The following is a 57,671-nucleotide window of genomic DNA, read 5'->3' as shown; positions in this document are numbered from 1 at the left end:
AAATCCACCAGCAACTCGGTCACCCTGAAGCCCACGCTGATTGCAAACGCAGGGCCCACACCTACGCAGAAACCCTGGGTGTAAACCTCTTCCTCACCCACTGAAGCCCAGCAGGCAAAAAGAAAAACCAGCATGGACAGAGGCTTCCTCTGTCCTCAAGTTGTTGGTGCCCCCATGGTCTGCACACGCACACTGCACTCATGCAAAGCACGGAACACCTCCAGGCCCTCAACTGCGTGCTGCGCTCCTTCTCCCAGCAGCGCAGGGTTTCCCACCACCACCCGCTTGCATTTCGCTCGGGTGATGGCCACATTCAGCCGGTTCGGCTGGAAGAAAAATTCAGCTTGATCATCCTGGGGCATGCTGGAAGACACCAGTGAAACGAGGACCAGTTCCCGCTCCTGGCCCTGAATGCGTTCCACGGTGTCCACCAGCACAGGCACCTGCCCAAACCTCTGGCGAAGCAACTGCCGGATCAACCTCACCTGCAGCCGGTATGGGGTCACCACCGCCATTTCACGGGCAGGCAGCCCACACTGCAACGCCTCCTCGATGATGCTGCAAACCCAATCTGCCTCCAGAGGTGAACTGGTGGTCTCCACCTGGTGGTACACCTCCACCCACACGCTGGCGTGCTCTGACCCCAGTTCCAGAACGTGCTTCACCGGTGGTTTCAACAGGGGCAACGTGCGGTCCTGAATCCCAGGAAATGACACCAGTTTTCCCCTGTAAAAGGTGTCGCTGGGAAACCGGTTGACCCCATGATTCATCCTGTAGGTGGTGTCCAGCATGGTCCCAGGGCTATGCGAGAACACCGTCTCAAAAACCGACCGTGTGACGGACGGATCCTCGTGTTGTCCCACGATCACCGGAGGCATCTGCTGATGGTCCCCAATCATCACATACCTCCTGGCCCCGAGCATCCCCATGATCGCCACAGGGAGCGACATCTGGGAGGCCTCATCAAAGATCTGCAGGTCGAAGACCACCGGCCTCTTGTGCTCATCGTGGAGGCGCTTGGTGCCTACCGCGAAGCAGGTTGCTCCCACCACCATCCCTCGCCTGTGGGAACCAGCCGCCGCCTGAGCATCCTGCAGGGTCTCGAAGTTTTTGACGTCCACCAGATCATCGGCGTTGTACTTCTGGCCCACCTTAAAGACCCGGACACTGGAGTATTTGTGCTGGCTGTTGAGGCTCTGAATGCGGTTGAGGGCGTTGTTGATGCTGCGGTGGGTGAATCCGGTGACCATCACCATCTCCCCCCGTGAGGCATACCGCAAGGCAATTTCGGCCAGCACGCTGGTCTTCCCAGTCCCAGGTGGTCCCTGGATGACGGTGAGCAAGGGGTTCCCCATGGCGGACCGGTACGCTTGCTGCTGACTCCCATTGAACTCTGGAGGGGGAAACACGAAGGGATCCACGCCAGGGGCAGGCAGGTTCCCGAACAGCACCCGGGAAATCCGGTCCTCGGCTTTCGGGAGGTTCTGGTACTGATCCAGGGCCTTCAAGGTGAAATCCCGCAAATCCACCAGGTCCTGGTCCAGGCACCACACCTCCGGACGGTAATGCCGGGTGAACTGGTCCAGCAGGCCCTTCTGGAAGGCGCGAAGCGTCCAGATGGTCATCGTTCCCACGTCATGGTCGTCTTCCAGGGTGACCGGGACCCGGGCTCCGGTGGGATCACCGGCATTGAGCAGCAAGGCATCCCCCGTGCGAAAACGGGACAGGTTGGTCGTGATTTGCACCCTCAACACACCATCGTTCACACTGCGCAGGCGGAGGTCCGTGACACAGACCCCCTCCTGGATGCGCCTGGCCACCGGGAGTTTCCACAGCGGAGTGAGGGCATCCTTCTGGGCCTGAAATTCGGTTTCGATGAATTGTTTCAATGCCGTCACCAACAGTGTTTTGTCCATGGGATCTCCCTTGAAGGTCTGGTTTCAGTTTAGCACCATAAGAACAATTGTCAATACTGATTCATTCGTATGAGACAGGAAAAAATTCATTATGGAGTGTTTACTAGCGTAAGACGCTATACTCAAAAAGTGGAATGGATGCACCAACTCTTCAAGCTGCAAAACAGACTCAGGAAACACGCAGTGTGGCGGCATCCGGAGGACCAGGCGTGGACAGGAAACCACGCAGAGCACCCGCGCTTCCTGGCGGTGGTGGAAGACGTAACAGAATTTCATGCCTATTGGGAGGAAAGCCAGCGGCTTGCTCGCAAATTGAAACGCAAAGGGCTCAGCACCCGCTGGGTGCCCGTGTTTTTGGATGAAGTGTGGGTGTACGCCACCCTGCAGCAGTCCCAGGCCCTGAAAACCCAGCTTTTCACGGGTGGCCCCCACACCCTCAGCATCCCTGGTCAATTTCCTGAGGGTGAAATGCTGGACGCTTTGCATCGGGACATCGAAAGGATTCGAGAACACTTCCCGGAACTGAACGCTGAAATTCAGTCCAACGCCCCAGGCTCCGGTGGCCACAGCTTCACCTTCACCACCCCAACCCCCCTCACCCTGAGGCTCTCGGAGGGCAGGCGATTTCGCATGTACGCCCGAACCGTCAACCGAGGCACCCACAAAGACCTCAAAGTGGGAGCCATAGTCATCCGAGGTCTGCAGCAGGACGTGCAAGTCAGCCGCCCCAGGATTCCCAGGGCCGACCAGAAACAACTCCTGTTCACTGTGGGACCCCTCAGTTTCTACAGGTGAACACAGCCCAGAAGCTCATTGGGGCAAGAAGGCACGTCTCCAACTCAGGTCAGGTCTCCACCCCTTGAACTTTTCTGGAATCACCACCCGGGCCTGCTCAATTGCGTGTGCAACCACCTGCAAATCAGGCTGCACCTGCCCAGAAATCTTGACCGCCCAGAAGTCCAACGCAACATTCAACATGTCATTTTGACCTCTGGCATGCACAATGAAAGGCTCCTGGAGTTGCTCACTGAAGATGCGCACCACGGCCTGCATTTCGATTTTGTTCATCTGCACCACTTTGCCCCGTACCACCACCTGATTGATGGGGTCCCCCTCAGGGTAAGCCTGGATGCGGAAAGGGCGACTGAGGTGGTTGTGCACCCTTCCATCCCGGTGGGTGTGCAGGAAGTATTGCACTTTCAACCTGCACTCCAGGCGATGCAGCAGCTTCTGCTGCAGTTTCAGAGACACAGGTGTGCGCAGGAACAACCCAGTACCATCGTCAGCGTCAAGGTGCAAATAAGCCCCGTTGTCCCCAATGATCACTGTGGGATGCCCGGTGAGAATCAATAGAGACGTGCAGGGTTCCGCTTCCATGGTGCATTCAGTTTAAAGGAACTTCTCCGGCTGGGATCTGAATGCACCGCACAGGTGTTTCGCTTTGCTGATGGTCTGCAGTGATCCCCAGTGGGCTTATTGCGCACGCACAACAGCCGAATGACGCTGTTGAACGGATTTCCCTTGCAAAACATGGCCACGCTCCAGAAAACGAAGTTCCTGCAGGTGGATCTTGTTGCCCAGTTCCGTCAATTCGGAAAGTAAACGCTGCACCTCTGCATCCTCCACTGCCAGCCCTGACATGATCTGTGGCAGCCGGGCAAGATGAAAGTGGTTTCGGATCATCCTCTCCTGTGCTCTGGGACCGTAATTCAAGAAGGCCTTCAGGGACCGGGTGGGTGGCCCGGCCAGGGTGCACAGCATCTTCCAGCGGTCTGCGGGCTGTTCCGGGGACAGCACCACCTTCATGAAGGTTGGCAGGTGTTTTTCGGTGCAGCGTTTCAGCACCTTCCGTTGAAGATCATGCAGTTTTTGCACCCACTTCTGGTGCTGCAAATGATCCTTCAGAGGAACCAGACGCACCAGGGTCAGGGTGAGGCCTTGACCCTGGGTGATGCGGTTCGCTGGAATGTGCACCACCGTGAAGGTGAGGCTGCAGGTCGGGCAGAGGATCTGGTGCTGGGTTTTCCCGGCTGGATCCGTGAGGCTGTGAACGGTGTGCTTTCCGCATGGGCATAAGTAATGGCGGTTGAATGTGGTGGTGTCGTGCTGCATTTCAGAGTCAGGGTAAGGCAAAAAGTCACACCTTGCCTCCGGGTTTTCCCTGATGTCTATCTGGGCAGATCCCGGTGGTCTGCACCCGATTGTGGTCGCTGAGGGGAATCTGAAGTACAATGGATCATCAGCAGAATTCAACACTCTGTTTTGTGTTTTGACATAATGAAAGAGCCCTTTCACCCTTGAGGAAAACATGTTTCGATCCATCCCAAACGTCCCAATTCCCCTCCAGAAAGCCCAGCAACAACTCGGGCTTTACCTGCTGCTGGAAATGCAAAGCCAGGGAGACACGCTCCACAGCCTGGCCCACGACACCAAATTATGCCCAGAAATGCTCAGGCAGCTCGTGCACGGCCAGCACCCCCTGAAAGCAGAGCACGCCATCAAACTTGCACACCACTGGCAGATCAGCCCAGAAACCCTGATCCACTGGCAGCAGGACATTGACAGCCTGATGGTCTCAGCCCAACCCCTGGATCTCTCTGTCTGAACTTCAGAACTGTCTGGCAATGCCCGAAAGGGTGTTCCCCTGACAGGTGGCCTGCAGCCCGGTGTCCACCAGCTGGTAGGACTCGCAGCCCAGCAAAGACAGCACCTCCAAAGGCAGCCAGACACTTCCATAGACCAGCGCAGGGGCCGACTTCAAGGCCACCATGCGGTCTTTCAGCACCACGTAACCCGCGCCCAGGGTGAAATTCACCGGGTCCCCTTTGTAAAGCAGGCGGTACTCCCCGCCCCCCAGATCGTCCAGAAACACCCGGTAATTGGGGGTCAGGTGCGTCTGGGTGATGAAGTACCCCAGTTCAAAATACTGGCTGCCACGCGGGGGCACATAAGGCGGGGGTGGCGGAGGAGGGGGCGGTGTGTCCAGCAGATCCGCAAAGCAAGGCAACTCTGCGAGGGTCTTGCGGGTGCCTTCCAGCTTGAAGGTGTAGGTGAACTGCTCCTGATTGTAATTGCTGAGCCGCACCAGGAAAGTTCCCGCATCCTTGAAGGCAGGAATGAACAACGGCACATCCAGCAAAGACAGGGTGCCAGCGGTCCCCTTGGGGGTGGGCCGCAAATTGAGCTTCTGGGCTGGTTGCTGGTCGAGACGGTACAGCATGGGGATGCTGCCCTCGGTCTTCAAGAATTCCGTGTTGCTGACCATTACGATGGGCCGGTTGTCGTTGCAGGACAGGAAAACTTGCGCTTTCTGGGTGGTGTCCCAGACACTGGCTGTCTTGATCACCTCGTCGGTGAACGGGTCGGTTTCGGAGGTCAGGGTCCAGGGTGCGGCCAGCGCCGGGGAACACAACAGGAGCAGGGTGGGCCTGAGCAAACGCATGCTTCACGGTAGCACCTGCTGTCCCCTCGGGCCAGTCCCTGAGGGGGTGTCGCTCAGGCCACTGGACGGATTTCGCACCCCGGCAGCCGCCAACGGGAAGCCTGCAGGAGGGCAAAATCAGGAATGAAAACCCACAGCCTGACACCTCTTTCGTGGTCGTAGGTTTCCAGCCAGGTGCCTTTGACGTCTTCAGGGTCTTCACGGCAGGCCTCGGCCCACCAGGCGAGGGCGGCTTGCTGGGCGGCCTGCAGGCTGGGGTAGTTTCCGAGGGGACTGCGGTGTTTGCGGACCACGTGAACGATGAACATCACTGTCTTGATTATGTTGCCTGCGTACTCAAGAATCAAGGTTCTCGAACCAAAAGGATGTCCACAGATCAATCCTCCAGAGCCTGATCGTTGCCCCCCACCCAAACCTTGCCTTCAAACACCTTTTCCATCACCTCTTCCTCCGTCGAAAGCACCTCAGGACGCAAAACCCGCCATCTGGCAAGCAAAACTTCAGGGTCAATCACAGCCATGAGGTCCTCATGCAAACGAAACCCATGCCGAATGCCCTGATCTGACGGCTCCCGGATGGGGGACAAAAAGAGCTTCATCAATTCCCGCAGCGCAGCAAAATCCGAAGTTCGGGCTTGCCAGAAGGCTTCAAACGCCACCCTGTCCCCATGCTCTCGCCAGTGCAGCAAAAAACGGGCAGCATGCTCCGACTGCAGGAAACCCGGCTCCTTCGACTCCACCTGAATGCGTGTGGCCAGCTCAGTGCAGGCCATTTTCAGCACAGAGTCCAGCAACGCAACCCCCCGGTCTCCCAGTTCCCTGGTCCGCACAACCATCCGATTCAGGAACAGCGTTTGAAAAAACACGCTTTGTTTGCCTGCATGGAGGGCTTTGAGCAGAGCAGGAGAGTTCTGGTCCTCTGATCCTTTCTGAAACAACCGCACCCACACCAACACCAGACCATCAAAAATGCCCTTGTCTGCATCCCTGACCCTCAGTTCGGCCTCCATCGACACCAGCGCTTCGGTGAGGGCCAAAACGAACGCCTCATCCTGCCAGGACAGGTGGTGCTGCAATCCCTGCAAGGCGTCCGTCAGACGCTCACCGTCAAGCAGGTTCAGCACATCATCCCGGATGGACTGCCCGGCAGCAAACAAAGCACGCATCTGGTCGAGTTCACTCTTGCGCACGTCTTCCTTCCGGATGCCAAACATGAAGTACCGGTGGAAGAAATGCGGATGGCTCAACCGGAACTGCTGAAACAGCACCTGCAGGCTCAGGCCTGCAGCAGAGGGACGCAAAAAGATCTCAGAATCAAACAAAGGCAGTTTCTCAATGCCCTTGCGGTCCAGAGGAAACAGCAACCAGAGCACCTTGCCCATCCATGTTTTGTCGGTGGCTTCCTCCAACATGGCGGTGAAAGCGGCCTGCCGCTGGCTGGTCAACAGCTGAGCATAGACGATGTTTGTGAAGGGATAGCTGCGCTCCAAGAAGGCATTGTAGGCCCTGGGTTCATGCACCCTGAGGGCCTCAAGCAGCATCAAATCCATCACGCTGATTTCAAACCCACTGGAGGTCTTGAAGCGCAGGGCGTAAAACCCCACATTGTTCAGGAAGCGTTTGGTGCGCCGCACGTTGGTCAGCTGCTGCTGCAGAACCGCATCGTAAACCTCCCGCACGCCCCTCAACTGTTTGGGATCCTCTCCCAGCAGCTTTTGTGCTTCTTGCAGGAAGTACCGCTTTAGGTGTTCTGAGTCGGGTTCTGGCAAGGTCAAGGTCACCTGGAACATCTTTTCCAGGTAAATCCGACCACTCTGGCCCGCCTCTTGGAGTAGGCTTTCCACCATTTCCCGATCAAAGAAAGACAGGTAGGTCACATTGGGGAAATCCCCATTGGCCTTGATGATCTGCAGAACCTTCTTCAATTCTGCCTTGTCGAGACGGTCCAGGTCATCAAAGCACACCACCAGCTGACCCTGGAGTTTCTGCATGGCCGCTGACAACTCTTGTTTGACTTCCTCCAGGGTTTTGTCGGTGCTGGCTTTCAGGGTCAGAATTTGGTTGTTGATGGCGGTGCTGCGAAACCGGAACACCAGAAACCACAACAAGACCAGAAGCAGGCCTGCGAACAGCCACACCATCCAGGTGCCCCGGGTGGCCACGGCAGCTGCCGTCAGGGCGCCTGACAGGGCAGCCAGCACCACATTCAGGCGCACCAGGTCCTCAAAGAAACCGCTGTAATTCAACTTTGCAGCGTAAACGCTCAGAGACCGTAAAAGCTTGCGGTCCCCCATGATGCCGGACTGCGTGATTTTGCGGTCGATTTCCCGAAAGAACACGGTTTGCAAGTCCTCATTGCCAGACCAGTGCCAGGGGTTGAATTCCAGGTAGATGATTTTCCCCTGATCGATTTCAGGCCTCAGGTGCTGGAGCATCAGGTTTTTGACGGAGGTTTTCCCTTCCCCCAAGGCGGCGCACACTGCGACAGACAGTCCCGGATGGCCGTGGTTGTGTTTCAAGGTGGCGGCGAGGGCCTGAGCGAACTCGCCCCGCTGCAGCAGGTCTTCTTCCAGTGAACCAATCGGGTGATCGTGGTTGAACGGTCGGGTCACAGCATGCACCTCACAGGCAAAAAAGAGGAACGACGGCTGCCCTCAGGGATTGGTGTGGAAGAGCACCGACGTGCCTTTCTCGGCATGCTCCAGAAAGAACTGCGGCCCCTGTTTGCGGATCTTGTAGCCCTCTTTGAATTCCGGAAAAACAGCGACCACTGGAGTGTTTTCCTCACACTCCAGGCACTTCAGGTAGTAGCCATACTTGCCCCACAGCATCTCCAGCTTTGTGCTCTGACACTTCCGGCATTGCTTCAAGAAACCTTGAATGGGAGGAACGACAGGAACAGCAGGCTTTCTTTCAGCAGCAACTGGCTTTGGTGCACCTGGCACCAGAGGGGTGTGGTGGGACAGCAGCATCTGGCTGAAGTCCTGCAGGTTTCCTTCCCCCAGGTCCTGGTAGGTTTTGAGGGTGAACAGGGCTTTCGCGGTTTTGCGGTTCTGCAGGATGCGGTTTTTCACTTCATCCACAATCGCCTCAGCCTTCAACACCCCATCCGGGCGGTGCTTCCCGGAGATCAGGCCGTTGTCGCTGATGGCAATGAGAATCCCACTCTGGAACTCGCTGGCTTTGATGGGACCGAGCATCTGCATCCTGCGGGTGATCAGGGTGGGGATTTTTTCGTCCATGAAGCGGTTGAACAGCTCCAGTTGCCTTTCCGCCTGCTTGATGGGAGAAGGCATGCCTTGAAAGCGGCCCTCCCATTTTCGTGCCCACTCCCCGTGCTCATTGATTGAGACTTCACTGGTGACACTTTTGGACTCCACAATGATCCAGCCGTAAGTGTGCAGGATCAGGTGGTCCATCTGGGCCACATTGCCCCCAAGCTCAATCCTCAGTCCGTTCAGCACGAAAACCTGTTTGTCGTCACCGAAAGCCCGCTGCAGGTAGTAGGCCATCTGTTGCTCGGCCTTCAGGCCAGCGGCTTCAAACTTGTCTTTCGGGGTGGGGGCATCGGAATTCTTGACGATCATGCCCCCAGTTTATGCGACTGAGCGCGGGAAATGGCCCCAAAAGCAGCTGCACTGAACCTGGGGTAAACCCTTACTCGAAGTGAGTGATCAGGCCTGGAAGACCCTTTTGTTCACTCAGGCCTGCAGACCTGATGCTTTTCCTGACCCTGCTTCTGGTGTGTGATGGAAAGCCCCAAGGATCAGACACACGGCACCCCCGGCCAGCACTGCCCAGCCATACTGCATCTGGATGATGGGGTCATGGATGTCCTCCCGCACCCACAACTTCTGGAAGTCCTGGTGTTTCACGTACAAAAGCAGCCCTGCGAGGGCTCCGGGGACCAGCAGGTACGTGTGCCAGCGCAAAGCGGAGAGGCACAACCCCAGCACCCCAAGGAGGATGAACCACCATCCGTTTCCCTGTCCGTTGTTGAAGAGGTTCAGGCTTCCCATCAGGGGCACCTGCACCGCAGGCAAGAACACCCCGAAGATCAACATCACACTGCCCAGCACTCCCAGATGCTTCATGTGTTCACCTTAGCACGACCCACCTTCAGTTGCTGGCCCACAGGACCTCCTTTTTGATTGATGGGCGGGCACCTGCTGACCTCTATGGGATCACGCAGCAAATATCTGTCTATAGGAATATAAATTATTGATACTACAAGAGTATAATTTATAATAAAGGAGAAACATGCCCCCCAACACCGAAACCAGCGTGTCCGTTCGGGCCGCCAAAATCTTGCAGGCCGTCAAAGAAAAACCCGACCACCACACCATCAAAAGCCTCGCCGAGCACCTCCACGAAGACTACCAGAAGGTGCAAAAGCCCATTCAGCAACTGATGGAAGCCAAATTCCTCAGCTGGAACGGAGACAAACTCATGCCCCACCACCCCCCGAAAGCCCGCCTGGATGATCTGGCCCCCGCCATGGAACGCATGTACCTGCCCTACAAACCGAATTACAAGCTGCCCCGTCCCAGACCCGAGCATGAATTCATCCGGTTCAGTGAACCTGCCCACCCGGTGGCCAGCCAGCATCAGGAACCCTTATCTGAGGCCCCCACGCACGGCTTTGAGGTGCTGATTCGCGGGAACCCCACCGGCCTTTTCACCTGGCCTTACCAGCCGTTCTTCAGACACGAGGACCTGGTGCACCTGCATGTCCCCTGCAAGCGTGGCCCCTTGAGCCCTCCAGAGACGTTGCTGGTGCAGGCCTGGGATCTGGATGTGGTGCTGCGCCCCCTGCCGTGGCTGTGAAGCAAACCTGCCCTGAATCAGGACAAACCTGCCCTGAAATGCCTTTGCGGCAGCCTGATTTGTCCGGTCCTGACCGCACCCCTGGACTAAAATGACACCAGAGGGAAACATGACCGACCCCACCCTGCACCAAAAACTGCTGGCCTTGCCCCCAGGATCCCCTGAGATGGTGAAACTGGGTGATGCCCTGAGTGCCACGCAACTCAAAACCCTCAAAGACCACGGCATTCCCATCCGCTGGTCCCCCATGGGGCCCACCTACACCCTGATTGAATTTGAGCAAGAAGCACGCCACCACCTGACACCGTGACCCCTCGCTTCACAGATTCTGGAGCCCAGGGTCTGCTTTCAATGCTCCAGTTCGTCATCCCGGTCGTCCCGGTCTCCTAGCCTGCGGTAAGAGTTTGCCAGTTTCCTGAGCATCCGACTGGTCCTCGGGAATTGCCCTTGCAGCACATCCGCATCCCGCAGATGCCGTGCCTTCAGAGCATGCTCCTGAGCCCCTGCTTCACGGTGGGCTTTTTTGATCAGCCCCCTCTGGTCCTGGCGGCCCACCAAAACCCCTTTATCAAAATCCTCACTGGCCAGCTCCTCAATGAGATGACGAACCGCCTCAGGAGGCCAGATGTCCTCGCTGTCACAGTGCGACACCACCCACCCCACTTCCTCCAGCGCATCACACCCCAAGGCAGCGCAAGCAGCCAACGCCCGGGGTGCCCACTGCACCAGCGTGAGGGTCAATCCTTTGCCTGAAAGGCCCAGGTCCGGGCCATGCTGGAAAGAAGAAACCAAGTTGTAGGCCGCCCACCAGCGTTTCCTCTGGGCCTCCACATCAGGACTGTTGGCATCCACGGGCGTCAGGTAGACCTGCATCACTACAGCGAAGAAGTCCGGTCTGGCCACCATCCACTGGTGCAGGTGCGCAGGGGATTGGCCAGGCACCGTGAAAAACGGCATGAGTTTCCATTCGATTTCAGCAAGCTGAAAAGCCGTGATTTCCCGGTCGTTTTGCAGGTGCTCAAAGATCACCTTCAGGTGATGCCAGAGCATCTCCCCAGAAAACCTTTCATGCAGGTTTTCCTTGCGGATGGCCTGCTCCATGACCTCCAGAATCAAAGCAGTCCGCACGGGCAGCAGTTCCTCATGCATCAGCCGATGACCGATGGCATCCAATGCAAACCAGGGGCGGTTCTGCTCCAGCAGGCATTTCACTGCATGCTCCATGTCTTCCACCCGGTTCACCAGCAGGTCAGGAAGGGTCTCCCAGTACCTTTTCTCCAGTTCAGGACCGATCGCCTGCAGGCGTTGCCAGGTGCTGGCATCCCGGGTCAGGGGCAAAAAGAAATTCAGCAAGGCTTCCACAGGCAAAACCGGAATCAGCCCTTCCAGCATGGGGTCGGCCCAGGGCCAGCCTTGCACCGCGAACCTGTGGGTGATGAACCCCTGCGCGAACTCCACCCAGACCTGCTGGTCGCTTCCCAGGGTGGTTTCCAGCAGCACGTCTTCCTGAGTGACCACACCTGGCACATGAACCGCCTGAATGCCCAGCCTGTTGGCGTGGTACGGCTCCAGGTGAAGGGCAAAGTCAAGGAGGCCTTTCAGTCCGTCCTGCGTGAAGATCTCCTCTATGGCCTGGATTTGCAACCGATGCAAAGCCTCCAGATAAGGCCTGTAGGGGGATTCTGGCATTCCGGCAATCTGAGGACATTTTTGGAACAACCACAGGTGCCGGTCCTTCAGCACAGGAGGAACCAATGCATGCAGGCGCTCACTGAGGATGGTCTGGGGTTCTGCGGTGTTCAGCCATGGGTCGTCGTGAAATGAAGCCGCCTGATGCAGCAGACTTCTGACTTCACCCCACACCACTGCCAGATCCTGTGAGGACAGCTGTTGTGGATTCAGTTTTTGCAGGGCCTGCAGGACCCTGGATTGTGGCTCTCCCCGAAGGGCACGCACTTTTTGCAAAAGGGACTTCCAGAGGAATGCGCTGGGTTCCCTGTTGGCGTCTTTCAAGAGGACGTCCAGGCTGGTGTTGAACAGCAACATGTACTCTTCAGGACCTTCAGTGTGTTCAAAGCCGTGAAGCCAGTGCCGCCAGGTGGGTTTGTGGGTCCCAAAGACCAGAGACCCATTCAAGGTGGGAAGTTGCCGCAGGTAAAGCTTCTGGGCTGTTCTGCGGTATTTTTCTTGCTGGTGCAGCCCAGCCATCACCTTCAGTCGCTCTTTCGCAGAAGCAGTGGTTTGGGCACAACCAGGATTGAACACCACAGAGAGCGTTTCACGAGGGCTTTTCCCGGTGGACCTTGTGGCCTCTGGGTTGATGACCGTTAAATCAGAGAGGATGCGAGTGACCTGCGCCAGGTGCGTGGGGCTCCAGGCCAGCATCTCCAGGGTGAACATCATGGCCACATGAGGGCTGTTGCCCCATGCATCCGGCTGAAAGGTTTCCAGCAATGCCGAAGTGTGTTTTTGCGCAGCATCCAGGAAGGCATCTGGGGCAGCTTCGGCCAGTTCTGACAGGACATCGCTCAGAGAAGCCCAGCGTTTCCAGTCCGCGTCCTTCAGCAGGGTGCGCACACTCTGCTCCACAAGGTCCCCACCATCTTTGCGGGAGTGCCCACTCCAGTCCCAAGCCCCCATCACCGCGAGGGCTTCTGCCATGCCCGTGCGCAGCCGATCCGAGTGGGTCAATTGGCGTTCCAGCACGGCAGCGAGAGGTCGATCATCTGGTGTGAGGTCATACTTGGGATCCTGTTCCCCCAGCACGTCCAGCAGCGCATGGTGAAAGGTTGTGAGTTGGGACTGCGTGACATGCCGACACAGCAATGCCCAGGCGTCTTCCAGCGACACCAGTTGCCAGACGGAGTCCGCCTTGAGAATGGGGGCATCGTCCACATTCAGCCAGTGGACGAGTCGTTCTTGCAAAGATTCAGCGTCTTTGCGGGCCAGCTTGGTGATGACCTGGGTGTCTGCCTCGTGGTCTTCATCCCAGCTGCCCACCAGCATCAGTGGAATCAAATCGGCAGCTGCAGCATCAGACCACACGGGTCGGGCCAGACTTGAACGGTCAGTCACCAGCATGCGGTGCAACACAGGAACCCTGCCCCGGGAGTGCGTCAAGAGGTGGGTGGCTTCATACCCAGGAATGCCCAATTGCTCCAGGGCCTTTTCAGCCAATTGCTGATTCAGCACAGGAAGAACCACGGTGTCCGAGGTGGCCTCACCGGATCTTCCGAGCGGCAGGAACACATGGTGGCCGTTCTCTGTGGCCTGATGGACGTGCCTCCGGTCCTCAAACTCTGGAATCAGAACCATGGGGGAATTCGGGGTGCGTTGCACCTGATTCCACACTTGCGTGTCTGAAACCTGAAGGGCACGGGCCAGATCAGGGTCTGCCTTATCACCTTCTCGAAGCAGCACGGCGGCCAGAAACATGGTGGCTTCTTCACGTGTTTCTGCCTTCACGGCCAGCACCCCTGCATCTCCTTGCAGCCACTGCAGGACCCGCTGGGCTTGCTGTTCCCGACCTGCCAGCAGCAGTTCCGGAGTGAAGGCAGGCCGGGTGCTTTTGGCCCACTTGTTCCACAGGCCCTCCAGGTCCTCCACGTGAGGGGGCCGGAGGCCGATCAGGTGAGAGACCCAGACATGCAGGGCAGGGTGCCGCTCCAGCCAGTCCTGAAGGTCATCTGCATCGTAGGCTTCAAGGTCTTTCCAGGGATAATCTGGATTTTTTTCTTCTTTCTTCTTTTCCACCCAGGTTTTTCTGCGGTTCCAGCTGCGCAGGTTCACGTGCACAAAAGTCAGGTGGTCGCGGTCTGGATGATCCTCCTCAAAGGACCGCTTGACATAATCCCTCTGTGCTTTGTCTCCTGGATCTTTATCGGTGCTGAGTTCCCACACAGAGCGACCTGCAGGCACTTTGTCATTTCCAGTGGCCCCTTCCACCTCGCCATCCCAGCCGCCTGTGCTGGTGCCTTTTCCGGCAGGGAAATGCAGTTTCGTCAAGTGGGGTTCACTGGCGTGAATCAAACGCCGGATGATGCGGGGAAGCTCATGGGCAGCGTCAGGGTGCTCGGCGTAGTGGTTCAGGTCGGTGGCTGTGGCGTAAAGGGCTGCTGGCATGCTGTTCTCATTTTACAACCCTGCTGGCATTCTGTTTGAGACAAAATGCATGGGGAACGAAACTGCCAGGGAAAGACGGACCACTGAATCCCCCAAAACAGTCAATACTCCGCAGGCAAAAGAAGAACCTTTGCCATCGTTTGTGGATCAGCAAAACTGTCTGGATTTCGATCTGCAACTTTGATTTTTGGGCATGCCAAGGCGTCACGCATCACCGGTCAGTGGATCTTCGTGTCCAGGCGAGGTCTCACCTCACCCATGATCTTCAGAGGCGTTCTGAGGGGAGGGTGGTGTTCGAGGCAGCCAGGAGGGGAGCAGTCTACTCACCACCGCGTGCAGCAGATGGACCAGCAACTCCAGGGCACGCTGGAAGCTTTTTGGGCCGTGTTTTCCTGCCAGTTTCAGCACCTGTAGGACAAAATTCGTCCACTGCCAGGTGATCAGGGTGATGCCAGCCAGGGAGAACACAATCCACAGCAGGTGTTGGGTTTCCATCAGAGGGATCCTTTCATATGGGCATGTTTGTGAGAACCACCTGTGGCCCTGAGGGTTGGTGGTGCCCAGAAGCATCATAGCCAAAATCTGATCAAGATTCATCAATTTTCCTCTAAAATAATACCTATACTGAGTTCAAAGATGCTTTGACGGAAAAAAGAATACATGCTATGTTTGAGACACAGCAAATAAGGAGAATTATGGGACTGCGTGAACAACTCAACGAACACAAACTGAAAATCCTGGAATTCCTGCGCAACAAAACCACCTCCAGCGGAGCCTACAGCGTCCGCCCTCCCCAAAACATCAAAGAAGCCTTCGATTACCTGGTGGACTCCAGAGGCACCAACGTCAGCCTCGAAATCACCCAGCTGCTCATCAAAGAACTCCACCAGGAAATCGGCATGGACCCCCGAGATCCCCTCAGCTCCGCCCGCAAAATCCCAGACCGCATCAGCGAAGTGCTGCGTGGCCATGAGATGGTCATCACCGACATTCCCGAAGCCCTCGCCCCATTCGGCTACCAGACCTTCGCTGACGTGGTCAACCCAGAACGCTCCCTGGAACGCATCACCACCCGCCTGATTGAGCACATCAGCACCGCCTACCACGTCCACAAAACCTGGCTGCTCACCGGCAGTGGCGGTTACAACCCACCCTCACCCGCTGGAGACAGCCTGCACGACCTGATCGAAGACCTGGTGATCAACCTGCTGGAAGAACGCAACCCCTCCCTGGTGTTCTTCCACGCAGCTGAACCCCGCGTGCGCAACCAGCATGCAGTGCTGGTGATGGTGAAATTCAAGAACTTCACTGTGCCAAACGACACGGGCCTCACCCACCACCGCGTGTACGGCCCTTACACCCTGCGCACCAAAGGCGACCGCCACCAACTGGAACTCACCCGCATCCTGCAGCAAGTCCTGGCCTTCCATCACGAACTCAGAGACCAGGCCAAACGCCTGAACCCCGGATCCATCACCTCCTTTGAGATCAGCAAAGACACCCTGGACCACTACCTGCACGGCCACCTTCACTCCACCGACCTGACGGGCCTCGGCACCCCCAGCACCTTCCAGGACCTGCTGGAAGACGGCACAGAGAGTGATTTTGTTGCCGCAAGACGCGACGTGAAAGTGCAATACCAGGGGCTGCTGTCTTACCTCTCCAGCCACAGCATCCGGAAAGAGGACCCCAGCACCGCCTTTGCCATCCGGGCCGTCAACAACGAACTGCCCCACCAGGCCTGGGAAACCCGCCACCGCAAACTGTACTTCCAGGACCCCACCAAAAATGAATGGCTGATGGTGTTCCAGGACCGCTGGGATGTCGCGTTGCCCGGCAACCAGGAACCCAAAATCTACCGTGCCCTCACCCTGCAAGGCGAACCTGCCGTGCTGGAATTGCGCGGGGTGACCTCCAAAGGACCCGCGTTTGAACGGCACTACCCCTACCCCAGGCAAGCCTACCCCGACACCTGGGGCAACTGGTACCCCGGGGAATTCGGCTGGCTGAGCGAACAGGAACACCAACTGGCCTTGCAGAACAACCCCCCCAAACCCCGCCCCGTGGACCCTGAAGAAATCCTGGAAGAGGACGACTGACGTTTGATTTGCCTGATGCAGCTCTGACGGAAAAAGAATGTGTCATGGCAGGCAGGTGCAAGCTGGCCACTGAAACCAATGGAAACCCACTCTGACAGAGGAATGCAGCAATGCACTCCTCTGTCACCTTTGGCAGGCCTCAGAGGCTCACACTGAAGGGTCAGGCGGATCCTGCTGGGATGAGAGCGCTGAACGCAAAAATGAAGGCAGCAGGTGCTGCACCACCGTCCGGAGCAGCTGCATCAGCTGACCCAGGGCGTACTGGAAGCTTTTCGGACCATGCTCACCGGCCATTTTGAGCACCCTCAGGGTGAAATTCAGCACCTGCTGGGTGAACAGGTAGAAGGCAACGAGGAACAGGGCGGGCCACAACAAGTTTTGGGTGTCCATGGGGTTTCCTTTCATGACAACACCTCCCCGGCAGGCTGTGAGGCAGCCCGCAAAGGTGAAGTCCAAACGAGAATTCCTGGGGTGGAGCAGAACCAAACACGTCCTGCAGGGATGTGCAAAGAATAGCGCAGGCCAAAAGCCTGCGCAGTCAAAAATTTCTCTTTGCTTTCTTTCAGCTTACAACCCCTGTCAAGCTCCTGTTCGTTTTGCCTGTGAATGCTGTCCCAGACGAAATCAGGGCTTCAGGGCGTAATTCCAGCGGAAGGCAGGCTTTCCTTGTTCAAAGGCGCTGGTGAGCACCAGGTTTTGCCCTTTCTGCTGGATGGCATTCCGGTCCAGGGTGCCCCAGGTGCTGCTGAAATGCGCGATTTGCCCACGGTTCTGGCAGGCAAAAATGAATTTCACTTGCCGGTCCCAGAACAGGGCCATGCTCACCGTGTCCTGCGCATACATCCCCTTTGCGGCCCACTTCTGGGACGAAGGATCCCCCACGAAGAGCAGGTTCTGGATGCCTTTTTCATCCTGCCAGCCTGCCGAGAACTGCTCACAGCCCCCTTCGTTGCGGAGGATCACCCGGGTGGTCACCGCGTACTGGGTGAAGCTCAACCCTGCCTTCAGGGCCTCGGCGTAACTGAGGGGGGGTATGGGGGGAACCCCCTGGGCATTGCAGCCCGACAGCAAAACACCCAGAAATAAAAATGAAGCAACATTGATTTTCATGGAACGATGGTAACACCCCACCATCATCAGGGCTGGACAAATTCCGGAGCACCATCAAATGGAGGGAGCATCATGTTTTTCTGGGGTTCAGCGCAAAATGCGTTTCTCCCTGGCGGCTTTCAGCCACAGGGGGAATTCCGCCAGCATGCGGCGGTACAGTTCCGCATCGCTGATCTCCGCAAGGTCATCCACCGCAAAGAAATTCGCGTTGTCCACCACCCGGCCCTCCAGGGCGTCCAGTTTCTCCAGAACCCCGTAATTCCTGCCGCCCAGACCAATGAACTGCCAGAAGATCGGGAAGTGTGCCGCCTCGGTGATCACCTGTTTGATGGCCCCCGTCTGGCTGACCCCACCATCCGAAATGAACAAAATCAAAACCGGATCCTTGCTGTTCTTGTGCCGTTCCAGCAACGCCCGCATCACCGGGGGTTCATTGTTCGCCCCGCCCAGCCCCAGCAGAAACCGTCCGGATTCCGTCAGCACCGTCCTGGCCACGTACCCGTCCAGGTTCTGCAGGGTCACGTCCTCGGTGTGGTGGTGCTCACTGGCATAAAACCAGCTTTCCAGTTTCCCGTCATCGTCGAGCCGCATGGCCAGCACCGCAATGCGGTCCACCACCTGCTGCACGGTGCCACTGCGGTAGGCGTTCTTCATGCTGCCGGTCGCATCCATCACCAGCACCACCGCCGCTTTCTCGTCCGCCACCCCCTGTTTTTCCAGCGTCAAATTGACGGTCTTCACCAGGTTGATCAACTTCTGACCGGACGGGTGGGCCTGCACCCGCTTCTCCAGGTCCAGACTTTTGCTGAGTTTCGGGGGTTTTGGTGCAGTGGGGGTTTTCTCCACCCCGCCGTAATGCCGGAGCAGCTGGGAGAGGCCCCCAGAGAACCCCTGACCCACCGCCCCGATGCGCCACTGGTCCTTGAAGTAGACTTCCAGGAAGATCAGGGCTTTCTCCTTGAGGAATTCTGTTCCGGTGACCTGGAAGGCCATCACCTCCTGGCCCCCAGCCAAGAGGGTGATCTGCCCTTCTGGAAAATCACGCATGGTTCCGTTCCCGTCAATGCTCACCGTGAACACCAGTTTTCGCACCGACTCAGGCAAAAGGGACAGGTTCACCTGGAAGCGCTGCAGTTCCCCCGGTTGCCCCGGAAGCAACCTCAGGGCCCCCCGAGGGCTTTCTGGCTGGTTGAAGAAGCAGAAAAAACGGTCATCGGAGAGCTGGTCCTGAGCATCCACCCCGAAGAGGGTGGCGTCCAGGGTCAGGTTCTGGGGGTTCTTGAAGCGCACCGCAACCGTGAACTCCGGCAAGGGGGTCACAGCGATCAGGGGGCTTTTCTGGCCTTTGCTGAACCTCAACATGCACTAAACCTCAGGGCTTCACCGGCACCGAGAACGAAAAAGGCCTCAGGGGGTACACGCCCAGCACCTTGCCATCCGGGAGGCTGGTGCGGTAAAACGCCCCGGTGAGGGTGTAGGTGCCTTCCGGCAAATGGCCCGTGTGCTGAAAGACCTGAAACACTTCGGTTCCAGCTGGATCCTTGCCGTCAGCGTGCACGTGCAGTAATTGCAAAATGCACATGGTCTCCCCGATCTTGCCGTATTTCCTGAGGGGGAATTCCACCCCATCCTGGTTTTTCAGGCGGTACCGGAAGTCACACTGGCCCAGCTGGAAATCCAGCGGCAAGCCCGGCAGGGGATGCAGCCTGAGGGACAGGGCCAGGGAGGGACCGAAATCTTCATCTGGAGACACCGACCTCAACACCAGACTCACCTCAGGGGTGGCCTGCTGCTGTGTTTTGGGCTCAGCTTCCTGGGCCAGCGCAATAGGAAAAAGCGTCAATGCCAGTGCAAGAAACAAACGTCGCATGCCTGCATTGTAAGCCTGATTCAGTCCCATTGCTGCCCGGTAAGGGTGAGGGGATCCCGGCTGATTTCCGGGCAGGACACCTTCACCAGCCCTGCTTCAAAGCCCAGCACCTTGCAATTGAACCTGGCCAGCACTTCGGGGCTCAGGTAAGCCTGATCTTTGTAACGGATGTAGTCGCTGGCTGCGGTTTCGCTGTACTTCAGGGTTTCATCGTGGGTTTTGAAACGCACCGTGACCTGATCGTCAAAAATGGTGATGTACTCCATCCCTGGGTCCACTTTGTTCATGAGGACCACCAGATCGGAAAGCAGGGTGTAGGGCACGCCACTTTGCACGTTTGAGGGCCGGGGACCTGTGGGTTTGTGGTCCTCGGTGAGTTTGTTGGCCCCTTCCAGCACATCAAAACTTTCGATGCCCCGCCCCCTGGACATCAGCACGGTGAGTTTGCTGGTCCGCTGCAGGTTCTCTTTCAGGGAAGGCATTTTGCTGGGGTTGAAGTAATAGATGTTGTCCCCACTCCAGATGCAGGGGGTTTTGCTGCAACTGACGTCGAAATCTTCCCCTTCTTTGGTTTGGGTGGGCTGGTACCGGGCGATTTCCTTTCCGGCAGCGTCTTTCAGCACCAACACCGTGTTGTAATCTCTGGCCACAGTCGGACTGGAAGCTTCTGCGTACATGTAGACCAGCACCGAAGCCGGAGCGCTGCTCAGGGCCGCCAGGCTGGGTTTGTTGTCCAGCTTCTTGCCGGAGGAGAAACAGATGTTGTAGATGCCACCCAGACCGTTTTGCAGGGAGCTGGGGATCACGTCGTAAATGTCGAAGCCCTCAGGATTCGGGTTCTTCAGGTCAAAAACATACTGGGTGTAATGCCGGACGGTGCCGGAGGTTTCCCCGATGGGGAGGGAGCCGTCTGCGTAGCCTTCAGTGCAGGCGGCATCGATGCTGGCGGTGGTAGGGTAGAACATTTCGGTGTAAAACCCCTGGGCCAACGCAGGGCTGAGGGTCATCAGGGTGAAAAGCAAACGTTTTTTCATGTGGCTCCTGACTTCAGGGTAACCGGAAAGGGGCAACGTGAACCATCAGGGCTTCCCCTCGCTTGGGTGCCCCAGGGTGCAGAGGCCCAGGTGAATGACTTCAGTCAAAGCAAACACCTGATCTTCCTGCTGCTCCAGATGGGTCCTGAGGCACAGCTGCACGTCTGTTGGGAGGTGGTTCAGGTTCACGGGGAACTTCAGCCACAGTGCTTCATCGTGCTGGCAACTCTGAAGGAAAGCACGCACCAGAAGCTTCAGGGTGGTGTTCTCATGATTCCGGGCGAGGCGACCCACCGCCCAGAGCACCCGGGATTTCAATTCTGGCAGGCCCTGTTGCAAAGCGTCTTCAATGTCCTGCAGGTATGTGTCCTGACTGCGCCTCGGGTGCGGTCCCTGGGTGGCCCTGGGTTTGCCGTGGCGTTTCAGGAAATGGACGATTTCTCGGGTGAGGGCATGGGTCTGTTCGGAGTGCTGCATGGGTTCAAACTCACTTCAGCGTAACCGGTGCCCGCGACAGGATCTGACAGCCCTGTCTGAACTGGAGGTGGCGTGTTCCCCAGTGAACTGCGGTATGGTTGCACCAGAGGTTTGCACCACAGACTTCTGGAGACCAGGCACGTTGAGGTTGGGCTGACCGGACATCGATTTGCACCGGTGGCTTGATGCTTGATGCCGTCCCCGACTTGAAAACTGCCCAGGCATATGAACAATACAACACATCTGATTGCCCTCAACGAAAGCACACAGATCAGGCAGAAAGAAGACACACCCTGTACAAGCCCTCAGACCTTCGAGGTGCATCCATGATGGGCTGGTGGATTGTGGTGTCCATGCAGACCCCGGAGGAAAGAGACCTCACCGACCTGGAAGGGCGCAAAGCGGCCATCCTCGCCCAGTGGGAAACCGGATTGGAAGGGATCCGCTGGCTGGATGAACTGACCGATGCAGGGAAAGCCACCAGACTCTCCAGAGGGGGATACCCGAACCGTTACCTCGCCCTGGCCGGGGATGTGCTGCCCCTCTTGCAGGGGGAAACCACCTCACTTCCCAGGGAAGGGGTGTGGGTGTTCGGCATCGATGAGGGCGAGGAGTACGCCTTGCCCCCAGGCTGGAGAGGCAAAGTCGAAATGAACGCCGATTTGATCCGGACGTGCCCGGCCAGTCATCTGCTGACCATCGACTGCTGGGATCAATCATGACTCCTTCAAAACAGTGATGGCGCTGGAATTACACTTCAGACGTGAAGAAGATGGGGATGGGAACAACTCCATCGCTCTGCTGTTTTTCCCGGAAAGCCACCACCCGATGGCGGCACTCTGGTTCGCAGTGCACCACCACCATGATGCGTGTGTCACTTTCGGTTTCCAGCAGGATTCTGCCGTTCAATGAGAGCAGCCCGGTGCCTCTGGCCTGTAAGGCGCTCCAATGCTGTATTCTCCGGAGGCCTTCGGTGAAATCAGGGACGGTGTGGTACTCCAGGGTGGCAGCGGCAACATCGCCGGGGTGCTGGTACCAGCCCAGCTCAAGGGAAAGCGGTTGTTCTTTCAACATGGGTCCACTGTACAGAAAGCCAGATTCGGGCGAAGTTGAATTTTCCTCACAGCCCGAATTTGCTGTTCTGGAAGTCAGGGTTGGGTGCTGAGGGTGGCTTGAGGCCCTGGCCTTTGACGGGAGTGAAGGTGGCAACAATCCCAGTGCGGAGGACAGGCCCATCGGTCCACTGTTCACCGGGACATAAAGGGTGCTGACTTTCAAAGTGGTGTCCTGGGAAAGCTCGATCAGCACGCACCCGATGAGTGCGGCCTCTTCACTGGCTTCACTTCCTGCTGGCTTCTCGAACACGTCTTTCACCTGCGGGTATTGCAGGGAGGCCTTTTCGATGCTCCCCTGGCGGGTGTGCACTTCAATCACCTGACCGCCCTGCAGACTGCCCATGTGGAAGTACTGGGTGCATTCGAAACCGAGGTAATCGTTCCACTGGGCAACCTGACTGACCCCGAGGATGGGGTCTTTCATCCAGCCCGGACCTGGGACAACGTAGGTGAAGAGTTCCACCCCATCTCCGGTGTCGGCCCACATGTAATCACTGGGGCCTTGCTGCCATTGGACCTGTGCGAATGAGATGCCAAACAGTGAGACCATCAGAGTGAGCATTTTTTGCATGCGTTTCACTGTGCAAGATCACTGCAGGCTCAGGAGCAGCTGCTGCAGACAGGACTTTCATCATGACTCGCCGGTTTCACCCGTATCAACGTCCAGGGCATTCAGGATCTCTGTTGCTGTGTATCGGATAGCACTGTGGGCACTCTGGGTGCTGCTTTCGATGGCAAAACGGAAGTCAGCAAGCAGGCCTTGCTGAACAAAGGCCTTCAAATGTCTCTGAATGCTGCTCAGAATGTGGTATTTGCTGAGGATGTCTCTGCTTTCCAGCAAGCTCAATAAATGTTTTTGTACCAGGGGACCGTAGAAAGGGTCGGAGATGATCTGTGGTTGACAGGCCAGAGCACTGGCTTGGCTGCGCACTTGAGGGGATGAGTCATCCATCAGCAGGGGCACCACCGGGAGAAGTGACCTTGCTCGGTCCGGATGGGTTGCCAGCAAGCCTTTGAAAACCCCTACGGCGTCCGCGCGGGTGGATTCCAATTTGGCAGTGAATCCTTCCATCACAACTTGCAGATCTTCTTGGGTGAAAGTCACTCCTGCTGCCAGTTTGATCTTCAAAAAGGCCAGTTGCATTTTCACCACTTCTTGGGCACGGTCAAAGAATCCTCTGGTGGCGTCACGGGCCTTTTCAAGGGAGGCTGAGTGGTTGAGCAGGAACTGCATCATGCTTCTATCGTGTTTTAGTACTTCCCCTGCTGAGGCCACAGCGTTGTACAGTTCGGTTTTGTAAAACAATGCCAAAGCATCATTTTGAGAGGCAAGTTGAACCACTTTTGTAACTTGTTGTAGAACCTCATTGAGTGGCAGTACTGACTGGTATTGCCGGATCAGATGAGCCCATACCCGCATGTTGGTGTTGCGGTTGGCATAGGCCTGAATCTTACCTTCCACAATGGAAGGAATGAACCGGGCAAGTCCCGCGCCTATCTTAAGAACGAGCTCCTTAACAGGTTTGGCCAGTTCGGGATCCATTTTGCCTTGAAAATACCAAGCGTAGCCTTCACTCAGGCCGTTTTCCCCAGTGATTTGGCTGATCATCCATGCATTCAATTCACTGGCCAGTTCCGGGTAGGTCAAACGAAGTTGTTGTGCCAGATTCACCCACCCGATGCCTGTGTTGCTTGGAATGTCCTCTTCAACAAGGACCCTTGCCACCTGTCGTGCAAGCGGGAGTTGCTCAGGGGTCCAGTCATGTTGCACCAGCACATCCAACATTTCAAAGTTTTGACGGTCTTCAAGAAACCACGTTACCAATTGTTGGAGGTCTTCGCTGTCCAGATGATTTATGGTGGCTAAGGTGTCCACGAACAGCCTGCTTGAGCGGTAGTAAGACTCCACCAGATGGTGTCCAGGCTGATTGGGGGTGTCTTCACTGGGCTCAGCGGTTGTTCGATTCTCTGCATAAGCCTTGATGAACTCTTTGGTCAGCTGGCTGAGTGCCTCATCGGTCAGGTACTGGAAGCAGTATTTCACGGTTTCCAGCAGGGTGGCGTAGTGCCGACTGGCCCATACTCCCGTGCTGGTGATGGGTCTGTCCTTCAACACCAGTTGCTGTAGTTGTGCATATCGACCCAGATGATGGAGGAACCGATCCAGGTATTTGGCCATCAGTTGTTCGTTGCGGGCCCGCCAGATTTCCTGAAAACCCACAAAGATTGCCTGTGGATCAGGGTCCTGTGATTGATGGACGGCCAACGCCTGAGCAAAGTCTGTGCGGATGTAGTGGGCGGCTTCCACGTCTCCACAGGCGTAAGCCACCGTAAGAGAAGCGTTCAGGTAAGCCACCTCGTGAGGCTGACCTCCTCGATGGCGTACAGAACTTTCCCGGGTGTTCACCAACGTTTCCAGGCTTTCTTCTTCCCACTCGCTCAGCATGACCTTTTGCAGGTGATCAATGATGGGATTAAACCGCCAGCCGGGTCTGTCTCCAAAGTCAAACATTTCCTGGAAGCTTCTGAAACGGTCCAGGCAGCCCTCAATGCGCTGCAAGCTCATCTGCATATGGTGCTCATGCTGAAAAAGTGATGGATTGTGAGCGTCCCTGGCTGCTTTGTAAAGCTGCTGTGCCACCACGCTGTCCCCCAGTTCTGAAGCCAGTGTGGCTTTGAACTTCAGGTGTGCAATGTACTCCAAGGAGCCTTCAGCAGGAGCAGGCACCTGCTGGTATTCCTGGAATGCCTGATGAAATTCACCTTCGACACAAAGTAGCACCACCCGGAGTTTTTTCTGTTCTTCTGACAGGCTTTCAAGCGATTGTGAGGTGAGGTTGCGGTAAAATTCCCAGTAATTCTTGTCTGGAAGGATAAATTCATGGAGAAGGTCTCGGTTCCATTCGATCAGGCAAGGAATCTCGAAGTACTGGAAGTCATTCGTCATGTGTCTTTCCCTTGTATCCAATAATGTAGTTCTTCTGGTCAAAGTTGGTTTCTGTCGCATTGGAGAAGGCTCGAATGCGTCTTGTCGCAAGAACCTGTAAAGCTGTTTCGATGTTGCTGACGGCATCTTGTGGATCCGAGAACTCCTTTGACATGAAGCGGTCAAGTCGCATGTCATTGATCAGTTCTCTGCGCTTGGGGTTATCCATGAAACCTTTTTCATAGAGTGCAATCATGGTTTTTCTTTGACTGAGAACTTGCTCGTATTCGTACAGCACTGCTTCTCGTGCGACCAGCTTCCCATGCTTGGTCTTTTGGAAATCGGTGGTGAAAAATACCATGACCACAATGTCACATTCACTGACCATTTCTTCCATGGTTGCCCGTGCGTTAGTGAAATGAGCAGAGTCTTCTATCAGGCTGTACGTCCAGATGGGGTTGGGATGGTGGGTACGGATGTACGCGAGGATGCTTCGCATCTGTAAGGGAAGCGGCTCATTCATGGCAGAGCTGACAAATACAGTAAGTCTATTAACTGTGCTGTTCACGGTGCTCCTTGGGCAGGCAAAAGTCCAGTCGTTTTTCTAGGCTGGCAACCAGAGTGTGTGTCTGATGGGGCGATGCTTGAGGAAGTTGATCTTTAGCGTGTCTTACGAAATGGAACCCAGTATAGGATAAAAGGATCACAGCCTTATGATCTCACATTGCCATTGCTCATGGGTACTCCTACTGTAATACCGCTTATTTGCACGTCATAACTGCTCAGACAGAGTTTTTGGTGGTTTTGGTTCTTCCAGGCAGCGGGACCAACTGCGAGTCATTCAGTTTGAATGCCAGTACCACTTGTTCCAGAAACGTACCACTGTTTCTGCTTACTGTGCGATGCCTTCGAAGTGGTACTGGTCCTTATTTTGGTAAGGGGTCTTTAGGTTCAGCTTCTGCACCATCCCCTGCACTCCCCCAGAAGGCGGTTCCTGTCGATGTCTCTCCAAGTTAGGCCATTTTTAGAAATCTTTCTTGCCGCACTACCAGGTAAAATTCTCTTATCGGCTTGAAGCCTTTTTTGCCGCATTACCGACCCACCAGGGGATTTCTGGAAAGGCTCACCTCCTTGTGAAAGACCATTGGTGCCATAGAATTCATTCCTGTAAATGCAAGAGGGCAGCTGATAAAAATCCAGCTGCTCTCTTGGTTTTTGCCTCTCAGGAATGGTATTTGCGAAAGCCATCAATCTGGCCCAGTTGAAACAGCGCGTCCACCAAGTCATCGATCAGGGGTTGCAGGTTCGAGGTGTTGGTTGAGGTCAAACCTTCGAGGATGGGATGCAACTCTCGGGTCTGAAAAGCAAAAATCGACTGGGTCCTCAGGTAAGTGATCAGGACAGGCATCCAGGAAGCTGGTGCAGCTTGTAGACCAGAAATCAGCCGCTCCCAGACAAATGCATCAGCCAGTTTCCCCCATGGCATCACCTTCATCATTTGATTCAAACTCCACTGTTCTTCAAATTTGTTGTTGGAGAACCACCACGAAAACTGTAAGGCAAATGCGTTTCGGCGTTCCTCAAGCACATCTGCTGGCCAATCGAACGCCAACACCTGATCCCAGAATGTCTGAAAGCGCTTCAGAACCTCTTCTGGAATGTCATCCTCATTGCTGATGGAACGACCAATGAAAGAAGACAGGTGAGAGAGGGCTTCCACACTGCTGTTGCTTAAAAAGGCCTCAAGGATGCCATCTGGTGCATTCAAACTGGTCAGACCGCGCCCCAGCAGGAGAGCGAGGTGTTCAGCGAAGTCCTTTTGGATGCTGTCATGTTTTGACCAGATGGTGGGGGTTGTTCCAGCGAGGTCCACTTTGGCGTAAATCTGGTATTGCTCTGAAAGGTTCCGGAAGGTGTCGTTGTAGACCTTGCACCACACCAGGTAGGTGACCCAGGCTGCTTCTGAGGAGGAAGGGTAATCGCGGTTGAACAAAATGTGCTTCAGTTGTTCCCCCCACACTGCATCCATGTGCAACAACCAGGGGAGCCTGAACCCCACAGCAGCATAAAGAACTGTGCTTTCACGGTAACTGCTCAGGTGATGCAAGAGGAATTGTTTTGCCGATTCCAGATTGATGCTCAAGCGCTCAGGCCTGTCCTGAACGTTGCGGCTTGTGGTTTCCAGCCAGATCACCAGGGCGAGTGCTGCTTTGCCCCAGTTGTTGTTGATGGTGTTGGTCAGCACTGCGTGTGGATCATATTCTGCAATGGAGGAATCCACCAGCAGACTGCGTTGCTGCAGGACCTCCACCAGCACCTCACCAATGTCAGCAAGGACGTCCACAGGTGGCACAAGGCTTTTGCGCAGGATGTTTTCCAGGATGTCACAGCTCATGCCGATGGAGTTGGCATGCAAACCTGTGTGTGCGTGTTCTTCCAGCAGGCGTTTGAGGAGCAACACCACTTTTTCCAGATAAGGCGAGGTGTTCGCGCCTTCGAACTCCCTCAAGAACCACAAGATGGTGAACAGGTACTCCCCCTGGATGGACTTAAAGTCTTCCATCAATTCCAGCACCAGTTGAGGTTGCTCCTTGAGGTATTCGGCCAGGCGTTGCTTCAGGGCTTCTATGCGGTCAGACCGGAAATTCATGCGGTTTGTGGTCCTGGGGGGTTCCCCTTTGAGCAAATCCACCACCTGTGGAACCGTCATTTCTCTGAGGTCTTGCAACGTCAGAGAAGACTCCACTCCATATTCGACCTGCACCTCTTGCTCTTGAGCCGAGGTGGGGGGACCGAAGACCTCCTGAAGTTGGGCTCTTCTTGCCTCCCAGGGTTCAGGCAAGTCCGGGCCGAGTTTTAACAGCTGATGATAGAGCCATTCTTCGTGGTCTTTTTCCAAGTCGTCTGCGGTCCAGTTGGGCTTTCTGTCCTGGTAGTATTTCAGGGTGTGGCCCAGGAAGTAGCCATGTTCTAGGGCATCCCAAACCGTAAATTGTTCGTTTCTGGACAATCCGCTGAAGTGTTTTTCTGCGAGTGTTTGGTATTCTCTTTCGACAAAATAGTCCAGCAGGTTTTGGGGATCCTTGAGTTCCTGGACAATCAAGTCCTTTAAGGGTGTGTTGGAAAGTGTCAGCAGGTGCAGCCTCAAACGTCGAAAGATCACAGCGGGTTTCTTGGCCAGCTCTTCCCAGAGGGTTCGCACTTTCTGGGGATTCTCTTTGTGCAACCCGAAGACATGCAACAATTCTTCAATGAGCACACCGTCCATGTAAGATCTGCGGATGGGATCTCTTGCAGTGAGGGTTTTGAAGTACACCGAGTAATGCACGTTCTCATTTCCCCGCATGGAACGAATGCTTGCGCATGTCTCGAGCACATCCATCAAAAGCAAGGGGTAGTCCTGAATGGAATTCAGGATTTCACGTTGATTGTGCAAGAAGTAGATGTATGAATGGCCCGCCATGGGTCTGGGCTCTGCTGTGTGGTAATCGTTGGAGAACGAACTGAAATGGGGCTTGACCGTGAGGTACAACCGGAGAAACTCAATGAGGTGTGAGTCTTCGAGATGAAGGATTTTTTCTCCAAGAAAGGTTTCAAGTGCATTGTAGGCTGCGGGATCAGAACATTTATTGACCCATGTGGTGATCTTGGTGCGCAAAGACTGGACCAGATCAGTGGGCAATTCCTGACACACCTGCAAGAGCCTCCAGATGGATTTGGAGGTGGGTTCGCTGATGTTTTGCAGAATGCTGAAGACGTCATAGGGGCGTGATGATGCAGCTGTTCTCAGATACTCCAGTCGTTCTGGAAAGTCATGGATTTGAGGCTCATCGTAGAATTTCAAGGCGTAGAGATAATCCAGCCACCCTTCGTGTCGGAGCTTCGAAAAGATATAGCTTTCAAGGACAGGAAAAGCGGTGTAGTTTTTGAGTTTTTGTGCCAGATCCAGGGTTGGAGTCTCGGTGAGGATCAGGTCGATTTCGGTGACTTGTTTAAACATTTCCACTGTTTACCCCTAGACTGGTGTCTTTTTGAGATTTGTTTTGCAAAAGGATCCACGATGAGACTATATCTGTTACCTCTTTGTGATCCTGACTGCTGTCATACCAGACCAACTGTATGCCCAATTCGTTAAATTGATTTTCTCGCTCTTCAATTTTGGTCAGATCCAAGTAGTAATTTTGTGTCGCTCTTTTTGGAAGTCTTACTGGCAGATGCATAAACAAAAACCTATTTCTTTTAACTCCAGAGGCTTTTTCGTGTTTTTTAATATCCATCAAAACTTCTCGTATGTATTCATCTGATGCACTGAAGCCAAAAAATACGACATCATGATGTAAAAATAGATTGTAAAAGAAATTATATATTTTTCGGTTTATTCGGTAATATTTGTTAAATTCACTTCGCGTCAGAATGATGTCAAATTCAGCAGCTCCAAAATTAATTTTACCGTGAGGGTGAAACAAGTGTGTGCCGCTTGTAGTAATGTTCTCCACTTTGCAATCATCAAGGATATGAACCCCAACTTCCCTGCTCATGAGCTGTAAAGCTAAACTGTCGTCCCAATTGGTGGTAACATATATTCTGCTTTTCAAATCAGACAGAAGCGACACAGAAACCTGCAAGATGGGCTTAAAGCTTCCAAAATAATCTAAAATAACTTGCTTATAAGTCACATGGTCATTGCGTTGAGCTGTATCCGCTGTATCAAGATAATCCGAGTCCTCAGTGAAATTTGGCACACCACATTTGATTGCTAGGCGGGCGACTAAGTCACCCCATCCTGGATAAAGTTCTTTTCCAGTTGACATGCCCGCACCGGTGAAAATGACTGTTTTTTCAGGAGAGGACCGCATGATTGCTTCAAGTGCGGTCCTGCGCTTACGAGATTGCTCTAAAAGATTACGGAGGATGGTCACACGATCATCCTACTGGCAGTTCTTGGTGATTGAACAGTAAGGGATTTCCCTTGTCGCCACACTGCATGTAGGTGAGGGTAACATTTTGCCGAGGATTTCAGGAGGTTCTGGAGATAAATGGTGAATGAATCTGTCACAATGACCCATGACTGAAAAACGTGAGGAAGTGAACGTAATTCCCCTCTCCCAGATGGGCATGATCCATGCCATGCTCACCGAGGAGCTGGCAGGCACCAGAGAGCAGTTTGAGACGCTCACCGAAGCCCTGGACCGCCCCCATGTGCTCGACGATGAAATCATCTCTCGGGTGAAGAAGGTCTACACCGACCAGCAAGGCATGCTTTACGCTTACGAAATCACCCTGGAGCGCTGGAAGGCTTTGACCCTCACCCCGGCCCAATTGCAGCGGGTGCAGACCATGGAAGGGCAACTGAAAGACCTCACCGAAGCCACAGCTCAGGTGCTGGACCTGGCCGACAAACTCTCTGAAGGCACCATCAACAAGGTGCTGGGCATGAGTGACCTCGAAGTGGCTCTTCTGTACCTGAAGGGACAGAAGAAACCCTAAACCCCCTCTGCAGTCCCCAGTGCTGCAATGCATTCAGGCCACACCGGCCAGCACAAAATTCCAGGACAAGGGCAAGACCAAACCCAGCATGGTCCTGTAAAGCGCCGATCCAGCTTACCCCTACGGAGAAGAGGGGGCCACCAGCGTCCAGCACCAACAGGGTGTGCGGGGCCAGGCGCAACTGGTCAGGGCCACCCAAACTTACCTTGCACAGGTGGTCCTTTGCTGTCTGGTTGTGGGAGAGGACTTCTGGTTTTCGGAAGGCGCAGTTTGTGAGGCAAGCGGGCCTGTGCGGCGACAAAAAAGGACACCACGTGAGTGATGCCCGAATGCATCCATGGAAGCAAACAGTTTTGCCTGGGCGACAGGCAGCATGGATGGTGTTTCCACATTAGCAAAGGTCTGATGCCAGCAGGTAAGAATTGTAACAGGACAGGTGCCCAAGGATTTCGGGTTTTCCCTCTGAAGTCATTTGCTCCGGTAAGTCCTGAGCGATCCCCATAAAGAGTTGCTTCCCGGTGTGTTGCGGAGATCGAGCTCTAAACAACCTGCTGGTTCTGGACGCTGGTGGGGGTTATGCTGAACCAGATGAAGCGCTTCCATGGTCATCCTCCGCCTTCCATTCCTCGACAGGTGTGGTGGGAAGCAGAAACCCATGGCTTCTGGGCTTCTGCGCTGCTCGCCGGGATCCTCTTTTCGGCCCACACCAACCAGATCGGTCACCTGCCCCTCAAAGACACTTATGTGGACTTTTTGACCTTCATTCCTTACGCTCTGCTGATCGTCCTGGCCTTTGGCTTTGGTTTCCTGCCCTTCTTCGTGCACCTGCTGCTGGCCTTCACCGTGGGCCGAATCCTGCAGAAAGCCCCCCTGGCCCCCCTGCCAGAAACCCTTGTGCACCTGACGGTGGGTGGCCATCTGGGCCTGTGGTTTGACCCCCTGGCTTCCCCCGCTGAGAGCCTTTTTGCTGGAGCCTCTTGCACCGTCACCTGCCTGCTCACCGCCCACTTGAGGTATGGCAAGAATTCTGGAAATTGACTCCATGTTTGATGGAAATTCATCATGTGACACGCCAGAATTCGCTTCTCTTTTTGACCTTACCTCTCCAGATCCTGCTCCAGGATGCTCCTGGAAACGGAGGGCCGGACCCGTCCGGGGAAAAACATCGGGCCATTTCACCTTTCTTCCTTCAAAAACACGACTGGGGTTCAGTCCGTTTCCCGCAGGGTGGCCACGTGGCTGATGGGCGACACACCGAACTGCCGTCGGTACTCGCGGCTGAACTGCGACGGACTGACGTAACCCACCTCGAATGCGGCCCGGGCCGCATCCATGTCCTGGGTCAGCATCAGCCGCTGGGCTTCCGAGAGCCGCAGGGTCTTCTGGTATTGCAGGGGGCTCATCGCCGTGATGTCTTTGAACAGGCGGTGGAACGCCGAAGGGCTCATCCCCACATGCTCGGCCAGGTCCGTGATGTTCAGCGGATCCCTGAAGTGCCTCTCCAGCCACCGGAGTGCCCTGGACAGGCGGTGGCTGTGACCACTGGCGGCAGCCATGTCCCGTAGCCGCTCCCCCTGAGGGGTGCACAGCAACCGGTACAGGATTTCCTGTTCGATCAGTGGGGCCAGCACCGGCAGGTCACCTGGAGTATCAAGCAAAGCCACCAGCCGCCGGAAGGCGTCCAGCAGTTCCGGGGAGGTGGCCCCCAGGGCAATGGCCCGCTGAGATGGTCTTTTGCTGGGGGCTGGAAGGTCGTGGTTGAGCAGGAACGCCGCCAGAGCATTCAGGTCCAGCATGAGCATCACAGCCAGGAACGGATGGTTCGGGCTGGCCTCCACAATTTGAGGCGTCACAGGCAGGTTGGCGGAAGTGAGCAAAAAATGCCCCGGTGTCATCAAAAACTGCTCCACCGCCAGCACCACCCGCTTCTGGCCACTGAGGACCACGGTGACGTTGGGCTGGTAGAGGCAGGGGGCCTCCGGCGTCGGTCTCACCCGGCGGTGCAGCGTCAGGGCAGGCCACAGGGTGGTGACATCTTCAGCCCAGCCCGTCCGGCGGAGCACCTGATCGGTCAGGGCCTGTGCACTGTTCTGGTGAGCCTCCACTTCCATAAGGGCCTGGCCTCCATGTATTTGGTTCCTTTGGCGTTCGGTGGGCATGTTGACCCTGGGGTGAAGGAATACCCCGAGCTTAAAGCGGGTTTGCCCTCATTTGGTGAGATTCAACTTTGTTCCTTCGGCAGCAAGGGTGGGCCTCAGAACAGCTCCAGGATGCCTGCTTTGCTGGAGTCCACGTAACGGTCCCGTTGCTTCACCCCGAACGGCCCGTAAGGGTAAGCGTTTGGTGTGGGTGCACTGACCTCATCCAGCCTCCGGGTTTCTTCCTCGCTCAGCACGAGGTCGCCGCCGATCAGGTTTTGCTCCAGCTGATCCAGGGTTCTCGCGCCGATGATGGGGGCGGTGACGCCTGGGCGGTTCGTGACCCAGCTGAGCGCGACCTGGCTGGGCGTGACCCCATTCTGTTTCGCGATGTCGACAACAACATCGAGGACCTCCCAATTCTGGTCTTTCGCGGCGAGGTCACCAAAGATGTGGTCGTACATCGGGTTGCCTTCTCCAGCCCGGGTGCCCTTGCCGGGTTGGCTGCCCTTTTGGTACTTGCCGCTCAGGAACCCTGAAGCCAGCGGGGACCACGGAAGGAGCCCAATGCCGTTGTGGAGGGCTGCAGGGACAATCTCGAACTCGATCTCGCGGGAGACTAGGCTGTACTGGGGCTGCAAGGTGACCGGCACGGTCAGGCCCAGGGCCTTTGCGGTGGAGAGGGCGAGTTGCATTTGCCAGCCGGTGAAGTTCGACAGGCCAATGTGGTGAATTTTGCCAGCACGCACGGCCCCGTCCAGGAACCTCAGGGTCTCTTCGATGGGGGTCAGGGGGTCCCAGGCGTGCAGCTGGTACAGGTCCACCGTTTCCCGTCCAAGGCGGCGCAGCGATGCATTCAGGGCGCGGTCCAGATTGCGCCTGGATGAACCGTTGTCGTTGGGATCGGATCCGGTGGCGAAGCGGCCCTTGGTGGCCAGGACGACCCGTCCGGTGATGTCATCGGGTCGGCTGGTAAACCAGCGTCCAAGGAGTTCTTCGGAGGCACCTGCCCCGTAAACGTTGGCGGTGTCGATCAGGTTGCCGCCAGCCTCGATGAACCGATCCAGGATCCTGAAGGCTTCGGCTTCGTCCGTCTCGGTGCCAAATCCCATCACACCGAGGGCGAGGTTCGAGACGCTGATGCCAGTTCCGGGGAGCGTGCGGTACTTCATGGTTGATCTCCGTTCGAGGTGGGTTGTGGGTCACTGTGGGCAAGGCTGCTGGACAGCTCCAGGTGGGCGTGGGCCTCTGCCAGCAAGGCCTGGGCCTTCTGCTCGAATGTGCTCACCGCGTCTGCACCGGCGGCGAAGCGAAAAGGCGGCTGATCATGGGCAGCAAGTTGCACGATTGCGTCGGCAAGTCTGGCCGGGTCCCCACCCTGCTGGCCGTTCATGCTGTTCCAGGCTGTGATGGTCTCCCGGGTTTTCTCGGCGTAGTCGTCAATGTGCGGCTGGGCGTAGGTGGTGGACGTTTCGGTGAGCAATTCGGTGCGGAAGAATCCCGGTTCCACCAGCATGGTGCGGATGCCGAAGGGGGCGACCTCGGGGGTGAGGGATTCCATCCAGCCTTCAATGCCGAACTTTGCGGCGGCGTAGGCCGTGCAGAACGCCCCTCCGGTGATGCCAGCGGTGGAAGAGAGGGTGATCAAGAGTCCGGAACGCTGCTTTCGCATCACAGGCAAGGCAGCCCTGGCAACGTTCATGGGGCCGAACAGCAAGGTCTCGATCTGGCTGCGCACCTGTTCGGGGCTGAGTTCCTCGAAGAACCCGGCGTAAAAGTTGCCTGCGTTGTTGACCAGCACGTCCAGTTGACCAAAGCGGTCCAAGGTGGCCTCAACCGCGGCCTGGGCGTCTTCTGGGCGGGTGACGTCGAGTGGGACGGTCAGGAGGTCCTGATGGTCCCCGAGTGCCGCCCTGATCCGTTCTGGGTTGCGTCCCGTGGCGACCACGAGGTGCCCGGCCTTCAAGGCGGCCTGTGCGAGATCGAGTCCCAGCCCACGCCCGGCTCCTGTGATCAGCCAGACTTGCTTGTTCGTGCTTTTCTCAGACATGACAGTCTCCAGTTTTCATTGAGGTGTGACGTGGGCCGTTCGTGTATCGGACGGCCCTGTTCACCTGTCATTGTAGGAGGTGAAGCTCAAGCGGACTTGCCTGATCGTGCTCAGTTCTTGCCTGATTTGCCCATGAAGACATGAAATACCGGCTTTGCCCATTGGTGGTCTGAGGGTTCCTCTGCGAGAGCGCATTCCGGTGTCCAGCATGATGAATCTCCACCAAACATGGAGTCAATTTCCAGAATCCTTGCCATACCTCCACTTCAGTCGGCTCAGGTGGAGTCGAAAACACCAGGGCACCTGACCCTTCCAGGCTCAGGTGTGGGAAATTGAGCCGTTTGGCTCGGCATGCCCCACTCCATGATGGAAAGCCAATCAAAACAACGCGACCAGCTGAACCTTGACGCAGTTCACTCCGGGAAAGCCCCATGCCGGACAGCAAGGCCATTTGAGTACAATGAAAGAATGGCGAGAAACACCATTCTGCACACCATTGAAATCGAATCCCAGGCCTCTGCCATCCCCCGGTGGTCCGCTCAGCTCCAGCGCTTCCACACAGAGCCCCCTGGGGTGCCGCACCACCAGATCATCAACCTGGCGGTGTTCCGTCCTGAGCAGCAGCAGTTCATCCGTGACCTCACCGGTGGGCAGGCCCGCTGCACCCTGATGCTGGAAGGCCGTCCCCATTACGCCCCGGAATTGCATCCTGCTGACACCGCGCGCTGGATGCGTTTCTTTGAGGATTACGCGGACCGCAAAGCCGCGTGGCTGCAAGGCCAGCAGGCCCTCAGGGACCGCATTGATGGGCTTCTTACCCTCAGTGATGAAGACCTGCTGCCCCACCATGAATTCATTCACGGTTCCCTGGGCAAAACACTGGAGGAAGAGTACCAGGTCAAAGCCAGTGCCGTGGTGGAGCGCTTCCGGGCTTTCCTGCTCACTCAGGCAGAAAAAATCAGCATGCGGAACCGGAAGTGGGCACTGCAGCATGGATCCCCCGAGTTGCAGGCCGCAGTAAACCAACTGCCTGAAGACGCCCTCTTGTTTGACTTCTGGGTGCATTTCTGGGAGGCGCACACCCTGCTGATGGACGATCCCCACATGGCGCACTGGGAGGTGGTGGACACCTTCCTGTACGAGTTTGTGCGCAAAACCTTCCCCGGGGCCTTCCTGTCTTACGGTGCCCTGGACACCCAGCCCATCACTGATGCCTCTGATGAGCTGCAGGAGCAGGCCAGAATTCTGGGCGGCACCCTGGCCCGGCATGAGGACCACGAGATTTACTTCCCGGAGCACCTGGCCAGCGAAGAAGCCGCGTTTCAGCCTTCCGGTCTGGTGGTGCAGGTGCCGTGGGGGTACCGTTGGCTGGTGTACCCACTGCCATTGCAATCCAACCTGCTCTGAGGGGAGAGGCTTCAGGCCTTCGGTGTTGCTGGGATGGCCCATCCAGAACAGCGGAAGCTTAACTTTGCATCTGAAGGATGGGTGGTTTCTTGTTGAACAAGTCATGGGAACTGGCTGTGCACCTTTTGCCCTTCTCCTCCTTCGGCTGAGGGGGTAAGGGTATGCAGGTCTTCCTGAAGTACACTTGGGCCATGACCCAAGGCCCTTCCCTGGACCAGCTGCCCATGCTCCTCAAAGACCTGCAAAGCCGGGTCCAGCACGGGAACCGCTTGCACCACAAGTTCCTCTACCAGTCCAGCCGCCCTCAAAATGCCCTGGAACGCCGCATGTTGCAAGAGACCATCAACAAACTCCGGCAGGACATCCGGGACAACCGGGAGATCCACCACACCCTGAATTTGTGGGAAGGTCAGGCCCAGACGGTCCGGCAACTCCAGGAGATCCGCACCTTCAGAGGGACCTTGAACGCCCATGAGGCGGTGCAAGAAGCGGTGCTGCTGGCCGCTGAACGCCTGCTGGAACATCCCCGGCCCCTGACTGGAAAGTTCGGGGAGCGCAGCGTGCTGCATTTGCCTTTGATCGAAGCTGTGGTGCGGGAGCACCAGCAGGGCACCGAAGAGGTGCTGGAACTCCTACAGGAAGCAGGGGAAGTGGCCGGGCAACTGGAGCCGGACCTGCTTGCACACATTCGGGAGGTGCAACAGCGGCAGGACCTGGACACCCAGGTGTTCCTGAAGGTGGTGGAAGGCTGGCAGCAGATCCCTGACATTGAAGAATTCCTGCCGCGCCTGCAGAAACTCCAGCAGGACCTGCACAACTGGCGGGTGAGCATCTTGCAGCTCGGTCAATTGTTTGAAGGTCAGAAGACTTGAAGACCAGAGGAACAAATCCAGCGGACTACGTGTTGGAACAAGAAAACCCGCAACTGGAGTGGTGCTCACCCTCAAAAGGAAAACGATGAACCATGAAAAACGCCATGTTCTCCTGCATCCTCATCGCAACCCTGACGCTCAGTGCACCTGCCCATGCGGTGGGTTTGTTTGGGCTCGCCCCTGAGAAGCTCACCGAACGTTTCGGTCCAGCGAAACGCCAGTTCTTCGAGGGCATCAAAACGCACGTGGCCAGCGTGTACTGCATCAAGGGCACCTACACCCCCCTGATCTGGAGTCAGGAGGATCAGCTTTACGTCTCAGACGACCAGCCTGCGCAACTGGGTGGGAACACCAACGGGTACTGTCCGGACAGTGCCGGGGAGAGCCTGTTCGTGAAGTTTGAGAAAGGGATCGCTGTGGCTTTTGCTTACGGAGCCCCGCACGGCAACACCTACGACCGGGGCTGGATGCACCACCTGGATCAATTGATTTCCGAGAACAATGCCCTGGATGACACCACCACCCAGACGTTCCAGGTGGGCACCACCACCTTGAAGATGGCTGTGTACCCCAAAGGGGCCAAGAGCCGGGTGTTCTTTGGCACGGGTGATCTGGCGGCCCTGGTGGGCGTGTTGTGGTACGGCCCGAACGGACAGCCGAAAGCCGATGAGGATGAACTGCTGGTGCGGCTGGTGATGAATTCTGCCCGGACTGTTCAGTGAACCCAGATGTCACCTGAACCGTCAGACGGTTTGAACAGCTGACTGAATGGCAGTTGGAGGGACAGAGACCAGACGAGCCCCAATGGGGATGGAAAACAGCTGTTCGCACAGGGGTGATCTGGTTTGCATGAGGACCATTACACTGAAGAACATGATCAGACAAAATGCAGATTCACTTGAAATGATTTACGCCGTTTTCATCGGTGTTCTGGAGTTGCAACGCCTCGCAGAACGCGAATTCCAGAAAACAGGCTCCTTCTCTGCAGATGCCGTGGAATTCCAGACCCAGGCCACCCAGGAACGCAAGCACCTGATGGACCGCATCGCCCAGCGCATCCAGCGCCCCTTGAGCATCGATGAGACCGCGCAACTTGAGGAAATCGGGGACCGCCTCGGAGCGGCATGGCACGGGTACCTGTATGTCTGGCAGACCACCGAGCAGCTGATCAAACCCCTCCGGGAAAACCCAGAAACCCTGAAATCCGCAGAACCAGACACCATCAGCGACTGGCGGGTGTACATCGACGAACCCGGTGCCCACAAGGACCTGCTGTTCCTGGTGGAACACCACAAGCGTGAACTTTACGCGGCCATCCTGCAGATGGAAACCACTAAACCCCTGCCGAAAGCCAAAAGCAAAAGCAGCGGCAAAGTCTACCGCAGCTGGAAGCACCTGCACGTGATGGTGCAGAAAGCCCACCTCTTTGACCGCCTGCTCGGCGAGAACGCCAGCAAACCCGAACTGGAGAACCTCCTCCGGGAACTCGACAAACTCCAAGACCCTCAGCTGAGCACCGTGGTGGCCATGCGCAAAGCCATGGTGCTGCTGGAAATGGAGCACCCCCAGCAGGCCCTGGACATCCTGGAACAACACCCCAACAGCCCACTGTACCCGGGCCTGAAAGGGCAAGCCCTGGTGAAATTGGGAAGGTTGCACGAAGCCAAAGACTGGCTGGGGCTGTGATGGAATCCCTGTTGCTGGTGTGCAAATCCCGGCTCTGAAAAGCAGATTCCAGAGTTTGATTAACGGAGCAACGCTCTCAGGCGATCAAACGTCCTGTTCTTCTTCAGGGGGAGATTGAATCACCTGCTGATTGTGGTTGCCCTGCTGCATCTTCACCTCCCCATAGAAGTGGTTCACCACCTGAGGAGAGAAATGCTGGGTGCCTTCTTTGGGACGTCGGTGCGCTGCCTCAATCTCCACCACACCCAGGTGACTCAGGGTAACCAACATGAAGCCCTCTCCCCGGTCACCCATTTTGCGGATCAGATTTTCTCCCTTCAGGTACTCCACGGCCCGAATCAGATCAGGCGCAGCCATGGCATGCTCCTCCATGAAAAGTCGGGTTTCCACGGCTGCCTCCCCTTTGACTTCCACCTGCTGGTAGATGTACTCCAGCAACAACAGGCGCTCCGCCTGCCGCTTCAGAATGTGGTCACTCAGATCCATCAGACATGCCCTCCGGCACTTCGACGCCAGCCAAGCGAGCAATTCCCAGGAGGTTCGTCATGATGACTTTCGCACCTCCAGACAGGGCCTGAATGCGCTCGAAAGCCGCCATGAACCGTGAGGGTTTCACTTTTCCACCCTGGACATCTTCCTCGATGTCCTCCACCTGCTCCAGCGCCTGTTCCCTTTTGCCATCAGGTAAATCCAGCACAGCGGTTTTCAGGGCAGCAATCAAGCTGGGAAGGTCCTGCCCCTGCACCCCTTGATGGATGGTCATGGTGTTGTTGTCCCCCTGCTGCAAGCTCCCAACAGACCCCTGGATGTGGTTGTTGTAGACATTGCCACCTTGAGGAGCGGTGGGATGGGTGAGATGCCGTTGACCCTTTCGGGTGATGTGAGCTGTTGAACCATCGAAGCTGCTTCCGGTGGTGTCCACCAGTCCATCGGATGCCAGCGCCTCAATGGCCCCTTCGACTTCCTCTTTGCTGTACCCCAGGGCAGCAGCAATCTCTTCCGCTGAAAGGGTGCTTTCAAAACGGGTGTCGGTGTGCTCACCCAGGTGCTCCAGGACTTTTTGTTGCAGGTTCAGATTCTGGTTCAATTTGCTCATGGCACGTTCCTTATTGGGGAGACCCAGGGTCATCCAGGGGCTCAGAAGATGGCTGGAAAGCAGGGGTGTGGCTGATGTGCTGCATGTTCCCAGCGCCTTGCTGCATCTGGGTGGGGCCATAAAAAATGTTTGTGACGGAACCCATGAAGTGCATGGTGCGAAACCCGGGAAACTGGATGGCTGTTTCCACCTCAACAATTCCTGCATTCAAAATGCGGTGCCCCCCATTGAGGTCAATCAATTTGCGGTCATTGAGATAGATGAGGATTTTGTTGAGTTCTGCTGCACCAAGGTGCATGACTTCCTGCAGTTCCTCGAAGGACACACTGAATATGTTGTCCATTTCATTTTGCTGGTACAAATAAGACAGGCAAGCCAGCCGATCCTCTTGCTTCTTTTGGATGTCTGCAAGCCTGAGCTTCATTGGTCCGCTCCCACAGTTGGTCGGGTGCTCATCCAAGACCCGGCAATTGGAAGCCAACAGCCTGAGCAATCTGAATCAGATCGGCAGCGAATGCAGTTCCAGCAACGGCATACACTCCGAGTGCACGCAAGGCATTCTTGATGGCAATGGGGCGCGGACTCTCGGACTCAAAGAGGATTTCGAGCTCTTCAATCTGCTCCTGGGCCTCCCCACGGTGCTCAGCAGGCACTTCATGCAGGGAGGCTTTCAGGCCCTGAACGAGTTTCAGGACATCTGCAACTTGAAGCCCATTGTTGTGGGTGACGTTCATGGTGTTCTGGTTGCCCTGTTGCAGGTTCACCGCACCATGAAAAGTGTTGTTGAACTGCATCCCTCCAGCCGCAGGGGTTTCCCCAGAGAGGAAGTCTTTCCCAGCAGCAGTGACGCGCGCTTTGGGATGGCCGATGCTGCTGGCATTGGTGTTGACGTATCCGCGCTCCTTGAGGCTTCTGAAAGCCGTTCTAACCTCATCCACCGTCAACTCCAGGGCAGCTGCCACTTCGGTGTCAGCTGCAAAGGTGCTGCTGTCGGTGTGCTCATTCAGAAATTCCAGCACCAGGCGCTCAATGTTCTTTCGATGGTCTGCATTGCTCATGGTTTCAACTCCTCTGGTTTTGGTTCGGGCTGGGTGACGCTCATGATGTTGTGGTTCCCCTGCTGCACGAAAGTCTGCCCATAAAAATGCTGGTGGTTCACGCTGGCACTGAGGGGCTCATTGCCCTGATCGGGTTGCAAAATGAGCTGCTCCATTTTTTTGATGCCCTCATGGGTGATACGGTATTTGTCCCCTTCGGGTTGCCCCTGACCTGGGAAAATGCCTGACTTCGAGGTGATCAGCCCTTCCTGGTACAGGTATTTCAGCGCCTGGGCCACTTCCAAACCATTCAAAGGGAGGATATTGCACAAGGTGGCCACACTCAGGCCATCTCCGTTGTGCTCCTCGCAGTCCAGATGGATGAAATACAGGATCTGGTGGCGGTGTTTTTGTTTCTCCCGCATCCACACCTCATCCAGGCCCATGCTGAACCTCTGGGAAGGACATTCCGCACTGCCGGGCCACTTCTGCCACACGCTTCCACACTTCAGGGTCATTCCCGGACAGGGTGAGCAGTGTCGTCAGGCTGGCCAGGATCCGGTAGGCCTTGGTGGTGGGGGCGGCCAGTTCTTCCTGCAGGTCCTGCAGCTGATCTCCGGCCTGCTTTCGCACGTCTGGCGGGGAATCCTGAAAGGCCAGAAGCAACTGCAAGGCAGCGCCCTGGGCTGTCAGGGGTGTGATTTGCTGCAGGGTGTTGTGGGAGCCTTGCTGCAAGGCATGAATGTAATGTCTCCCTGAACCTGAGTGATGAAGATCAGACCGGTGGGTGAGGGTCCATGCTGGATGAAATCCTGTCCTGCAGCCGTGATGTGGGCCGCCACCCCGCCGTAGTTGCTCACAGGAACCTTCACATGTCCTTTTTCAACCAGGGCCATCAACGCGGAGCGTACCCCTTCCGGGTCCAGCCCGAGTGCTTCGGCAATCTGGAAGTTGGATTTCATGGTCTGGTTGCTGGTGCCCGTGTGTTCCGCGAGGTGCTGCAGGATCCGGTGTTGGTCCCTCAGGCGGTCATCGAGGGAAGGGAGGGGGCGTTCAGGGTCAGTCATGTGGTTTTGCCAGCCCCTTTCTTCAGTGAACCTGGAGTCCATTGAACAGCGCAATCAGTTTGACGGGACGGCCTTCAAGGCGCTCCAGGACCAATTGCGGCACCACCCGACTGAACACCTGATGGTACTGGCGGATCAGCGAGAAGTAATCATTGTATTCCCCTTCGGTGATTTCTCGCCACAGGCTGGGTCGGTAACGCACGATGATGCTCAGGTGATAGGTGATCAGGAAGTGGACGGCCAGCATGTCCTTGACTTCCCCAAAAGGGGCGTCAAACCAGGAGGGGGGCACCAGTGCGGATTGATGGCTGGGGATTCTGGCCAGGCATGCTTCTTCACTGTCGCCCAGGACGTAGCCTCGGATGGCTGGCCCGTCGTTGGTGCGCTGGATGATGTCCAGGGGCTGAAAGTAGTTTTGCATGACCTTGCAGTCTTCAAGGGTCTGGTGGTAGGGGGAGGTCAGCAGATAGCACAGACCCAGAGGGAAGGCGTCTGCTGCGTTGGGATCTTCTGGTGGGTCCGGCAGGCTCTGGTTGCCGAATTTGGGTCCGCCCCTGGGGTCTGGTGATTTCATCTCATAAGGGCTGCTTTTTGGGGGTTTCCCGGTGACGTTGAAGTACAGGTCAGCCAGTTCGGGGATGCAGGCCAACAGGTTGTCCAAGGTCAGGTGTTTGTCTTTGATGAGGTGCAGGTCCTGGGTGCTGTCGGGGCGGTCTTTGACTTTAAAGGCATCGAGTTTCAGGCCCAGGTGAGCAGCGAACTCCAGGAACAGACCTTTTTTGGTGAGGTAGATCAGTTGCCCTTCTGGGAAGGGGGCTTCGGAGTCGATGTTGCTGAGGCCGTGGCCTTTCTTGGTGAAGCCCTCGAAATCCTGAAGGGTATAGGTGTTGTCCGGGTCTGCAATCATCAATGCTCCGCTGAGGGCCATCATGCCGTAGTAGCCGTTCAGCAGGCGGGTGGTCCAGGAAACGTCGGTTTGCCGGAGGTATTCTCGGGCGTTCCGGAGGCAGTAGGCCACCCCGATGGCTTTTGCTTCGGCCAGCTCTGGGGTGAGTCTGTTGTTTTTGTCTTTGCGCTGGATGAGTTTGAGGGCAAGTTTGGTGCTTTCGTATTGGGAGAGGTGACTGAAGATGTCCTCAATGGGGCGTTCTGAGATGATGCGGAGGGTGTTCATGGGTTCTCCAAATGTTTTTGTTCTGATCATGGCCCAATTATGTTATAAACATATTAGAGTTGTCAATGTGCAAAGCAAAAGCGGGATTTATTGGTAATATCATTCAATTATAAACAGAATCATAGAGGATAATAATTTCACGAGAAAACCCAGAGTTACCCTTCCCACAGAGTGCCTGATTCTGTCTTTTCCAGATCAAATTTCCTCTTCCCTTTCCCGGGTCTTTTCCCCTCCCTGCCTCTGCACTTGCCTCAGCTCAGAGTAAAAACCCCGGGAGGACACCGGGGCCAGAAATTGCAGGGGAAGAACACGCTGGAAAATCCAGGCAAAAAAAGATAAGGTGAAGATGGATTGTGGTGTTGTCCCTATGGTACTAATTTGGAACTTTTTTATCAAATGAAGTAGTTGTAAAAAGAGCGTTCTGGACAGAGAAAAATGAATCGGTGCGCAGAATGGCCACTGAGGCCCCTCCAGATCAGGCTGAAGGGTTTCATACCTTCTACAACCAGTCCTCCAGAGCCAGACCATCAATCCTCTGGAATTCACGGGTGTTGTTCGTCACCAGGGTGACTTTCAAAGCCAGTGCATGGGCTCCAATCAACGTGTCCAGGGGTCCAATCGGGGTTCCTCTGGCCTGCAGCTCTGCCCGCACCCGACCGTACACGCTGGCCGCCTCATCATCAAACGGCAGAACCAGCAGTGGGGTCAGGAAGTGTTTCAGGCGCTCCAGGTTTTTGGCAGAGCCTGACTTGTGCATCCCGAAGGAGAGTTCTGCAGCCGTGATCGAGGACACCCCGATGCTCCCAATGGGGTGCTCTGCGAAATGCTCAGCAACATGGGGAGGCCTGTGGTTCAGGATGAAAATGCAGGTGTTGGTGTCCAGCAGGAATTGGACCGTCAAAGCTCCCAGTTCCTTTCTTGCTCCTCGGGCTGTTCCCGCTCGATCGTCTCCCCTTCCCCAATCGCTTCATACCAGCTGAGCCAGGTGTGCCGGTGACTTTCGGGTTTCAGGGGAGTGATGATCAGACTGTCGCCGATCCTCTCGATGGTGACTTCTTGCGTGTCGATTCTGAATTCTCGGGGGATCCGGACGGCCTGACTGCCGCCCGAGGTGAAGACTTTGCTGGTGGTCATGCTCTCACCTCCATATATATATTTTAGTATATACATTCTGCAGCTTGAGCTAGCGAGATCAGGAAAAGCACGTCCAGCCCACCAATTCTTCACTCAAAAAATACGTTTTCTCTTGAATCCTTGCCACCCTAGTCCAGAAAGAACCAACATGCAGCAAAAGTCACTATAAAACACTTTCCAAACAGCAAAAACCCGTTCATCAGGGCGTCTCATATTGCCATCTCACAATCAAAATCTCCCAACCTCATGCCCACGATGAGTTCTGAGACACTCAACACCAAAGCCCTGGGCAACCAGGGTGGCCACTGGGATGACCGGGAATAAAAGCGAACTGTCTGACCCTTTGGCCAGGACACAGGTTCCTTAAAATAAGTCTGTCAGTTCTAGAGTGCTGAATCTCTCTTTCCTACACATGCCATAAGTCTCAAAAAGTCAATCCAAAAATTAGAAATTTATGAGTCGTTCGATGCGTAATTGCATGACGTTATCATAAAGACGAAACTTGACAGGTTGTGTCAGTAAGAGGACGAGTCGAGAAACTGCTTACGCACCCATGTGGAGTCAACATCCATGGTTTTGCAGTGTCCCATAGAAAACAGCTGTCCCAACACCTTTGGTCTGACCAAGATAGACCCCAAAAACCACAATGTTCCCTGGGGACGGCTGGCAAAACAGAAAACCCGATATCATCAATCCATGAAAAAGGTTCCACTGCCTCCGAAGAGAAAACCTTTGCATCTGTTTGACCAACCAACCCATGTTGAACTCGACGTTACCCCAGTGCTGTGGGAAGGAAATGCAAATTTCACCTTTCACGATGGTGCAAACAGGCAACTCCCCGTTTCACTGATCTGGCAGGAGGGTCCCAGGCTGACCTGGGATGCCGCCAAGCATCCCCTGGGTGTTGGACACGTGGATGTGCAGATGGACCAGCTGCATGCCCCAAACACCAAAATCGATTCGACATCAGGCACCGCCATCTGCCTTCAAGTGACGTCCCCAGCGACACCCTGCAACATCATTGAATTCCATCTGATCAACGCCAAGAACTTGCCTGGTGGTCGGTTTGGGGTGGGTGACTTTGAAGTGTCCCTGGTGCAGACACTCACCCCAAGCAAACAACCCACCACCTTCACCCACCTGGGTCAGATTGAACGCACAGACAGAACCCCATTTCAACCAGACCAACCCGATTACCTGCAACTGATTGAAGCCATCACCTGGACCATGACCTTCATCTCCGGCGGGCTGGTGACCCCCACCATCCTTCGAGGCTTTGATCACAACGATGAAGTCGTGTGGTCCAAGTTTTCTGCACCCAGAATGATCAAACGTAAACCCATAGACCACAATTGGATCCATCCATCGACTCCGAACCTTTCCACACTCGTACAAGAAGTGCTGCATGGGTCTGATGCATTGTTGAGCCTCCCAGAATGGAAAGATGCCCTGAGGAAATCGGTCGACTTTTACGCCAATGCCCACAGCCCTGAGGCCGTGGCGGCTGCCAGCCTGATTCTTTTGCAGGCCGGACTGGAGAAGCTGGTTTACACCTGGGATGAATCCCCTGAAGCCCAAGCACTACCCTCAGTCAAAGGAGGCCTGGGGGCCCGACTGGAACGGATGCTGCAATGGGCGTCCATTCCCCTGGAGGTCCCTGCCCAACTCCCAGAACTTGCCCATTTGGCAAGCCAGGGGAAACTCCTGGGGGACAGCAAAATGAATGGTCCTCGCGTTGTGGCTTTCGTGCGCAACAAATTCTCACATCAACCCACACCTGGCCATCCTCCTCTGACCTGGCAGCACGAGTCTCAGGCCAAAGAACTCATGGCGCGGTACCTTGAACTGCTGCTTTTGAAACTCGCAGAGGTCAAACAGCCTGTGTCCAACCGCCTGGTGCGAGGGGTCCGTGTCCAAGCTGGTGCCACTGAGCCTCTGCCCTGGGTATCCCCAGGTAAGGCTTAAGCCTTAAAAAAGAGATGAAAAAGCCGGGTGAAGCTGTAAAGAAGGAAAGACTTTATCCAGCTTGAAGTTTCAATACTGCTGCTTGGTTCAGGTGTGCTTGACCACACATCAACAACACAAACACATCACTGCAATGTCACGCGCGCTTTCTGTTGAGAACAGAGTCAGATCAGGTTATCCTGAGGTGAATGCACGACGTATCCTCAGCACAGCGTACACGTGAAGATCCTGCAGAAGAATATCCTCTCGATCTGCAACTTCAATTTCAGTACACCGAACAGGCCACCCATCCTCGTGCGAACATCAAATTGTTGTCTGAAGGCAATTACCGGGCCATTTCGTTTCAGGTGTATGCCAAACTGCAAAAGTGCTATGGCTGTGATACAGCAGAAAAAGCCAAAAGGGTCGTCAAGTTTGAAGATCAACTGACGAGAGAACACTATTACATTGGTCTGGAGTGCCTGCAAAAATACTATGGTGTCAGCATCAACGACATTCTGGAACGCAAAAACAACGTCGCCAGAACCCGTCGCTCTCTGGCCAGCAAGCTGCGAATGAAACGCGAACTCAGCTTTGAAGCCATGGTGCAAGTGGCCCGAGATGCAGTTCAGGCGTATGTGCGGTTTCCAGATCGGGCTTTGATCTTTCTTGACCTCATCAAAAATGACATTGACGCATCCAATGAAGTACAAAATCATATTCAAGACATTTATGAAATGGCACTTTACAGCAAAGAATGGCAGGAAAGACCACAAATGGCCCGAACCCGTTGGACTTCACTGAAAACCCATCCGTACTTCACTTACGGCAAACCCAATCCGGACGTGGTTTCCCTGTGCGAACAGGCCCTTTTGAAGCAGGACCAGTTGGATGAAGGTGCACTGCTCTCCTTGCTGCGGATTTTGAGGGAAGTGCACAAGTATCAGCGTCCCTGGAAGGCGTTGGTGGATCCAGCTGATTTTTCCACACAGGAAAATTATCAACAGGCCTGGATGGAAGCCCTCTACAGCCACTGCAAACCCAACGGTTATGACCGTCAATACTGGGCTCATTTTCACCTGACTGATATTCTGAGTGTCAAGAAACACGAATTGTATGCTGTGTATGCAGCAGCCCCAGACACCCTGGAACACTTTCTGCGCAGTGTCAAACAAGAGGGATCGTTCCGCCAACATGGGTTTCGTCTGGTTTATTGCGTGGACCCAACCATCAGCTGGCACCAACCTCCACCCAAAACCGAACGGTATCGCACCGAGGATAACTTCATGGATGTCCGGATCATCGAACAAAAACCCATCCCCTACAAAATCGTCTTCCTGGGCTTGCAAGAACAATACCTGTCTTGCTACAAGTACTGGAAGGTCTACAGCCGTGCTGAACTGGAGTATTTTTCCCCGTGATTGGAGCGCCTCATGCCTTCCCCTGACCTGTCTTCTTTGACCCTCAAAAAGCGCCACGCTCGCTGGCTGGTGCATTACCCCCATGCTGAGTTCTGGAAATCCTGGCACATGCCCCTGCTCGGACATGGTGGAATCCTTCCCACAGCCCACGACACCCATCACATGCGGAGCCTGTACCGCACAAATCAATTGCAATCCCCTGCAGCAGACTTGCTGTTGTCTTTCGAAAGGCGCACCCTGATTGGCCATCTGCCCAGACAGACCTCCATCAATCGGGTGTGGTTGCAGCACATTCTGGAACAAGCCGTACGCAAACAACTCAACCTGTGGGACGATGTGGGACTACAAGAACACTACCGCAATCACAGTGGTCCAGACGAACTCCCCACCCTGAATGAAACCGCAGCAGCATTGAGGGTTTTTGCACAACAGAAGAACCTGCCTCAACACCTCATCGTCAGGTTCTTCCCCAAGACCGTGCAGAATGAAATCCAATATGGACAGTTGGCACTCGCCATCCTGTTCAGCGCCATGCTGACTGACGATCCTGGTTTCAAATACTACCTCTACTGCCCGTTCCCACCAGACCACCACATCCTGTCCCTGAACATTGAAGTTCCAGAAACATGGCTGCACCACCATGGGGCCACCACCTGGAGGGTGGTACGTTTGGGTCTCAATCTGGCACTCTCAGAAGAAGTGCACTCGCACAAAGGTGAACCTCTGAACGTGCCAGTGTTACTGCCACACCTGCGAATTTCCACCCTGTTCACCGCCAGCCAGGGCATGGTGAGCCGTCAATTGAACCTTCAGCACCTTTGTTCAATTCGCTTGAGCAACTAATCTTTTAGGAGTACAGTGAAGCAATGGACGACCTCGATCTTGAATTGCGTAAGATCGCCGAAGAGCATTATCAAAGTGCCCTTCGGGTTCGTCATGCTCCGGAACCCGAAGATGCAAAGCCTGAGGATCTGGCTCTGGGATTGGAGTTGCTGGACTTCATCAACGGCAACCATGGCAATCAACAGTCCACCAAAAAATAGCCTGACTCTGTGGTCCCACCATCGCCCAGAAAGCACTTGAAAGACTATTTGCCTTTGCGTCAGTTGTCACCGGGAACTTGGAGACCATTCCAGCCTCTTTTGCCATCCATTTGTAGGGGTTGTCCCATTGTTAAAGGTGTTTTGAATAAACTGAGAAATATGGCGTCCTGGACAAACAATATCCTAACCGCTTTTCATTTCCCGTTTCGGCTGTATTTTTAGAAATACCGTGTAGGAAAGCAAAATTCTGATGTTAAAACTGACAAAAACGTATGGGATTCTGGCGGTTTGATTGTGGCATGGGTTTTGACACAGGGAATGTTTCAGGAGAAACTCGTCCCATACGGAAAATTCACTCAAAAAGCAGAATTTCTAAGTCTCTGAGTCGTCTTTTGCCATCTGTTGACGCAGGCGAAACAAAGTGCGCTCTGACACCCCAAGCCCCTGAGCCACATCTTTGATGCGGTGCTCTGGATTGCTCAACAGCTCCAGTGCCATTTTCTGCTTCTCTGGACTGAGGCTGGGTTTGCGTCCCCCTTTGCGACCTCTGGCCCGGGCCGCCTGAAGGCCAGCATGGGTGCGTTCTCGAATCACTTCTCGCTCGAATTCTGCCAGGGCACCGAAAATGTGGAAGAACAGCCTTCCATTGGCACTGTTGGTGTTGATGTCTTCGGTCAAGACCAAAAGATGGATCCCCCGGGCGTCCAGCAGTTTCACCGTTTCAATCAGGTGCTGCAAACTGCGTCCAAGTCGGTCTAATTTCCACACGACAAGGGTATCTCCTTCACGCAGGTAATTCAGGGCTTCCCCCAACCCTGGTCGGTCTGCTTTGGACCCGGTGAGGGTGTCCTTGAAGATCCGCCGACACCCTGCAGATTTGAGTGCATCCATCTGGGCATCCAGGTTCTGGTCCCGGGTGGAGACCCTGGCGTAGCCCACCCTGGGACCGGTGGGGGTTTTGCTGTCAGAACTCATGTCTCCAGTGTAGTTCAGCCGCTTGATTGTGGCATCTGATTGTGGCAGCCCCCCAACGGCACTCCTGGGATTTTTGGTTGTCTTTGATTTCAAGCGGCGCAAACGTTCCTTTGTATCTGGCCTTCTTTTGATTCTTTTCATGAACATTTGTAACACCCTGAACTCGAATGAAAGCCTCTATGTCACTGAATTGAAACTGAGACTTAAGTGTGAGAAATTAGAGTGTTATGAATTTTCATCTGAAGAATAGAAGAAGTACCCCCCTCCCCACAGAAAGAGCAAGGCAGGTCACGGGTCTCACCTTCGCCCTCTTTTACCTGCTCCAGCAGTTCGCCCCCCTGGCCCTCGCCAGCCCCAGCCTCTATGCCCGCCCTGGAGCAGGGGTCAGCGACCTCCCCATCGAAGTCCTCGCCTTCAACACCCCCGGCTTCGGTGACGTTCAGGACGCCATCAACCTCGCCACCGGTAACGTTTATGTGGACACCGGCAGTCTGGGACGCAACAATGTCCTCGACCCCAGCAAAGAAAAAGATGAAAAAGTCCAGAACACGATTGCCGGTGGCAACTGGAACCTGCAAAGCAAAAAACGACTTGCGGGGTACAGCCAGCTCCCCAGCAGCGCACAACTCACCGCAGGCTGGACGGTGTTCTCCGGAGACGGCAGTGGCACACGTTACAACCTGAAAAGCAACATCAATTTGTCTGATGTCAACTTGCCAGCCTGGCTTCAACGCTATTCCAGCAAAGTGCCTTTCAGGGTGGTTCCGGCCAATTCAGCCACCAACACCCCTGAAAGCAACAATTACAGTGATGCCAGCGTGGCGGTGTATGCCAGCGAAAGCACCCCGGGAAGTCAGGTGTCCGAAAGCTACCTGGTGTTCGTCAAGGTTTTTGATGGCAGCACCTACAGCTGGCTGGCGCACGAATACGACCACAGTGGAAACCGCAGCACCTTCTACCGGGACGATGAGTTTGTGGATTACCAGCAAAGCCTCTCCCAGCAGTACCGGGCGGAACTCAGCAGTGACCCCGAAGGCACCGGAGCCTCGGCCAGGACCGACATCACTTACTCCACAAACACCACCTGGAAGAAACTCGGATTGATCACCCAGGTGAAAGACGAGTGGGGCCGGCTGACCACCTTCAACTGGAACAATTTCAACAACAGCAGCTCAGAGCCTCCCGTCCTGGTGGCCATCAATGAACTGATCCAAAACCCCACCACCACCAGCTGGACCCGACAGACCCGATTTGCCTACGAATACCAGTACGGTCAGTTGCTGGTCAAACAGGTGATGTACGTTGCCCAGACCGGCCGGGTTGCCCCCAGTCCCCAGGCGGTGAACACGGCTTGCGGTGACCCGGTGACTTCACCGGGCACCGGGGTGTGCACCGATGCAACCTTCAAGGCCGGGAACAGCGTCCTGGGTGGCCACATGGCCCGCACGTTCAACTTCACCTACACCAAAACCACCAGCGGTCATGTGGTGCTCGGCACCCTGGAAAAACCCCTGCTGCGCAAGGATGGCGGGGCCGGCAGCACTGTGGATTTGTACCGATACACCTACGATGACAGCAACCCCCCCCGGATCACCGGGTTCAAGAGTGACAGCCAGGACACCGCCCAGAACACCACCTACACCTACACCCCGGTGAACGGCAGCACCCCGACAGATTTCTCCAGAGGCTTTGTGGTGACCGTCAAAGACGGCACCGATAAAACCGAACGCTTCGAGATCGACAAATCCGGTCAAGTCACCCAGCATGAAATGGACGTCACAGATCCAGTGAACGGAAGTCCCGGCGCACCGCTGCGGTGGACGTACCAGTACTACCCCAACGGTTTCACCGCCAGTGAGATCGAACCCTCCGGGAAGAGCACCCACTACGGATACGACGCCCGGGGGAACCTCACCAGTGAAACCGTGTACCGGGCACCCCGGGTCAACCCCAATGCCACCAGCACCCTCAACATCGGGGTGAACCTGGATTTCACGGCGCCCATCCAGGTGAATTCCACCGACCAGTTGACCGTGAACGGCACCGCCAGTGGAGACGATTACAGCAGTGGACTTTTGTGGAGCGTCAAAGGGGCCACTGTGGTCACGGCAGACCGCAACAAGGTGGTGGTCAAAAACTTCAGCGATCAGGCGCTGCTGGAGGTCACCGGCACCAGCCGCACCGACCCCGGGACCTACGAAAAACTCATCCTGAAGTTCACCGATGCAGGAGCAGGGTCAGGCGGGGGACGCCTGTACAGCTGGGTCATCCAGTCCAGAACGGATGTGGTTTCGGGTGAAAAACTCTCCAGCACCCTGACCCCTCCGGTGCTTGCAGACTGGGAAACCCACACCAAAACCACCTACACCCCCGACAACCTGCCCTTCACCTCTGCCACCTGGGGCTCCACGGACGCCACGTACGGGTACCTGGGTCAGCTGACCCAGTATGCCTTTGATTTTTACAACACCCCAAGCACACGCTACCACCTGAAAAGCCAGACGGTCACCCGGTGCGTGACGGCCACCAAATACAACGAAAACGTCACCCCCACATGCAATGGGGTGGAAGCCTCGGTCAGTCCGCAATACACCACCAGCCTGTTCGATGACAGGGGCCGCACCTCCAGTGTGGAAAGCGGAGCCGTGATTGGTGGAACAACCACTCCCCTCAGCAGCACCGACTACGCTTACTCGAACAACACCGTGCAACCGGTGCGATTCAACGCCTGGGTGGTGAGCGAGACCGGAAGCAGCTCTCAGGCGGGTACGGATGCCGGGAAACCCATCCAGTATGCAGATCAGCCAGAAACATTGAAAGCACATGTGTATGGGCCCGGCAAGACCGCTTTGAAAACCACCGAGCTGAAGTATGATGCCCTGGGCAATGTCCAGCAGACCACCTCATATGGGCCGGGAGGCACCGCCGACAAAAATCACCTGGTTTCATCGGTGGCCCTGGGGGGGGCCGGTCAGACGGTCAACTACAGCAGCATCCAGGACATCACGGCCCTCAACGGTTTTGGTCAACGCATCTGGACCAGAACCCAGCAACTTCCGGTGACGGGCAGTGCCTTCACCCTGAAACAGAACATGCAGGTGTTCGGATCCACCGGGGAAATCCTGTCTTCCTGGGAAGGCGCAGCGGCCAACACCACCGAATACCAGTATCACGACCAGCCAGGAAACGCTCTGGGGCTGGTGAAGGTGCTGCGCTGGGGTGAAGGCAACGGCAAAACCGTCACCACCGAACGCAAACGCACCGAATTCAGCTACGACACATATGGACGGCTGGCCCAGCAAATCGAAAACGGTTATGCCACCCAGTTCCTTTACGACTCGCAGGACCGGGTGGTCAGTGAGAAACGCTTCATGGAGCCTGGAAGCACCAGTGGAATGTATGGTGAAACCACCACCAGTTACCACCCCAGTGGCCAGCCAGAAGTGGTCAAAGAAACCGTGCAAGGCAAGCGGGATGTGGGCGGGAACCTCAATCAGGTCCTGACCACCACCAACACCCTGGACACTCTGGGTCAGATCACGCAGACGGTGTACCCCAACAACGGCAAGGTGGCTTTCAGGTACGACAGTTTTGGCCGGGTGGTGCAAAAAATTGACCTGCGTTTGCTCGACCTCAACACCCAGGGGGATTCCAGCAGCGACGGCATCAGCACCTTCTACAAGTATGATTCGTTTGGCAAACTGATCCGTCAACTCAATCCTCCCCTGAGGACCAAATCCTGGATGGGCTCCACCTACACCGACACCCGCCGACCCTACGCTGAAACCCAGTACGATGCCATGGGCCGCAAAACCTTTGACCGGGTGTACATTGGAAATCAGAGCCTGGGCAGTGCGGGGTTTTACACGTCCGCACCTGGCTTCAATGCCAGCGATTTGAAGACCACCGCTTACACTTACGCTGTGGAAAATGGGCAGCAGGTGAACACCATCACCACCCCGGCAGGTTACACCACCCGCATGTTTCTGGATGCGGCTGGCAACACCTGGAAAACCGAGCAAGACGTGGTGAAACCAGGTGAAAGCTGCATCGGCACCCCCTGCATCACCAAAACCTACACCTACCAGTCCCACGACGCCCTGGGAAGGGTGTACCAGACTTTTGACCCAAATGGCTTTGAGTACCGCACCGCCTACAACCACCTGGGTCTGGTTTCGGCCGAAATCGCCCCGGGCACCGATGGGTTGCCGGTGGTGCGTAAGGTGAACACCTACACCAGCAACGGGCTCCTCAAAGAGACCTACGAACCCAGCATCGCTGAAGGTGCCATTGCCCCACGCCCGGACAGCATCACCTCCCCGTACTGGATTGCGGACCCGGCAGCCACGGGCATCAATGGGAACATGGTGATGACCGAAAGGCGCAACTATTCTTCCTCCATCAGCAGCCCCTACCCGATTTCGGTGCAAAAAGCCCTGATGGACAGTCAGGCGAACGCCTCCAATGCCATCACCACCTACCAGTATGACCGGGACGGCCACCCCACCCGGGAAACCCTAGGGGATGGCAGCACCATCTTGCACAGTTACGATTCGCGTGGACTGGAAATCTACACGCAGAATCCCGAAAAATTTGACACCGCCAGATCCTACACCGCGCTGGGTCAGCCTTCCGTCGAAACCCAATACCCCCGATCCCTGACCACCGGGGCCCAGCAGGCCGCTGTGGATGTGGACTCCAATGCCGGTTTCAAATCCCCAATTCAGAAAAAGTGGGTGTATGACCTGGCCGGAAACCTCACCGAGCAGTACGGCAGTGGCCTGACCACCTTTTACCAGTCCAACTCAAGCGGTCAGGTGGTGGCAGAATCTCAGGCCCACATCAAAGGGGCCATCACCCCCCTGTACCGCTACTCTTCTTACCGCCTGGACGGTACCAAGGTGCTGCAAACCTCGTATGACTTTGTGGGCAGCTGGACGCCAGACAACCCCACCGTGTCCCTGACTTCGCTTCAGCAGGGCAACGTCACCACGTACACCCTGGACGATTCCCTCAACCAGATCACTGAAGTCTCGCGCGGAAAAGTGGTGGACAGGGTGCTTCAAGAGTACGCCAAGGTCATCACCATGGATGGCCGGGGCATGAAAATCCGCCGGGCATTCACCGGATCGTGCTGGATTTACGATTTCACCTACCTGCAAAGCACAATCACCAAAATCAACCAGGCGGAAGCCTGCCCGGGCGGCGAAACCTCCTACAACTCTTACTGGCAATACGATCCTAACGGCAACCTGCTGGGCAGTTACGACGCTCTGGCCGGCAGCGCCGTGAAAGTGCATGAACAGAGCAAAAAGTATTACCCAAACAACAAAGAAAAAGAAGTCAAGAATACCCAGGTGGTCAAGGCCACATACAACAACCGGGGCCTCATCACCCGTTCAGACATCACCCCACCAGACCCCGTCCCACAAAACGCCACAACTTTTGTCAACACCTACACCTACTACCAGGACGGCAACCAGAACACCGTCGCCTCAAATTACACAGAAGGTGGGATCAACAAAAACCTTGGGACCACCACCAACAGCACCTACGACAGAAGAGGGCGGCTCACAGTCCAGAATGTCCAGGGCTGGACCCGGGGAGATCCTCCCACCCCCACTTCCGGAACCATCGTCACCTCGTTTGGCCAGACCGGAAGCACCACCACCATGGGGGATGGTTACCGGAACGTTGTGGACACTACACTGGGGGGACTGGCTGCAAAAACCTCCACCACCAAAGTCGTCAACCAGAAGAAAACAGTACAAACAGAGACCTTCACCTATGGACCGGATTTGCATCCTATCACCAGCAAGAAAACCATCGAAAGTGACATCCAGAGTGATTTCAGTGGCACCACCTGTCCTTTCACCGTCACCACACTGAACGCTTCATATCAGTACGACAACCGCTTCAACCCCACCAGCAAATCATCCAGTGGGAACACTGTTCAACGCTCTTACTGCAGTGATCCAGGCAAAACCAAGGCTCTGAGTGACAGCCTGACCACAGACTATTCAGCCAATGGTGATGTCACCAGAGAAAATGCTTTGTCGAGCGTCACCCTTCCAAATGATGTTCCCAGTTACTCTGGCGGCCCGTCTTCTTATGGACTGGACTCACGAGGCAACCGAATTGTCAAAAGTGACGGTCCGGTCACCACGCTCAACAACAGCACCGAAACTCAAATCAAAAGGTACAGTGCCGACGAGAAGACCACCCTCTATTACATGTCCAATCACATGTGTGTTGATCGAGGAGAGCTTAGCGACGATGGTTTCATGACCACATGTGATGCCTATGGAACCGCGTCTTATGTGAGAAGGTTTCAGTACGACGATCAGGGAAACATTTTGCTGTCTGATGTGGATGAATGGAAACCCGTACCTTATGGTGAGAGCTTCACCACTTTGCTGCAGAATCTCGACAACACCTACCGCTACATTGATGGTTCGCCGCAATTGACCGCCAATTATTCTTACGACTCGAACAGCTCATCAACCAGAGCAACTGCACCAGACCAGAAAATCGTTTACCGGATGGCCAATTACAGCCTGGCTGATTCTGTGTGGGACACCACATCATGGGATCCTGCCTTTGCATACGCCATGCCTGCCCCAAACAAAGGTACCACCTCGGAATACCAGGACCCCACCCCTTCCAACACTGTCGGTTTGGGGGCCAGCAGCATCACATCCCCTGATGCTTTAAGCAACCCTTTCCTGCCAGGCAGTGATGTGGTCGCACCCGCTGATTCCATCACCCAGAACGCCACCGGGATGTCTGCTTTCAGCAATCCTCTCCCAGATCCCAAAACCCAAACCCAACCCGAAGCAGAGCCTGTTGACCCTACCGAATTCGGTCCTCCCGTTCCCCTCAGTGATGTGAATTCCAACGCTCTGGGGGCCAGCAACGTTGCAGACAACGCTGAACTCAATTCCTCCGGCAGTGTGGGTTTGACTGAAGCCACCTTGCCGACCCCAGAACTCAATCCCAACCTCTCGGGAAGCGCGGGATCTTCAGGTGTAGTCGCACCGGACAGTGAACTCAATCCCAACATTGGGGGCGGCGAGACTGGAGCAGGAGGAAGCTCTGGTACAGGGTCTGGAGTGGTTGCACCCGACGGACCTCCAGTTTCACTGGACACCTCCATCATTGCATTCTCCGATGATTCTCAAGCCATTGGAAAATCCTACTGCTCTGGAAAAGTGGATAAATTATCCGATGAACAAGCCAAGTTTATGTGTGAACTGGAAAAACAACTGGGAACCACTGATGTGGATGGTATGGTGGTGGACGCCCTGATGTCCACTGCAGTCAATAAATATGGTGCTGGTGCAGCGACCAGTGTTAAAGCTCTACTGGCCCTCACTGCAAAATGGGACAATGTCGCCAACCGAGACATGATGCTGATGACCATCATGCAAGATATCCAGAATGGCCAAATTGATGCCAAAGAATTTGTCACCCTGGGCAACAATGCCAGCAGAAATCTAGAAAAACTGAATGCATCCTTAAAAGCATTGAATGGTATGGGTCATCGAGAAAATGGTATGACCGGGCTTTACGAAGCATCCAGGAACTCTTTCATTGGGGATTCGATGATTGACTTGATCAATGACAGGCACTGTGCTGCCATTGCCTGTGATGCCATGTTCTATGTCCACGATGCCTCTTATGGTTTGGTGCAAGATGCCATCAACGATGGGGCCATCTTCAGTCTGGGAGGTTTGCTGAAAAACGGCATCAAGGGTCTGGCCAGAGGTCTGGGCATTGGAACTGCTGAAACAGTTGGAGCAGAAACTGTGGCCTCAGGACTTGCTGCTGCTGCAAAGAATTTTGCTCAGGTGATTGCTAAAGGATGTAGGTTGGGGCGTACAACATGTGGTTGCAATTCCTTCTCTGCAGACACCCCCGTCTGGACCCAGGCTGGTCTGACCGCGATCGGGGCACTGGCCATTGGCACCCCTGTGCTGGCTTTCAATGAGCAAACTGGAGAGCAGGGTTTTTACCCCATCACCCAGATGATCATTGGGCATGACCCTGCAATCACTGGACTGGTGATTGAAGACACCGAGACCAAGAAACTAGATTACATCACTTCTACTCCTGAACACCCCTTCTACGTCACGGAGCGTTCAGACGCTGAACCCAGACCCAAACCTGAGGGCCACTCGGACCTGAGTGACAAGTGGGTGGG

Annotated in this window: 52 protein-coding genes and 1 pseudogene (1 of these 53 running past the window's edge); 18 read left to right on the top strand and 35 right to left on the bottom strand. The window is 55.5% G+C overall.

Annotation, left to right across the window (positions count from 1 at the left end):
- A protein-coding gene (locus IEY52_RS16495; protein WP_189004341.1) for a hypothetical protein crosses the window boundary here: on the top strand, positions 1-104 show its 3' end. The gene continues 331 nt to the left of window position 1, outside the view; the window shows 104 of its 435 coding nt (coding positions 332-435); its start codon lies beyond the left edge, outside the window; it ends in the stop codon at positions 102-104.
- A gap of 51 nt (positions 105-155) precedes the next feature.
- Here IEY52_RS16495 and IEY52_RS16490 read toward each other — a convergent pair whose 3' ends face one another.
- Positions 156-1,916 carry an AAA domain-containing protein gene (locus IEY52_RS16490; RefSeq protein ID WP_189004339.1) on the bottom strand — a complete coding sequence of 587 codons (1,761 nt, stop codon included), beginning with the start codon at positions 1,914-1,916 and terminating at the stop codon, positions 156-158.
- 129 nt (positions 1,917-2,045) lie between these two features.
- Between IEY52_RS16490 and IEY52_RS16485 the strand changes: the two genes are divergently transcribed.
- Entirely contained in the window at positions 2,046-2,711 is a 666-nt protein-coding gene (locus tag IEY52_RS16485; RefSeq protein ID WP_189004337.1) for a hypothetical protein, read from the top strand.
- Positions 2,712-2,726: 15 nt separating this feature from the next.
- Here IEY52_RS16485 and IEY52_RS16480 read toward each other — a convergent pair whose 3' ends face one another.
- Positions 2,727-3,293, bottom strand: coding sequence for a hypothetical protein (locus IEY52_RS16480; protein WP_189004335.1), 567 nt, complete (start codon positions 3,291-3,293; stop codon positions 2,727-2,729).
- 96 nt (positions 3,294-3,389) lie between these two features.
- Positions 3,390-4,028, bottom strand: coding sequence for a hypothetical protein (locus IEY52_RS16475; RefSeq protein ID WP_189004333.1), 639 nt, complete (start codon positions 4,026-4,028; stop codon positions 3,390-3,392).
- Between the two features lie 196 nt (positions 4,029-4,224).
- Here IEY52_RS16475 and IEY52_RS16470 point away from each other — a divergent pair, with 196 nt between their 5' ends.
- Positions 4,225-4,521 carry a hypothetical protein gene (locus IEY52_RS16470; protein WP_189004331.1) on the top strand — a complete coding sequence of 99 codons (297 nt, stop codon included), beginning with the start codon at positions 4,225-4,227 and terminating at the stop codon, positions 4,519-4,521.
- 3 nt (positions 4,522-4,524) lie between these two features.
- Here IEY52_RS16470 and IEY52_RS16465 read toward each other — a convergent pair whose 3' ends face one another.
- The 5 genes from IEY52_RS16465 to IEY52_RS16445 form a co-directional block, all read right to left on the bottom strand.
- Positions 4,525-5,358 carry a hypothetical protein gene (locus IEY52_RS16465; protein WP_189004329.1) on the bottom strand — a complete coding sequence of 278 codons (834 nt, stop codon included), beginning with the start codon at positions 5,356-5,358 and terminating at the stop codon, positions 4,525-4,527.
- 53 nt (positions 5,359-5,411) lie between these two features.
- On the bottom strand, positions 5,412-5,666 hold the full coding sequence (locus tag IEY52_RS16460; RefSeq protein WP_189004326.1) for a hypothetical protein: 255 nt from the start codon (positions 5,664-5,666) through the stop codon (positions 5,412-5,414).
- 68 nt (positions 5,667-5,734) lie between these two features.
- Positions 5,735-7,969 (bottom strand): KAP family P-loop NTPase fold protein, encoded by a 2,235-nt coding sequence (locus IEY52_RS16455; protein WP_189004324.1) that lies wholly within the window; start codon positions 7,967-7,969, stop codon positions 5,735-5,737.
- A 42-nt stretch (positions 7,970-8,011) separates the two neighbouring features.
- The gene (locus IEY52_RS16450; protein ID WP_189004322.1) at positions 8,012-8,944 is read right to left on the bottom strand and encodes a nuclease-related domain-containing protein; all 933 of its coding nucleotides are present in this window, start codon (positions 8,942-8,944) and stop codon (positions 8,012-8,014) included.
- 114 nt (positions 8,945-9,058) lie between these two features.
- Positions 9,059-9,451 carry a hypothetical protein gene (locus IEY52_RS16445; protein ID WP_189004320.1) on the bottom strand — a complete coding sequence of 131 codons (393 nt, stop codon included), beginning with the start codon at positions 9,449-9,451 and terminating at the stop codon, positions 9,059-9,061.
- A gap of 166 nt (positions 9,452-9,617) precedes the next feature.
- On the opposite strand from IEY52_RS16445, the gene IEY52_RS16440 reads away from it, so the two are divergent.
- Both IEY52_RS16440 and IEY52_RS16435 read left to right on the top strand, forming a co-directional pair.
- Positions 9,618-10,184 carry a hypothetical protein gene (locus tag IEY52_RS16440; protein WP_189004317.1) on the top strand — a complete coding sequence of 189 codons (567 nt, stop codon included), beginning with the start codon at positions 9,618-9,620 and terminating at the stop codon, positions 10,182-10,184.
- Between the two features lie 109 nt (positions 10,185-10,293).
- A complete protein-coding gene (locus tag IEY52_RS16435) occupies positions 10,294-10,494 on the top strand; it encodes a hypothetical protein (RefSeq protein WP_189004315.1) in 201 nt (66 codons plus the stop codon).
- A gap of 38 nt (positions 10,495-10,532) precedes the next feature.
- Here IEY52_RS16435 and IEY52_RS16430 read toward each other — a convergent pair whose 3' ends face one another.
- The gene (locus IEY52_RS16430; protein WP_189004312.1) at positions 10,533-14,306 is read right to left on the bottom strand and encodes a hypothetical protein; all 3,774 of its coding nucleotides are present in this window, start codon (positions 14,304-14,306) and stop codon (positions 10,533-10,535) included.
- Between the two features lie 252 nt (positions 14,307-14,558).
- Positions 14,559-14,801 (bottom strand): hypothetical protein, encoded by a 243-nt coding sequence (locus IEY52_RS16425; RefSeq protein ID WP_189004310.1) that lies wholly within the window; start codon positions 14,799-14,801, stop codon positions 14,559-14,561.
- Positions 14,802-15,001: 200 nt separating this feature from the next.
- Between IEY52_RS16425 and IEY52_RS16420 the strand changes: the two genes are divergently transcribed.
- Positions 15,002-16,405: a hypothetical protein gene (locus IEY52_RS16420; RefSeq protein ID WP_189004307.1), complete on the top strand. Its 1,404-nt coding sequence runs from the start codon at positions 15,002-15,004 to the stop codon at positions 16,403-16,405.
- Between the two features lie 147 nt (positions 16,406-16,552).
- On the opposite strand, the gene IEY52_RS16415 is transcribed toward IEY52_RS16420, so the two are convergent.
- The 6 genes from IEY52_RS16415 to IEY52_RS16390 all read right to left on the bottom strand — a co-directional run bounded on the left by IEY52_RS16415 (position 16,553) and on the right by IEY52_RS16390 (position 20,896).
- A complete protein-coding gene (locus tag IEY52_RS16415) occupies positions 16,553-16,795 on the bottom strand; it encodes a hypothetical protein (protein WP_189004305.1) in 243 nt (80 codons plus the stop codon).
- A 234-nt stretch (positions 16,796-17,029) separates the two neighbouring features.
- Positions 17,030-17,515: a hypothetical protein gene (locus tag IEY52_RS16410; protein WP_189004303.1), complete on the bottom strand. Its 486-nt coding sequence runs from the start codon at positions 17,513-17,515 to the stop codon at positions 17,030-17,032.
- Positions 17,516-17,602: 87 nt separating this feature from the next.
- Positions 17,603-18,877 carry a VWA domain-containing protein gene (locus tag IEY52_RS16405; protein ID WP_189004301.1) on the bottom strand — a complete coding sequence of 425 codons (1,275 nt, stop codon included), beginning with the start codon at positions 18,875-18,877 and terminating at the stop codon, positions 17,603-17,605.
- A gap of 10 nt (positions 18,878-18,887) precedes the next feature.
- Positions 18,888-19,385, bottom strand: coding sequence for a hypothetical protein (locus IEY52_RS16400; RefSeq protein ID WP_189004299.1), 498 nt, complete (start codon positions 19,383-19,385; stop codon positions 18,888-18,890).
- Between the two features lie 20 nt (positions 19,386-19,405).
- Positions 19,406-20,419, bottom strand: a complete 1,014-nt coding sequence (locus IEY52_RS16395; protein WP_189004297.1) for a hypothetical protein — start codon at positions 20,417-20,419, stop codon at positions 19,406-19,408.
- Positions 20,420-20,464: 45 nt separating this feature from the next.
- Positions 20,465-20,896 (bottom strand): hypothetical protein, encoded by a 432-nt coding sequence (locus IEY52_RS16390; RefSeq protein ID WP_189004295.1) that lies wholly within the window; start codon positions 20,894-20,896, stop codon positions 20,465-20,467.
- 326 nt (positions 20,897-21,222) lie between these two features.
- On the opposite strand from IEY52_RS16390, the gene IEY52_RS16385 reads away from it, so the two are divergent.
- A complete protein-coding gene (locus IEY52_RS16385; protein WP_189004293.1) occupies positions 21,223-21,618 on the top strand; it encodes a hypothetical protein in 396 nt (131 codons plus the stop codon).
- A gap of 28 nt (positions 21,619-21,646) precedes the next feature.
- Here IEY52_RS16385 and IEY52_RS16380 read toward each other — a convergent pair whose 3' ends face one another.
- The 5 genes from IEY52_RS16380 to IEY52_RS16360 form a co-directional block, all read right to left on the bottom strand.
- Positions 21,647-22,582, bottom strand: a complete 936-nt coding sequence (locus IEY52_RS16380) for a hypothetical protein (RefSeq protein WP_189004291.1) — start codon at positions 22,580-22,582, stop codon at positions 21,647-21,649.
- Between the two features lie 60 nt (positions 22,583-22,642).
- A complete protein-coding gene (locus IEY52_RS16375) occupies positions 22,643-24,958 on the bottom strand; it encodes a hypothetical protein (protein ID WP_189004289.1) in 2,316 nt (771 codons plus the stop codon).
- Positions 24,948-25,505 carry a hypothetical protein gene (locus IEY52_RS16370; protein WP_189004287.1) on the bottom strand — a complete coding sequence of 186 codons (558 nt, stop codon included), beginning with the start codon at positions 25,503-25,505 and terminating at the stop codon, positions 24,948-24,950. The genes IEY52_RS16375 and IEY52_RS16370 overlap by 11 nt, the downstream gene beginning before the upstream one ends.
- Positions 25,506-26,159: 654 nt before the next feature.
- Positions 26,160-28,937, bottom strand: a complete 2,778-nt coding sequence (locus tag IEY52_RS16365) for a hypothetical protein (protein WP_189004285.1) — start codon at positions 28,935-28,937, stop codon at positions 26,160-26,162.
- On the bottom strand, positions 28,930-29,856 hold the full coding sequence (locus IEY52_RS16360; protein ID WP_189004283.1) for an SIR2 family protein: 927 nt from the start codon (positions 29,854-29,856) through the stop codon (positions 28,930-28,932). The genes IEY52_RS16365 and IEY52_RS16360 overlap by 8 nt, the downstream gene beginning before the upstream one ends.
- A gap of 145 nt (positions 29,857-30,001) precedes the next feature.
- Between IEY52_RS16360 and IEY52_RS16355 the strand changes: the two genes are divergently transcribed.
- Together IEY52_RS16355 and IEY52_RS16350 are read left to right on the top strand one after the other, a co-directional pair.
- Complete coding sequence (locus tag IEY52_RS16355; protein ID WP_189004280.1) at positions 30,002-30,424, top strand: hypothetical protein; 423 nt, start codon at positions 30,002-30,004, stop codon at positions 30,422-30,424.
- A gap of 576 nt (positions 30,425-31,000) precedes the next feature.
- The gene (locus tag IEY52_RS16350; protein ID WP_189004278.1) at positions 31,001-31,462 is read left to right on the top strand and encodes a hypothetical protein; all 462 of its coding nucleotides are present in this window, start codon (positions 31,001-31,003) and stop codon (positions 31,460-31,462) included.
- A 170-nt stretch (positions 31,463-31,632) separates the two neighbouring features.
- Here the strand turns inward: IEY52_RS16350 and IEY52_RS16345 are convergent, their stop codons facing one another.
- From IEY52_RS16345 to IEY52_RS16335, 3 genes are all read right to left on the bottom strand, one after another.
- On the bottom strand, positions 31,633-32,535 hold the full coding sequence (locus IEY52_RS16345; protein ID WP_189004275.1) for an AraC family transcriptional regulator: 903 nt from the start codon (positions 32,533-32,535) through the stop codon (positions 31,633-31,635).
- A 143-nt stretch (positions 32,536-32,678) separates the two neighbouring features.
- Complete coding sequence (locus tag IEY52_RS16340; RefSeq protein ID WP_189004273.1) at positions 32,679-33,734, bottom strand: aldo/keto reductase; 1,056 nt, start codon at positions 33,732-33,734, stop codon at positions 32,679-32,681.
- On the bottom strand, positions 33,731-34,612 hold the full coding sequence (locus IEY52_RS16335) for an SDR family oxidoreductase (RefSeq protein ID WP_189004271.1): 882 nt from the start codon (positions 34,610-34,612) through the stop codon (positions 33,731-33,733). Before IEY52_RS16335 ends, IEY52_RS16340 begins: the two co-directional genes overlap by 4 nt.
- Positions 34,613-35,080: 468 nt before the next feature.
- On the opposite strand from IEY52_RS16335, the gene IEY52_RS16330 reads away from it, so the two are divergent.
- The 4 genes from IEY52_RS16330 (at position 35,081) to IEY52_RS16315 (ending at position 38,577) form a co-directional block, all read left to right on the top strand.
- Positions 35,081-36,019, top strand: coding sequence for a hypothetical protein (locus IEY52_RS16330; protein WP_189004269.1), 939 nt, complete (start codon positions 35,081-35,083; stop codon positions 36,017-36,019).
- A gap of 191 nt (positions 36,020-36,210) precedes the next feature.
- Positions 36,211-36,891: a hypothetical protein gene (locus tag IEY52_RS16325; protein ID WP_189004267.1), complete on the top strand. Its 681-nt coding sequence runs from the start codon at positions 36,211-36,213 to the stop codon at positions 36,889-36,891.
- Between the two features lie 92 nt (positions 36,892-36,983).
- Positions 36,984-37,613, top strand: a complete 630-nt coding sequence (locus IEY52_RS16320) for a hypothetical protein (protein WP_189004264.1) — start codon at positions 36,984-36,986, stop codon at positions 37,611-37,613.
- Between the two features lie 151 nt (positions 37,614-37,764).
- The gene (locus IEY52_RS16315) at positions 37,765-38,577 is read left to right on the top strand and encodes a tetratricopeptide repeat protein (RefSeq protein WP_189004262.1); all 813 of its coding nucleotides are present in this window, start codon (positions 37,765-37,767) and stop codon (positions 38,575-38,577) included.
- A gap of 84 nt (positions 38,578-38,661) precedes the next feature.
- Here IEY52_RS16315 and IEY52_RS16310 read toward each other — a convergent pair whose 3' ends face one another.
- From IEY52_RS16310 to IEY52_RS16265, 10 genes are all read right to left on the bottom strand, one after another.
- Positions 38,662-39,063, bottom strand: coding sequence for a hypothetical protein (locus IEY52_RS16310; RefSeq protein WP_189004260.1), 402 nt, complete (start codon positions 39,061-39,063; stop codon positions 38,662-38,664).
- Positions 39,050-39,673, bottom strand: coding sequence for a hypothetical protein (locus tag IEY52_RS16305; RefSeq protein WP_189004258.1), 624 nt, complete (start codon positions 39,671-39,673; stop codon positions 39,050-39,052). Before IEY52_RS16305 ends, IEY52_RS16310 begins: the two co-directional genes overlap by 14 nt.
- Positions 39,674-39,683: 10 nt before the next feature.
- On the bottom strand, positions 39,684-40,016 hold the full coding sequence (locus IEY52_RS16300) for a hypothetical protein (RefSeq protein WP_189004256.1): 333 nt from the start codon (positions 40,014-40,016) through the stop codon (positions 39,684-39,686).
- Positions 40,017-40,125: 109 nt separating this feature from the next.
- Entirely contained in the window at positions 40,126-40,731 is a 606-nt protein-coding gene (locus IEY52_RS16295; protein WP_189004254.1) for a hypothetical protein, read from the bottom strand.
- Positions 40,728-41,135 carry a hypothetical protein gene (locus IEY52_RS16290; RefSeq protein WP_189004252.1) on the bottom strand — a complete coding sequence of 136 codons (408 nt, stop codon included), beginning with the start codon at positions 41,133-41,135 and terminating at the stop codon, positions 40,728-40,730. The genes IEY52_RS16295 and IEY52_RS16290 overlap by 4 nt, the downstream gene beginning before the upstream one ends.
- 7 nt (positions 41,136-41,142) lie before the next feature.
- A complete protein-coding gene (locus IEY52_RS16285) occupies positions 41,143-41,445 on the bottom strand; it encodes a hypothetical protein (RefSeq protein WP_189004250.1) in 303 nt (100 codons plus the stop codon).
- Complete coding sequence (locus IEY52_RS16280; RefSeq protein WP_189004248.1) at positions 41,400-41,777, bottom strand: helix-turn-helix domain-containing protein; 378 nt, start codon at positions 41,775-41,777, stop codon at positions 41,400-41,402. Before IEY52_RS16280 ends, IEY52_RS16285 begins: the two co-directional genes overlap by 46 nt.
- Before the next feature lie 22 nt (positions 41,778-41,799).
- Positions 41,800-42,951 carry a YaaC family protein gene (locus tag IEY52_RS16275; protein WP_189004246.1) on the bottom strand — a complete coding sequence of 384 codons (1,152 nt, stop codon included), beginning with the start codon at positions 42,949-42,951 and terminating at the stop codon, positions 41,800-41,802.
- Positions 42,952-43,450: 499 nt separating this feature from the next.
- Positions 43,451-43,852: a type II toxin-antitoxin system tRNA(fMet)-specific endonuclease VapC gene (vapC, locus tag IEY52_RS16270; RefSeq protein ID WP_189004243.1), complete on the bottom strand. Its 402-nt coding sequence runs from the start codon at positions 43,850-43,852 to the stop codon at positions 43,451-43,453.
- Positions 43,849-44,085 carry an antitoxin gene (locus IEY52_RS16265; RefSeq protein ID WP_189004242.1) on the bottom strand — a complete coding sequence of 79 codons (237 nt, stop codon included), beginning with the start codon at positions 44,083-44,085 and terminating at the stop codon, positions 43,849-43,851. Before IEY52_RS16265 ends, vapC begins: the two co-directional genes overlap by 4 nt.
- A 924-nt stretch (positions 44,086-45,009) precedes the next feature.
- Between IEY52_RS16265 and IEY52_RS16260 the strand changes: the two genes are divergently transcribed.
- From IEY52_RS16260 to IEY52_RS16245, 4 genes are all read left to right on the top strand, one after another.
- Positions 45,010-46,050 (top strand): YopA family protein, encoded by a 1,041-nt coding sequence (locus IEY52_RS16260; protein WP_189004240.1) that lies wholly within the window; start codon positions 45,010-45,012, stop codon positions 46,048-46,050.
- Between the two features lie 188 nt (positions 46,051-46,238).
- Positions 46,239-47,450, top strand: coding sequence for a hypothetical protein (locus IEY52_RS16255; protein WP_189004238.1), 1,212 nt, complete (start codon positions 46,239-46,241; stop codon positions 47,448-47,450).
- A 12-nt stretch (positions 47,451-47,462) separates the two neighbouring features.
- Entirely contained in the window at positions 47,463-48,293 is an 831-nt protein-coding gene (locus IEY52_RS16250; protein ID WP_189004236.1) for a hypothetical protein, read from the top strand.
- A 23-nt stretch (positions 48,294-48,316) separates the two neighbouring features.
- Positions 48,317-48,493 carry a hypothetical protein gene (locus IEY52_RS16245; RefSeq protein ID WP_189004234.1) on the top strand — a complete coding sequence of 59 codons (177 nt, stop codon included), beginning with the start codon at positions 48,317-48,319 and terminating at the stop codon, positions 48,491-48,493.
- A gap of 372 nt (positions 48,494-48,865) precedes the next feature.
- On the opposite strand, the gene IEY52_RS16240 is transcribed toward IEY52_RS16245, so the two are convergent.
- Entirely contained in the window at positions 48,866-49,468 is a 603-nt protein-coding gene (locus tag IEY52_RS16240; protein WP_189004232.1) for a recombinase family protein, read from the bottom strand.
- A 227-nt stretch (positions 49,469-49,695) separates the two neighbouring features.
- Between IEY52_RS16240 and IEY52_RS16235 the strand changes: the two are divergent.
- Positions 49,696-57,671, top strand: a pseudogene (locus IEY52_RS16235) (hypothetical protein); the annotation flags it as partial.

The organism is Deinococcus roseus, from assembly GCF_014646895.1.
Classification (GTDB): domain Bacteria; phylum Deinococcota; class Deinococci; order Deinococcales; family Deinococcaceae; genus Deinococcus_C; species Deinococcus_C roseus.
This window is presented reverse-complemented; position numbering and strand designations above follow the sequence as displayed.

Excerpts from the sequence above, each read along its gene's own strand:
- IEY52_RS16290 (WP_189004252.1), bottom strand. The coding sequence starts at position 41,135 with ATGCGGGAGAAACAAAAACACCGCCACCAGATCCTGTATTTCATCCAT.
- IEY52_RS16295 (WP_189004254.1), bottom strand. The coding sequence starts at position 40,731 with ATGAGCAATGCAGACCATCGAAAGAACATTGAGCGCCTGGTGCTGGAA.
- IEY52_RS16440 (WP_189004317.1), top strand. The coding sequence starts at position 9,618 with ATGCCCCCCAACACCGAAACCAGCGTGTCCGTTCGGGCCGCCAAAATC.
- IEY52_RS16430 (WP_189004312.1), bottom strand. The coding sequence starts at position 14,306 with ATGCCAGCAGCCCTTTACGCCACAGCCACCGACCTGAACCACTACGCC.
- IEY52_RS16480 (WP_189004335.1), bottom strand. The coding sequence starts at position 3,293 with ATGGAAGCGGAACCCTGCACGTCTCTATTGATTCTCACCGGGCATCCC.
- IEY52_RS16365 (WP_189004285.1), bottom strand. The coding sequence starts at position 28,937 with ATGTTTAAACAAGTCACCGAAATCGACCTGATCCTCACCGAGACTCCA.
- IEY52_RS16260 (WP_189004240.1), top strand. The coding sequence starts at position 45,010 with ATGGACCAGCTGCATGCCCCAAACACCAAAATCGATTCGACATCAGGC.
- IEY52_RS16255 (WP_189004238.1), top strand. The coding sequence starts at position 46,239 with ATGCACGACGTATCCTCAGCACAGCGTACACGTGAAGATCCTGCAGAA.
- IEY52_RS16415 (WP_189004305.1), bottom strand. The coding sequence starts at position 16,795 with ATGGACACCCAAAACTTGTTGTGGCCCGCCCTGTTCCTCGTTGCCTTC.
- IEY52_RS16435 (WP_189004315.1), top strand. The coding sequence starts at position 10,294 with ATGACCGACCCCACCCTGCACCAAAAACTGCTGGCCTTGCCCCCAGGA.
- IEY52_RS16420 (WP_189004307.1), top strand. The coding sequence starts at position 15,002 with ATGGGACTGCGTGAACAACTCAACGAACACAAACTGAAAATCCTGGAA.
- IEY52_RS16275 (WP_189004246.1), bottom strand. The coding sequence starts at position 42,951 with ATGAACACCCTCCGCATCATCTCAGAACGCCCCATTGAGGACATCTTC.
- IEY52_RS16300 (WP_189004256.1), bottom strand. The coding sequence starts at position 40,016 with ATGGACAACATATTCAGTGTGTCCTTCGAGGAACTGCAGGAAGTCATG.
- IEY52_RS16340 (WP_189004273.1), bottom strand. The coding sequence starts at position 33,734 with ATGAAGTACCGCACGCTCCCCGGAACTGGCATCAGCGTCTCGAACCTC.
- IEY52_RS16385 (WP_189004293.1), top strand. The coding sequence starts at position 21,223 with ATGATGGGCTGGTGGATTGTGGTGTCCATGCAGACCCCGGAGGAAAGA.
- IEY52_RS16305 (WP_189004258.1), bottom strand. The coding sequence starts at position 39,673 with ATGAGCAAATTGAACCAGAATCTGAACCTGCAACAAAAAGTCCTGGAG.
- IEY52_RS16460 (WP_189004326.1), bottom strand. The coding sequence starts at position 5,666 with ATGTTCATCGTTCACGTGGTCCGCAAACACCGCAGTCCCCTCGGAAAC.
- IEY52_RS16450 (WP_189004322.1), bottom strand. The coding sequence starts at position 8,944 with ATGATCGTCAAGAATTCCGATGCCCCCACCCCGAAAGACAAGTTTGAA.
- IEY52_RS16380 (WP_189004291.1), bottom strand. The coding sequence starts at position 22,582 with ATGCAAAAAATGCTCACTCTGATGGTCTCACTGTTTGGCATCTCATTC.
- IEY52_RS16280 (WP_189004248.1), bottom strand. The coding sequence starts at position 41,777 with ATGACTGACCCTGAACGCCCCCTCCCTTCCCTCGATGACCGCCTGAGG.
- IEY52_RS16425 (WP_189004310.1), bottom strand. The coding sequence starts at position 14,801 with ATGGAAACCCAACACCTGCTGTGGATTGTGTTCTCCCTGGCTGGCATC.
- IEY52_RS16410 (WP_189004303.1), bottom strand. The coding sequence starts at position 17,515 with ATGAAAATCAATGTTGCTTCATTTTTATTTCTGGGTGTTTTGCTGTCG.
- IEY52_RS16390 (WP_189004295.1), bottom strand. The coding sequence starts at position 20,896 with ATGCAGCACTCCGAACAGACCCATGCCCTCACCCGAGAAATCGTCCAT.
- IEY52_RS16320 (WP_189004264.1), top strand. The coding sequence starts at position 36,984 with ATGAAAAACGCCATGTTCTCCTGCATCCTCATCGCAACCCTGACGCTC.
- IEY52_RS16350 (WP_189004278.1), top strand. The coding sequence starts at position 31,001 with ATGCTGAACCAGATGAAGCGCTTCCATGGTCATCCTCCGCCTTCCATT.
- IEY52_RS16345 (WP_189004275.1), bottom strand. The coding sequence starts at position 32,535 with ATGGAAGTGGAGGCTCACCAGAACAGTGCACAGGCCCTGACCGATCAG.
- IEY52_RS16475 (WP_189004333.1), bottom strand. The coding sequence starts at position 4,028 with ATGCAGCACGACACCACCACATTCAACCGCCATTACTTATGCCCATGC.
- IEY52_RS16315 (WP_189004262.1), top strand. The coding sequence starts at position 37,765 with ATGATCAGACAAAATGCAGATTCACTTGAAATGATTTACGCCGTTTTC.
- IEY52_RS16400 (WP_189004299.1), bottom strand. The coding sequence starts at position 19,385 with ATGCGACGTTTGTTTCTTGCACTGGCATTGACGCTTTTTCCTATTGCG.
- IEY52_RS16335 (WP_189004271.1), bottom strand. The coding sequence starts at position 34,612 with ATGTCTGAGAAAAGCACGAACAAGCAAGTCTGGCTGATCACAGGAGCC.
- IEY52_RS16445 (WP_189004320.1), bottom strand. The coding sequence starts at position 9,451 with ATGAAGCATCTGGGAGTGCTGGGCAGTGTGATGTTGATCTTCGGGGTG.
- IEY52_RS16265 (WP_189004242.1), bottom strand. The coding sequence starts at position 44,085 with ATGACCACCAGCAAAGTCTTCACCTCGGGCGGCAGTCAGGCCGTCCGG.
- IEY52_RS16465 (WP_189004329.1), bottom strand. The coding sequence starts at position 5,358 with ATGCGTTTGCTCAGGCCCACCCTGCTCCTGTTGTGTTCCCCGGCGCTG.
- IEY52_RS16470 (WP_189004331.1), top strand. The coding sequence starts at position 4,225 with ATGTTTCGATCCATCCCAAACGTCCCAATTCCCCTCCAGAAAGCCCAG.
- IEY52_RS16395 (WP_189004297.1), bottom strand. The coding sequence starts at position 20,419 with ATGAAAAAACGTTTGCTTTTCACCCTGATGACCCTCAGCCCTGCGTTG.
- IEY52_RS16310 (WP_189004260.1), bottom strand. The coding sequence starts at position 39,063 with ATGGATCTGAGTGACCACATTCTGAAGCGGCAGGCGGAGCGCCTGTTG.
- IEY52_RS16490 (WP_189004339.1), bottom strand. The coding sequence starts at position 1,916 with ATGGACAAAACACTGTTGGTGACGGCATTGAAACAATTCATCGAAACC.
- IEY52_RS16250 (WP_189004236.1), top strand. The coding sequence starts at position 47,463 with ATGCCTTCCCCTGACCTGTCTTCTTTGACCCTCAAAAAGCGCCACGCT.
- IEY52_RS16325 (WP_189004267.1), top strand. The coding sequence starts at position 36,211 with ATGACCCAAGGCCCTTCCCTGGACCAGCTGCCCATGCTCCTCAAAGAC.
- IEY52_RS16405 (WP_189004301.1), bottom strand. The coding sequence starts at position 18,877 with ATGTTGAGGTTCAGCAAAGGCCAGAAAAGCCCCCTGATCGCTGTGACC.
- IEY52_RS16355 (WP_189004280.1), top strand. The coding sequence starts at position 30,002 with ATGACTGAAAAACGTGAGGAAGTGAACGTAATTCCCCTCTCCCAGATG.
- IEY52_RS16245 (WP_189004234.1), top strand. The coding sequence starts at position 48,317 with ATGGACGACCTCGATCTTGAATTGCGTAAGATCGCCGAAGAGCATTAT.
- IEY52_RS16330 (WP_189004269.1), top strand. The coding sequence starts at position 35,081 with ATGGCGAGAAACACCATTCTGCACACCATTGAAATCGAATCCCAGGCC.
- IEY52_RS16240 (WP_189004232.1), bottom strand. The coding sequence starts at position 49,468 with ATGAGTTCTGACAGCAAAACCCCCACCGGTCCCAGGGTGGGCTACGCC.
- IEY52_RS16375 (WP_189004289.1), bottom strand. The coding sequence starts at position 24,958 with ATGACGAATGACTTCCAGTACTTCGAGATTCCTTGCCTGATCGAATGG.